31 protein-coding genes (2 of these 31 only partly in view) are annotated in these 57,671 nt (G+C 44.1%); 14 read left to right on the top strand and 17 right to left on the bottom strand.

Translation table 11 applies throughout. The features are described from left to right. The 11 genes from DXB58_RS02400 to DXB58_RS02350 form a co-directional block, all read right to left on the bottom strand. Positions 1 to 169: the start of a low temperature requirement protein A gene (locus tag DXB58_RS02400; protein WP_122135789.1), read on the bottom strand. 1,019 nt of this gene lie to the left of the window's left edge; only the first 169 of its 1,188 coding nucleotides appear in the window; its start codon is at positions 167 to 169; its stop codon lies beyond the left edge, outside the window. A 61-nt stretch (positions 170 to 230) separates the two neighbouring features. After that, positions 231 to 2,048, bottom strand: coding sequence for an arginine--tRNA ligase (gene argS / locus DXB58_RS02395; RefSeq protein WP_122135788.1), 1,818 nt, complete (start codon positions 2,046 to 2,048; stop codon positions 231 to 233). 48 nt (positions 2,049 to 2,096) lie between these two features. After that, positions 2,097 to 6,404 (bottom strand): two-component regulator propeller domain-containing protein, encoded by a 4,308-nt coding sequence (locus tag DXB58_RS02390; protein ID WP_369906988.1) that lies wholly within the window; start codon positions 6,402 to 6,404, stop codon positions 2,097 to 2,099. A 217-nt stretch (positions 6,405 to 6,621) separates the two neighbouring features. Continuing rightward, the gene (locus tag DXB58_RS28070; RefSeq protein WP_233527218.1) at positions 6,622 to 8,328 is read right to left on the bottom strand and encodes a sialate O-acetylesterase; all 1,707 of its coding nucleotides are present in this window, start codon (positions 8,326 to 8,328) and stop codon (positions 6,622 to 6,624) included. Positions 8,329 to 8,342: 14 nt separating this feature from the next. Then, positions 8,343 to 10,073: a RagB/SusD family nutrient uptake outer membrane protein gene (locus DXB58_RS02380; protein WP_122135787.1), complete on the bottom strand. Its 1,731-nt coding sequence runs from the start codon at positions 10,071 to 10,073 to the stop codon at positions 8,343 to 8,345. A 15-nt stretch (positions 10,074 to 10,088) separates the two neighbouring features. Continuing rightward, positions 10,089 to 13,253: a SusC/RagA family TonB-linked outer membrane protein gene (locus tag DXB58_RS02375; RefSeq protein ID WP_158571543.1), complete on the bottom strand. Its 3,165-nt coding sequence runs from the start codon at positions 13,251 to 13,253 to the stop codon at positions 10,089 to 10,091. Between the two features lie 46 nt (positions 13,254 to 13,299). Beyond that, positions 13,300 to 14,982 carry a fasciclin domain-containing protein gene (locus tag DXB58_RS02370; RefSeq protein WP_009001033.1) on the bottom strand — a complete coding sequence of 561 codons (1,683 nt, stop codon included), beginning with the start codon at positions 14,980 to 14,982 and terminating at the stop codon, positions 13,300 to 13,302. A 44-nt stretch (positions 14,983 to 15,026) separates the two neighbouring features. Continuing rightward, positions 15,027 to 16,826, bottom strand: coding sequence for a fasciclin domain-containing protein (locus tag DXB58_RS02365; RefSeq protein ID WP_157179104.1), 1,800 nt, complete (start codon positions 16,824 to 16,826; stop codon positions 15,027 to 15,029). Between the two features lie 24 nt (positions 16,827 to 16,850). Further along, a complete protein-coding gene (locus DXB58_RS02360) occupies positions 16,851 to 18,467 on the bottom strand; it encodes a RagB/SusD family nutrient uptake outer membrane protein (RefSeq protein WP_032854006.1) in 1,617 nt (538 codons plus the stop codon). An 11-nt stretch (positions 18,468 to 18,478) separates the two neighbouring features. Continuing rightward, the gene (locus DXB58_RS02355; RefSeq protein WP_009001036.1) at positions 18,479 to 21,805 is read right to left on the bottom strand and encodes a TonB-dependent receptor; all 3,327 of its coding nucleotides are present in this window, start codon (positions 21,803 to 21,805) and stop codon (positions 18,479 to 18,481) included. Positions 21,806 to 21,841: 36 nt separating this feature from the next. Then, on the bottom strand, positions 21,842 to 24,262 hold the full coding sequence (locus DXB58_RS02350; RefSeq protein ID WP_122135786.1) for a fasciclin domain-containing protein: 2,421 nt from the start codon (positions 24,260 to 24,262) through the stop codon (positions 21,842 to 21,844). 326 nt (positions 24,263 to 24,588) lie between these two features. Between DXB58_RS02350 and DXB58_RS02345 the strand changes: the two genes are divergently transcribed. After that, positions 24,589 to 26,079: a glycoside hydrolase family 28 protein gene (locus DXB58_RS02345; RefSeq protein ID WP_009001038.1), complete on the top strand. Its 1,491-nt coding sequence runs from the start codon at positions 24,589 to 24,591 to the stop codon at positions 26,077 to 26,079. A 19-nt stretch (positions 26,080 to 26,098) separates the two neighbouring features. Further along, complete coding sequence (locus DXB58_RS02340; protein WP_009001039.1) at positions 26,099 to 27,991, top strand: rhamnogalacturonan lyase; 1,893 nt, start codon at positions 26,099 to 26,101, stop codon at positions 27,989 to 27,991. Positions 27,992 to 28,287: 296 nt separating this feature from the next. Here the strand turns inward: DXB58_RS02340 and DXB58_RS02335 are convergent, their stop codons facing one another. The 5 genes from DXB58_RS02335 to DXB58_RS02315 all read right to left on the bottom strand — a co-directional run bounded on the left by DXB58_RS02335 (position 28,288) and on the right by DXB58_RS02315 (position 34,596). Continuing rightward, positions 28,288 to 29,223, bottom strand: coding sequence for a rhamnogalacturonan acetylesterase (locus DXB58_RS02335; protein ID WP_009001040.1), 936 nt, complete (start codon positions 29,221 to 29,223; stop codon positions 28,288 to 28,290). A gap of 98 nt (positions 29,224 to 29,321) precedes the next feature. Further along, complete coding sequence (locus tag DXB58_RS02330) at positions 29,322 to 30,935, bottom strand: hypothetical protein (protein ID WP_032854010.1); 1,614 nt, start codon at positions 30,933 to 30,935, stop codon at positions 29,322 to 29,324. Between the two features lie 50 nt (positions 30,936 to 30,985). Next, positions 30,986 to 32,782: a fimbrillin family protein gene (locus DXB58_RS02325; protein WP_157179105.1), complete on the bottom strand. Its 1,797-nt coding sequence runs from the start codon at positions 32,780 to 32,782 to the stop codon at positions 30,986 to 30,988. 27 nt (positions 32,783 to 32,809) lie between these two features. Beyond that, on the bottom strand, positions 32,810 to 33,712 hold the full coding sequence (locus tag DXB58_RS02320; protein WP_009001043.1) for a fimbrillin family protein: 903 nt from the start codon (positions 33,710 to 33,712) through the stop codon (positions 32,810 to 32,812). An 11-nt stretch (positions 33,713 to 33,723) separates the two neighbouring features. Continuing rightward, positions 33,724 to 34,596: a FimB/Mfa2 family fimbrial subunit gene (locus DXB58_RS02315; protein ID WP_009001044.1), complete on the bottom strand. Its 873-nt coding sequence runs from the start codon at positions 34,594 to 34,596 to the stop codon at positions 33,724 to 33,726. A 247-nt stretch (positions 34,597 to 34,843) separates the two neighbouring features. On the opposite strand from DXB58_RS02315, the gene DXB58_RS02310 reads away from it, so the two are divergent. The 7 genes from DXB58_RS02310 (at position 34,844) to DXB58_RS02280 (ending at position 49,484) form a co-directional block, all read left to right on the top strand. Next, positions 34,844 to 36,967: a hypothetical protein gene (locus DXB58_RS02310; RefSeq protein ID WP_009001045.1), complete on the top strand. Its 2,124-nt coding sequence runs from the start codon at positions 34,844 to 34,846 to the stop codon at positions 36,965 to 36,967. 118 nt (positions 36,968 to 37,085) lie between these two features. Beyond that, complete coding sequence (locus DXB58_RS02305; RefSeq protein ID WP_009001046.1) at positions 37,086 to 38,324, top strand: rhamnogalacturonan acetylesterase; 1,239 nt, start codon at positions 37,086 to 37,088, stop codon at positions 38,322 to 38,324. Positions 38,325 to 38,349: 25 nt separating this feature from the next. Then, the gene (locus tag DXB58_RS02300; RefSeq protein ID WP_009001047.1) at positions 38,350 to 40,875 is read left to right on the top strand and encodes a glycosyl hydrolase 115 family protein; all 2,526 of its coding nucleotides are present in this window, start codon (positions 38,350 to 38,352) and stop codon (positions 40,873 to 40,875) included. 21 nt (positions 40,876 to 40,896) lie between these two features. Next, positions 40,897 to 42,810, top strand: coding sequence for a hypothetical protein (locus DXB58_RS02295; RefSeq protein WP_122135785.1), 1,914 nt, complete (start codon positions 40,897 to 40,899; stop codon positions 42,808 to 42,810). Positions 42,811 to 42,824: 14 nt separating this feature from the next. Further along, positions 42,825 to 45,797, top strand: a complete 2,973-nt coding sequence (locus DXB58_RS02290; protein WP_122135784.1) for a DUF4982 domain-containing protein — start codon at positions 42,825 to 42,827, stop codon at positions 45,795 to 45,797. Between the two features lie 35 nt (positions 45,798 to 45,832). Then, complete coding sequence (locus tag DXB58_RS02285; protein ID WP_122135783.1) at positions 45,833 to 48,661, top strand: glycoside hydrolase family 2 TIM barrel-domain containing protein; 2,829 nt, start codon at positions 45,833 to 45,835, stop codon at positions 48,659 to 48,661. 58 nt (positions 48,662 to 48,719) lie between these two features. Continuing rightward, positions 48,720 to 49,484, top strand: a complete 765-nt coding sequence (locus DXB58_RS02280; protein ID WP_122135782.1) for a hypothetical protein — start codon at positions 48,720 to 48,722, stop codon at positions 49,482 to 49,484. 78 nt (positions 49,485 to 49,562) lie between these two features. Here the strand turns inward: DXB58_RS02280 and DXB58_RS02275 are convergent, their stop codons facing one another. Beyond that, positions 49,563 to 49,835 carry an HU family DNA-binding protein gene (locus DXB58_RS02275; RefSeq protein ID WP_004296482.1) on the bottom strand — a complete coding sequence of 91 codons (273 nt, stop codon included), beginning with the start codon at positions 49,833 to 49,835 and terminating at the stop codon, positions 49,563 to 49,565. Positions 49,836 to 50,056: 221 nt separating this feature from the next. On the opposite strand from DXB58_RS02275, the gene DXB58_RS02270 reads away from it, so the two are divergent. The 5 genes from DXB58_RS02270 to secDF form a co-directional block, all read left to right on the top strand. Continuing rightward, positions 50,057 to 50,731 (top strand): rhomboid family intramembrane serine protease, encoded by a 675-nt coding sequence (locus tag DXB58_RS02270; protein ID WP_008776855.1) that lies wholly within the window; start codon positions 50,057 to 50,059, stop codon positions 50,729 to 50,731. Next, positions 50,712 to 51,617: a rhomboid family intramembrane serine protease gene (locus DXB58_RS02265; RefSeq protein ID WP_122135781.1), complete on the top strand. Its 906-nt coding sequence runs from the start codon at positions 50,712 to 50,714 to the stop codon at positions 51,615 to 51,617. Before DXB58_RS02270 ends, DXB58_RS02265 begins: the two co-directional genes overlap by 20 nt. A gap of 4 nt (positions 51,618 to 51,621) precedes the next feature. Next, positions 51,622 to 52,707, top strand: a complete 1,086-nt coding sequence (locus tag DXB58_RS02260; RefSeq protein WP_122135780.1) for an endonuclease/exonuclease/phosphatase family protein — start codon at positions 51,622 to 51,624, stop codon at positions 52,705 to 52,707. A 31-nt stretch (positions 52,708 to 52,738) separates the two neighbouring features. Next, complete coding sequence (locus DXB58_RS02255; RefSeq protein ID WP_122135831.1) at positions 52,739 to 54,823, top strand: M3 family metallopeptidase; 2,085 nt, start codon at positions 52,739 to 52,741, stop codon at positions 54,821 to 54,823. A gap of 165 nt (positions 54,824 to 54,988) precedes the next feature. Continuing rightward, positions 54,989 to 57,671: the 5' portion of a protein translocase subunit SecDF gene (gene secDF, locus DXB58_RS02250; RefSeq protein ID WP_122135779.1), read on the top strand. 344 nt of this gene lie beyond the right edge of the window; 2,683 of the gene's 3,027 nt are visible here — the first part of the coding sequence; it begins with the start codon at positions 54,989 to 54,991; its stop codon lies beyond the right edge, outside the window.

Raw genomic sequence — 57,671 nt, 5'->3', positions numbered from 1 at the left:
ACAGGATTGTCTCTTTCAATAATCCTTCCCAAGTGAGATTATGAAGCAAATAATGTGAAAGTTGCGTGACCGAGAAAACATAAATCAGGTCAAACAGCAGTTCGGAATAAGAGACAGTAGCAGTTTCCGTTTCTCTCTTCCGAAGCAATGGATGGGGGGAGTAAAACATACGGGGTTCCTTTTATATATAAAAGAAACCCCGCAGAAGTCTATTTTGTTCAAAGAAAGTCTTACATTCTGGAAGGAACTTCGATACCCAGCAAATTCATTCCCAAGCGAACAACTTTAGCCACATTAGCAGACAGAGCGATACGGAATACTTTCACCGCCTCATTCTCTTCGCGCAGAATACTATAGTCATGATAGAACTGATTGTATTCTTTCACTAAGTCATAAGTATAATTGGCAATAATAGACGGGCTGTAATCTTCACCGGCTTGTTTTACAACAGCAGCAAAGTCAGCAACCATTTGAATCAATCCTTCTTCCTTTTCACTCAATTCAATACCAGTCGGAATCTGTTCAGGAATTACGATACCTGATTCGGCAGCTTTCCGAAGTACAGACTGGATACGTGCATAAGTATATTGAATAAACGGACCTGTATTACCATTGAAGTCGATAGATTCTTTCGGATTGAATGTCATATTCTTACGGGCATCGACTTTCAGAATGAAATATTTCAATGCTCCCAGACCCACAATACGGGCAATATCATCAGCTTCTTCCTGTGTCAAACCATCCAGTTTGCCAAGTTCTTGTGAAGTTTCTTTAGCAGTGGCAATCATTTCCTCCATCAAGTCGTCAGCATCAACCACCGTACCCTCACGGGATTTCATCTTACCTTCCGGCAGTTCCACCATTCCGTAAGAGAAGTGTACCAGACTCTTACCCCATTCGAAACCAAGTTTATCAAGCAAGATAGAAAGCACCTGGAAGTGATAATTCTGTTCGTTACCTACTACATAAATCATCTTATTAATCGGGTAATCGGCAAAACGAAGTTTAGCCGTACCGATATCCTGAGTCATGTAGACAGAAGTACCGTCACCACGGAGAAGGAGTTTATGATCCAGTCCTTCGGCAGTCAGGTCGGCCCATACGGAACCATCTTCTTTCTTGTAGAAGAAACCTTTTTCCAGACCTTCCATTACCTTTTCTTTTCCTTCGAGGTAAGTATTGGATTCATAATAGATCTTGTCGAAGCTGACACCCATCTTCTTGTAGGTTTCGTCGAATCCGGCATATACCCAGTTGTTCATCATTTCCCACAATCCACGTACTTCCGGATCACCGGCTTCCCACTTCACCAGCATTTCGCGGGCTTCCTGCATCAATGGAGATTCAGCTTCAGCCTTTGCTTTCGCTTCATCGTCACTCATTCCCTGCGCTGTAAATTTAGCCATCAGCTCCTTTACTTCCGCTTTATAATGCTTATCGAAAGATACATAATAATCGCCTACCAGGTGGTCACCCTTCTTACCCGAAGTTTCAGGAGTTTCACCGTTTCCGTATTTCTTCCATGCCAGCATGGACTTACAGATGTGAATACCACGGTCGTTTACAATATTTGTTTTGACTACCTTATTGCCGTTTGCCGCTACAATGTTAGCCAATGCGTTACCTAAAAGGTTATTCCGCACGTGTCCCAAGTGAAGCGGTTTGTTTGTATTCGGAGAAGAATACTCAATCATCACCAATGGAGAAGCGTCAGTGACCTGCACCAAGCCGTACAGTTCATCCGCCTGAATCTCGTTCAGCAGTTCAATCCATGTAGCCGATGCAATAGTCAGGTTCAAGAACCCTTTTATCACATTAAACGCTGCTACAGCCGGATCGTTTGCCTTCAGATATTCACCGATTTCCTGTGCCGTTTGCTCCGGTCCTTTTTTTGACATCTTCAGGAAAGGAAATACCACCAACGTCAAATGTCCTTCAAATTCTTTCTTCGTTTTTTGCAACTGCACCATCTTTTCAGGGACTTCCTGACCGTAAAGTGCTTTGAGTCCGTTAAGAACGGACGCTACAAGTTTATCTTCTATCTTCATATTTACAATTATTTTCTGTGCACAAAGATACAGGATAATTTATAAAGGTTACTCTTCTGAAGCAGAATTATTCTTCGCACCACGCTGATATATAGAAGGTGAGACTCCAAATTGCATCTTAAAACGCCTGCTAAAATAGAACGGATCATCAATACCTACGCGGTAAGAAACTTCGGCGACTGTCAGATTTTCATCAGAAAGTAATAGTTCCGCCGCTTTTTTCATACGGATGATGCGCAAGTATTCATTAGGAGCATATCCGGTTACACCACGTATTTTTTTGTAAAAAGCAGTACGTCCCATCTTCATTATAGAAGCAAATTCATCAATCGTAAGGTCAGGACGGGCAAGATGTTTCTCCAGAACAACAGTCAGACGGTCGGCAAATTCTTTATCCCTGTCCGTGGAGCATACCACCGGACGCATGATGCCCGGTTCATTCAGATATTTCTCACGGAGCTTGTCGCGCTGCTCTATCAACTGGAACACACGCGCCAACAACAGTTTGATGCTGAACGGTTTGGGGATATAAGCATCTGCTCCCGATTCTATACCTTCGAGGTATTTTTCCGGTGAGTTCAGTGCAGTCAACAAAATAATAGGGATATGACTCGTATCAAAGTCCGATTTCAGTTTCTTCGTCACTTCAAATCCGGTCATTCCCGGCATCAATACATCACAGATAATGAGATCGGCATCATAGGAACGTGCCTTTTCAAAACCTGAAGTTCCGTCCGCCGCTACTTCCACTTCGAAATAAGCACCGATTTCTTCTTTCAGGAATTGACGGATATCATTATCATCTTCGATAATCAATATCTTCCGCTTATTCAACGGATTATCCACTTTTTCGTATTCCGGCAGTTCCTCCTGTTCGTCTCCAAGAAAATCAGTGGGTTCTGCCAAGTGCCCGGTATGAATATTGGCATCTTTCAGCAATGCATTATTGGGAACTAAAAAGTCTTTTTCGCTATAAGCGGACTTGTCGGTTGGGATAGACACGGTAAATACAGAACCGCCACCCTCATTTTCCGCATACTTGATAGTTCCTTTATGAACCTGTACCAACTCATGCGTCAGATGCAGCCCCACTCCGATACTATCTCCAGAAAAATTACTTTGCATGAAACGCTTGAATAATTCCGCCTGCTTCTCTTTCGGTATACCCACTCCCGAATCTGAAACCTGTATCTGCAACTGTTGTTTCGCCTCATCCACCGTTACTGACAATACAATATGTCCGTTGGAAGGGGTATATTTAAACGCATTCGATAACAGATTGTAGGTTACTTTATCCAAGTTGCCTTTATCAATAAACATTTTATAGGAAGGAACAGAAGGATTAAATTGAAAATCCATCTTCTTCTGTTCGGCTATATCACCGAAGCTAAGGAATATTTCATAGAGAAATGAGATCACATCTGTTTCCTCCAACGACAAGGCGAGTTTATTATTCTGCATTTTGCGAAATTCCAATAACTGATTAATCAACCTCAACATACGCTGTGTACTCTTATCCATCGTTTTCAGCGGATGAACCAGTTCTTTCGGAATATCACCGATACGCTGTATCCGTTCCAGTGCACCTTGAATCAATGTTAGCGGGGTGCGGAACTCATGAGAGATATTGGTAAAGAAAACCAGTTTATATTCGGTCAACTGCTTCTCTACACTGATTCGATTGCGTAAACGGTTGAAATTGCGAACTACACGATACGTAAAATAAAGAGCTACCATAGCCAACAAAGTATAGCAAAGGAAAGCCCATCCCGTTTTCCAGAAAGGCGGCTTGATAACGATAGTCAGAGTCGTCTCTTTATCACTCCAAATGCCCGCCTCATTGCAGGATTTTACATGCAGGATATAAGTGCCGGGATTCAGATATTTGTAAGAAGCAAAATTAAGTGAGGAAGGAGCACTCCATTCCTTGTCATAGTTTTCAAGCCAATACATATACTTGGCCTGTCCGCTATCGGAATAATCAAAGGTAGAGAAGTCTATCAGGAAAGAATTCTGAAAATACTTCAGTTCCATTTCGCTGGAGTAAGCCAACGAATAAGTCAGCGGAGAATCCGTTCCACCGGGAATCACCTGAATACCATTCACATATAAATCAGTAAAGACTACCGGAGAGAAAGATTCATTACTCTTTATTTGTTTGGGATCAATGACGGTCAATCCGTAGTTCGTGCCGAACAACAATTTCCCATCTGCTCCTACATAAGCACAGTTTTCACTGTATACATTGCTCAATGTATAAGAAGAAAAGAAATAATTATCGAACGAACGGATATCAGGATCAAATTTGGAAATCCCGTATTCGGTCGCAATCCAAAGTTTTCCCTCCTTGTCCTCCAAAATGGATTGTACAACGTTGTTAACCAACCCCTCTTTGACACCGTAGTGTTCATACTTCAGGACATTGTAATTATCTTCCGGCTGACAGAGATTAAGTCCCATACCCGAAGTACCTGTCCAAATCCGTCCTTTACTATCTTGAAAGATGCATCTAATTTCATTGCTGCAAAACTTGCCGTTCGTATGGCTGAACCAATGATAATTTTCAGGATCGGCTATCAAAGAATCAGGATGGAAGATGCAGATTCCCTCACTGGTTCCCATCCAGATCATTCCATTCCTGTCTTCCTGGAACACACGAACCATCTGCACGCCATACCTTCCCTGAAAGAAATGCTGAAACTTATATTTACCATCGGGAGTAGTTTCGGCCAAATCGAGTCCGCCGCCAAATGTTCCGATCCACATACGGTCTTTGGCGTCGCGGCAAATAGCGAAGATATTATTATTGGATAAGGTGGCAAGATCCAGTTTGTCATGCCTGTACCAATCATTTCCTATTTTCAGCCCTTCACCACGAGTCCCCATCCACAGTTTTCCATCGGCGTCTTTCTCGACAGCATAGATATTCGACTGAAAATAGGTCTTGTTCATCTTCTGATTGAAATGTGTATCATACGTAAACAGCCCTCCTTTACGAGTGGTAATACCAATATCTCCATTCGGCATTTCCCCTATCGTACGTATAGCATTGGAACGGTCGAATAATTCCGGATTTTCCGGATAAATGCGGGAAGTCCCCTCATTCAGTACCGAAATACGGGCTACTCCCGAGTATTCCGAGCTTACCCAAATTCCTCCTGCCCTATCCTCCATGACAAATAGAAGAAAGTCGGAATTGATATAACTATTTTCTGTAATGCCGGCGGCAAAATGTTCCAACTTGTCCTCTGCAGTGTTATAAGCAAATAGACCGTTTCCGTAAGTCGAGATCCAGATGATTCCCCTTGAATCATGGACGATATGATAACGTTCAAAGTCAATATGGTCGAGCTTCTCTTCAGGAATCAGTTGAAAAGATTTAGTCTCACCCGTAGCGGCAAGCATATAATGAACACGTCCGGTATGATTATAAATCCAGTAATCCCCGTGATTGTCACGAATAACTTCTCCTTTCTTTATATTCAGGTGAGGATCGGGAGTCAGTGTATAAGTTATGAGGTCATAATTATAGACCCCTGCGGTGGTAAGTATCACCCATTTGTCTTTTATGCGAAAGTCATCGGTAAGAGACGTTTTTCCTGCAACAGAAGAGATTGCCGCCTGTTTTACCAGTTCCCGGGCTTCTTCCTGATAAGAATAAATATCGCCGTTCTCTGTGAGGAAATAAACAGTATTTCCGTTAGCCAGCAAAGAGACAAAATGCAGGGAGCGATTTACAATCTTTACTTCGCCATTAACTACTAATGCCAGTCCGCGTTTGGTTCCTATCCAAATACGTCCATTCTCATCTTCACGTACAAAGTTCACCCGGTTATCCGGCAAATTGCCGGCTTCTGTTTTGAATACGATAGAAGTCAGCGTACCATTTTCCTGATGAACCACCCGTCGGGAACCATTGTCCGGATGCCAAAGCCAAACATCACCACCAGAAGCCAAAAAGAGTTTTGAATAATTCCGATCCTGTTCCTCCGGTTCCATATAATTCACGAAACAGGCTTTCCGCAAATCATAACAGCTATACAACCGGACAGTAGTCCCCATCCAAAGAAAGCCATGCTTATCTTCGGTGATATTAAAAATCCGGTTATCTGCCAGTGACGGCTTTCCATCATTTCCCGGCTGAAAAGTTAGAAACGAATTACCATCATAACGGCTTAATCCGTTCAATGTTCCCAGCCACAAAAAGCCTTTACTATCCTGATACATGTACCGGACAGAGTTACTGGGCAGGCCATCACTTGTTTTCATTTGGTGGGATCGCAATTCGATACTAGCATATGTATCAAGAGCGGAGACTATGAACAAAATAAAAGCGAACAGGAATCTTTGTTTTATCATAGATTTCAAGATTAATAATAAATTGTCTAACAAAAATAGCGAAGAATTTTGGAATAATAAAATTAGTCCGAACCGGAAATAAAACGAATCCACGCTTCATCCAGTCCAGACTTTACATAATTATCAAACAATCTAAAAACCTCTATATTTACCTATTCCGGCATATTCAAAGAATACCGGTATATTCAAGTGGGGCATATTCTTTACAATTCATTTATAGGGTTTCCAACCAATTTTCCAAATCTCTCATCATTTCGGCACGCTGTGCAAATGGTCTTTTATTATATCCCCATCCATGCTTACCATTAGCATAGATATGTATTTCCGAAGGTATCTTCTGTGTTATCAGTGCCTTGTGATAATTCACAGAATGAACAGGCTTCACACTTTGGTCATCGCCGGACAGCGCAATGAAAGCACAGGGAGTCTTTTTATTTACCTGCCATTCATTACTATATTTCTTTACCAACTTTGAATTTGGATTCTCTCCCAACAGATGCTTTTTCGAACCTTGATGAACATTCTGACCACCCATTGTAATCACCGGATAAAAAAGAATCTGAAAAGCCGGACGTAATTTAGCAGGAGCATGAGTAGCAACAGTAGAAGCCAAATGTCCACCAGCTGATGATCCCATTATCCCGACACTGTCTGGAAGAATATTCCACTCCTTTGCATGTTCTTTTATGTAGCGCATTGCCTCATAAGCATCCGAAACCGGAACTTCGGGATTACCGTTTGGCATCCGGTATTTCAGTACGACTGCCGCTATACTCCTTTTATTGAAATATAAAGCCCAGTCATATCCTTCATCTTTCATAGCTAAATGGTCATACCCGCCTCCGGGACAAATCAGAATTGCTTTAGCCGGTTTCTCCGAGGCAGGAAGAAACACCCTGACAGATGGTTTATAGTTATGCTTTTTATCGTCGTATCCTTCCGGTTCCTTGTCATTCGAATTAGGCAATCCCTTCTCCCATAAATCAATATCAAATGGTGATTGCATAGAGGTTACATTCACAGAAAAGGCTTGTATCATTGTTTCATACATCTGCTTACCCAAATATTCGGCAGATGTCTTATCGAAATGAAGACGATCTTTCAACAAAGTAGCTTTCGACATATCTATCAAATAAGCATTCTTATCTTCCGAAGCCAGTCGCTTCATCGCTGCTTCCACTTCTGCATTATAGCGCTTGTTCGACTTGGCGACAGAACCGAAAATGAAAGGCAATTCTGAATAGTCCTCACCTGTTTTACAGGTGAGATGGTCACGTACATAGTTCACTACATTTTTCAGATTTTCATAATAATCCGGTCCATAGGCCGAATCACTTTCTCCCTGATGCCACAGAAAAGCGTCTATATGATAACCTTCCGGCAAATGTGACAGTGTTTTTGAAATGCTATTACTTATTTGTTGAGCGAATGAAAGAAGTAACGATTTTCCCTTTTTCGCTGTAGGAGCATTTTGTGCCAACCATTCCGGTGTCGCAGACCAATACCCACCACGGGAATCTGTATTCTCCGGTGTTATTGATGTGCCACCTACCGCCCATTTTATTACATAGAACTCTTTCTGATATAACTGTTCCAACAGGTAATAAGTGACAGCATCATAGCCCCAACGGTTACGACGAGGCCAAAAGGGAACAAACTTCCCATCCACACGATTCTGTGAAATTTTACAATATTTATAAGCTCCTTTTGCAAAACCGGTACTATCTATTCCCATACTCTTGATATATTCCGGCAAATCCGCAACAGGCACCCGTCCGTCAGTATTCGACTGTCCGGCTACAATAATGACATGAGCGGGTTCCTGTGCACGTGTTGACGGACATAAAATTCCCAATATCAACAGACAAAAACAATGCCTCATCACTTTGCATACATACAAGTCCTTTAAAACAGTTTTCATCCTTCTTCCTATTATTACTTTGATACATTTAGATACCATTTATCCTCCGACGAGAGATCCGGCATTGTCAATCCCGAACGTTCATATTTTTTGCCGATCACCTTTTTCAGGTATTCACTGCCGGAGCCTGCCTTTTCTTTATTCATGCGTCTTGCCACACGGACAAGATCTCCCCAGCGATGACCTTCGAACGCACATTCCAATGCAGCCTCTTCGATCAACATCTTTTCCATACACTGTACGTCCGTCTCGTCTTGTTGTGGTTTTAGTGGCTTCGCTTTCAATGAGACACGTCCCCGTATCCCGTTAAAATCACGCCAGGGAGCACGGTGATAAGGTGCATCCATCGAACGAGCATCAAAATAGAAGGGCGCGGGATAAGGTTCACCGGGACCGTAACCAGTCTGCCGGTTCTGATCGCCGTACTCATCTCCCCACGTATATGTATTCTTGAAACCTTCATTCAGAATGGAATAGGCTAAATCCGTATATCCACAACGATTGGCTGCCTCTGCGTAACGTAACAGAACCAATGCTGCACGATTCAGGAACCAACGTCCACGCTTCATATAAGGTTTAGCCGGATCATAGTCATACAAATATTTCTGCACTACACACTGACCGTCCACCCATTTGAAGGAAGAATCTTCTCCACGTCCGTCAAACGGTGCTCCATTGGTTTGTGTCTGGGAAGCCCACAGGCTTTCGACTGCATAATCCGAGGGTTTCAATTGATATTTTCCCTTTCCCTGATTGGCAAACAGTTCAATCATCGGAAAATAAGGTTCGAACTTTTCATCATAACTGATAGTCCAGATCAATTCACTCCATAAGGCCGACTTGTCTGCCTGAAAAGAAAACATATTCAACCATGTATTCTTATAACTGTTTATATCCCCTTCCATATAGCGTTCATAGAAGACCTGAAAATACGTATCGCCTCCTGTAGAGTAAGTCCCACAGCGGTATCTTACGCTATTAGCCGTTGCCGATTTATCCTCATCGGTTGCCAGGAATTTACGGTACTGCACAGCTGCTTCCCTATAATTATTGTTCCACAGATACAAATCACCCAACAGGATACGCTTATTAATGAAGAAACGCTTCAAGTCATACGTGTCAAGCTTATACTGTACCAACGCACTGTTCTTGTAATCATCCAGTGTAGGAAGATTCTCCATACATTCTATCAGCAACGGCAGCAGTTCATCCAGTCCTATTTTGGCCTGATGTTCCAGTTTCTGCGCATCCTCTACCGATACGGTAGGAGTGGTCACATACACAAGCTTACCGAAATACATACCCACTTGCAAATAAGTCCAGCAACGGATAGCGGCAACGTCCGAATAGCGCTCCGCATATTCATCCTGCGTCATCCGGTTGTTGGCCAACATCTCGTCGAAACCGGCGAGCATATCATTACAGTTCTGAATGACAGCATAATAATTCGTCAGGTCGGCATATTTATTGTTGGCAGAAGGAGTATTGGCACTAATTTCCTGCAATTCAATGGACGCATTATTCGTGACGTCCATCAGGTCGGCACGCAATTCTCCCAGTACGACAGTCTGTTCCGCCAGGTTCATAAACAACCCATATAAACCCAAGATGGCATTATCCGCATCAGGGATTGTGTTATAGTGGTTCTTATATTCAACGACAGATTCAAGTTCCGTATCCACACAAGCTGTAAATGTGCTTATCAGCACTCCACAAAGCATGATTATATTTCTGATTGATTTCATAGTCCGTACTCCTTTTTATAATCCTAGTTTTAATCCCACATAAAATGTACGCGCCTGTGGCGTCATAAAAGCATCGATGCCATAACCCAACGGGTTAGTGCTGGCACTAAATTCAGGATCGTACCCTTTATACTTCGTCCAGGTGCAAATATTCTCCGCTACTGCATAAACCTGTATACCTGTAATGATGCCCTTCTTTATAGGCACATCATACGCCACTGTCAGATTCTTGAATTTCAGATAGGAACCATCTTCAATCCAACGGTCGGAAAAACGGGCATTTCCCATCGGATCACCATAAGTCACTTTAGGCATACTGGTCACCTGGCCTTCCGCTCTCCAACGGTTCAGAACTGCCTGCGTCTGATTTTCCAATCCTGACATAGATTCCAAAGTCCGGCGGGTATAATTATAAACATCATTTCCCAGAGAATAAGTAAACCGGGCCGAGAATGTGAAATTCTTCCACAAGATACGCGTATTCAATCCTCCGTAAATATCCGGGTTAGGATCACCAATTACTGTCATATCTTCTTCATTGATATATTTATCGCCATTCATGTTCACAAACCGTACATCACCGGCTCCGAACGGTACGTCTGCCAAACCGGAACGTACCTGCAGTCCGTCCGCCTTTGCATCTTCCGTAGTGGCGTATATGCCATTCGTTTTATAGCCATAGAATACTCCCATAGGTCTTCCTACTTCCGTAAGGATAGTTCCGTCGGCAATATCCGTCAGATAGCTGTTTCCTTTCAGTTCGGTTATTTTGTTTTTATAATGCGATACGGTTGCTCCCAAATCCCATTTTAACGAAGGCAGGTTGAGTACACGGGCATTGATTGCCACATCAACGCCTGTATTTCTCATCTCCCCGCTGTTATCTATATAAGTAGAAAAACCGGAATAAGAAGTTATAGGTGAATAAGCAATCATATCCTTAATGGTGGAACGGTAGACGTCCACACTCAATGACAGACGTTCATTTAGTACGGCCACATCCATACCGGCATTCAGACGAGCCATTCGTTCCGGTTTCAGATTCTTGTTTACCAGATTTCCCCGTACCAGTCCGTAATTACCCAATAAATTCTGTGAGGAATAATAACGACGGGCTGCATAATTGCCAATATCATCATTACCGGACATAGAATATCCGGCACGGATCTTCAGTAAGTCCACCCAGGATAATTGACGCATAAAGTTCTCCGACGATACCACCCAAGCTGCCGACAATGCCGGAAAGATCTGGAACTGTCCTATATCTTCTCCATAACGGGAAGAAGCATCGGCCGAAAGGGTTGCATTCACAAAATATCTGTTTTTCAATGAATAGGCCACATTTCCATAGAACGAAAGCCAGTTCCACGTTCCAATGGAACCACCCATCTGGCGAAGGTCGTTCAAGCCATACTGTAACGAGCGGAATCTGTCACTGGTCGAATTATACGATTTGCCCCAGTCATCCTCGCTCCGGTTATTGAAATAACGCATCCCTAAGGTAGCATCCAACTGGTGCTCTACACCCAACTTAAACAGATAGTTGGCACGGGTTTCATCAAACAAGGAAAATATGCGCTCCGTACGATATTGCATCTGATTGGTCACCTCGGATGTAGCAACATCCTCATAAGGAATTCCCTCTTCCGGACGGAAAATACGCTCTTTCTCCTTATTCAGGCGGAGTCCGAAACGGGTACTCAATGTCAGTTCCTTCCAGATTTTATATTTAAGATGTATATTGGCGAAGAATCCATAACTGATATTCTCTTGCAGCATATTATCTACAATGGCAGTCGGATTCGACATACCGAAAAGATCCACTTCTTCATAATTCGGAGATAGCTGGTCTTGTTCGTTATAAGTAAAGCCTGCCATAAAGGGCGATTTGACCAATGAGGCATAAATCGGATTCTGCGGACTGGCATTTCCTTCCTGCATCAGGTTCTTCTTGCCATATACAAAATTCATGTTGGTCTGTACCGTAAACTTCGGTGAGAAGTTTATATCCGTATTGATACGGGCCGAGAAACGGGAGAAGTCAGTACCTTTCACTAGTCCTTCGTTTTGCAAATATCCCAATGACAAGGCATAGAGTGCAACGTCATCACCGCCCATCACACCAATGGAGTAATTCTGCTTGAATCCTTGTACAAACAACTGATCCTGCCAGTCGGTATTCTTATTATAACGGTAGTAATCGGCATTTCCCTCGTATCCCCAAGAATGTTGTTCGGGCTTCGTATCATTGATAAACGGAAGTTTCTGTATGTCACCGGCAGAATATCCCCGGCTCTGATATACATCCATCAGATAACGTTTCGACTGCACGGCATCCAACATCGGAATACTGCTCGGTTTTAAGTTCATACCAGTCGTTATCTGTGCGGTAATCCGTGTTTCGGCATCTTTGGCACGCTTCGTCTCAATGACAATGGCGCCATTACTTCCTTTTACCCCATACAGCGTAGCCGCATCCTTCAGGACAGTGATCCGTTCAATATCCTTCACATCAATCGTACTCATCGGAGTAGACAGATAGCCGTCTATCAAGGATATCCCTGCCGAAAGATTTTCCACTACCATTCCGTCAATAATCAGCAATGGCTGGTTATTAGTATAGATGGAGTTGAATCCACCCATAAACATATTTGCACCGGCATTTTCCATACCTGAACGGAATAAAGTATTCAGTCCCGGCACTGTTCCCTGAAGCAGCGCTTCCGGACTGGTGGCCGGACTCAAGGAATTATCCCCGTTTAACTGTGTCAGAGCCGTTGTCGTCTGACTACCCGCCATATCACCCAGTGGGGTCAATACATCTTCAAACAGACTCTTATGCGTTTCATCATACAAACGCACTGTTACCTCTTTCTCACCACGCAACGGAATCCGTTTCTGCTGGTATCCGGGACTTGAAACCAGTAGTTCCACCTCATAAGAAGGAATCCGGATTGAAAACTTACCGGACTCGTCCGTCATAGCCGTACTAAGGCCCGGCACCGCGACACGTACACCATTCAACGGACTACCCGTAGCCGCATCCACAATTGTACCCGATGCCCTTTCCTTATACTCTATCCGCTTCTTCACTTTCAATGTACGCACTTTCTTGTTGAACTTCTGTGCATTCCCGGATAAAGCAAACACACAAGCTATCAGAAGAAATATATATTTCATTTTATTATTCATAGCATTATCTTTCCTTTAGTCGTTTCACTTCTCGTCACTCTCCATCCGCTATACGGGGAACAAACTTGATGTAATCAAGAAACATCATTCCACCCCGTTGACTCGCTTTGGAATATTCATGGCAACCGGCAGTATTACAAACCATCACCTGCACCTCTCCCATCCGCGGCACTTCAAAGTCATAAGCATCTGCCTCCTCTACCGGTGTAGTAGGAATCATATAAGAGCCCAGATTATACTTACGGAGATGTACCGGCGTGTTTTTATATGTTTCATCACCGGCTATCGAATATCCTACAAAACCACATTCCTTTCCCCAGTAATTATTATCTATGGAAGAAGTAGTCCCCGCCGGACGGCGTAACGCCGGATCACCCGGCATGGAAGCTAGTAATTTCTGACAAACCGCAAGCGTAGTGGCCTTATCCGCTTCTTCATTTGGCCTGATATGGTTCTCCATATCATCATACGACCCCAGATATACATCATAAATCACTGAATTCAGGTTGACCGCATATTGAAGATAGAAGTTGGCATCAGTATTCATATTATTCGTATTAAAAGTGAAAGAATACTCCGCCCCGGTAACAGGGTCCGTCTGATAACTTCTTGAAGAAACCATCACATCCTTCCCGCCGCTTGCCCATGTGCGGAGACGGGTATAGGTTTTGGAAGCAGCATAAGTGCCCAGATAATCTTCTGCTTCCACAACTACTGTCTTTACCTTATTTTCCTTTATCTTAATATCCACCCCGTTCAAGAAACGTATCGTTCCGTTGGAAGCCTGATATTCCCTGACTCCAGCCAGTTCAAAAGATACCGCTTTGGAAAAATCAACTTCTACGCCACTCAAAGCTGTTGTCACTCCCGGTTTGAAAACCAAATCCCGGATCAGTTCGTCCGTCACCAGTGAGTCAGTGAGCTCTTCAGTGCTCTGATTCATGTATTTGGCATATTTTTCTTTTAGACTCTGGAAATTCGCCTGCCTCAACAAAACAAAAGTATAGGTAGAATCCTCATCGTTAACCGGCATCTCTTCAAAGAAGTAATTGCGCGTCGTCCAAATCGTATCATATACCGGCTGCCCCTTCTCATTCACTCCTTTTTGTATGCTCCTGTCTTTATCCATTATCTTCGTGGTTTTGGCATACAGGCTATCCAGTTGTTCATACTCTTCGGGATACAATGCATGTAAATACTGCAAGTACTCATCAATATTCATCAATGGTTCCATGACCTTATCTACCACATGGAGCATTCCGTTATTGCAAAGTACATCCGAATGTTCCGGTTCAAAGGTTAACTCACTCATTATCCTGTTTTTCCCGTTAATCATCTTCAAATGACTGTCCGGTTGTGAGATTGCCGTCAGGTTGAAAGTGCCGAAAGCAATATGGTTTCTTACCATCATCAGTTTAGCCTCTTCATTCCATTCACCTTCCGCCAGACCTTTCACATACCCGGCAAGAGCCTCATCCACAGGTGCAAGAATCGTATATTCATAGGCTCCCTGCAATACCTTGTCATAACCAGTTTCCTGCAACAAAGTATAAAAGCCTGAAAGTTCTCCATTCGCCTTGACAGCCTCCAATACACTTCCCTTAAGAGTAGGCATATCTACCGCCACATGATTGTCCCACTGGTTATTGCAGGCTGCAACCAGTGTTGCAGCTACTAATACCAATGCCCATCGTATCTTATTGAATTTTCGTTTCATTACTTTTCGTTTATCGATTATTTATATTCCACGTCCTTCTGTTCTCATTCATACGGCCATACTTCCTCTTTGCCCGGAGAATATTCACCGATCTCCATTCCTGTCAAATCGAGCATAGGCCAAACCTGATCTTCGGTTGTAGGAATAAACTGAATCATATCCAGCATGATATCGAGAGAAGCGTCTTTCTCCAAATCAAACCGCAACACATGGCGTCCACTCGAGAATACTTTTATAACTCCCAATAAATTACTGTTCATATAGACATGCGGATAATAGGTGTACTGTTTCCATCCGTAATTCGTCTCCATCGCAGCATGGTCTACCATCCTGACTCCGCGTTCGTCCGTCTTTTCCTTGCCGTCTGCACCCTTCACATAAGAAATGGCAGAAACTCGTTTTACCGTTACAATCTTATCCAGGATTTGGTCTTCCTGCCCTTCCTGTTTGAAAGTGGTTTTAAGGGTCGGACCGTTTTTACCGGAATCTGTATGACGATAGCATAACCACACTTTATACGTTCCTTCAATCAATAAGGGGAGTGTAAACTCAACTGCTGTAATCATATCGCTCTTTCTCATACGGAAAGTCAGGTAATCACCATTGACACACTGCATCTGCTGGTTTAATGTAGGTTTGTTTCTATCCAGTACCTGGCCAACCGTATAGGTCATGGCAGCAGTACTGCTTCCGCGCCCGTATTCTATCTTAATATCCTGGGTCAACTGGCCTTTCTCAAATTTCTTTGTCTCTTTGAGATAAGAAGCAGACGCCTTGATTTCCGGTAAAGTACACACATCGAAATTCACCCGGTAAGGTGCCCTCTCTTTGATTTCCAACATACCATCCACTTCCTGCAATACACCATCCGCACAAGTCCGGTCTGCATATTCGCCATCCCGTATCAATTCTATTCCCGGTTCGTATCCGGCTATACTGTTGAATCTGTTCAATACAATCTTTTGTCCGTCCATGATACAGGCAATCACCTGATTCTCTACCTTCGTCATTACGGCCGAACTACTCATCAGGTCCACGATATACTGGCGACCAGTTCCAATATGATAAGCAAGGAAGTTTTGAATCAATGCCTCACTATCATTGATACCCGGAGTATTCAGCTTCAGACGTGTTATCAACTCGTTCTTATTATGAATTCCTTCATTATTGAATGTTTCATTACTCTGTACATACACCGTATAACAAGTATCAGTTGTCATCACCGAATTGAGATAGTTTTCATACTCGGCAAACAAATCTATAAAAAGAGAGTAACGTTCCATCGGCAAGGCAGCCACCTGTTCACGCAATGTCAGTTCCGGCTTTTCCAATACAGCATCTACAATGTGCAGAATACCGTTACCTAAAACCACATCTTTCGTCAACAGACGTGCATTACGGTCTACTTCCACATATATGGTTCCGTTTTCATCACTTTTGGTTTGCGTAGTGAGATAGTAGTCGCGTATATTGGCTGTCGGCATCTTTCCGTCCTGAAAACGCGACGAGGTAATCGTATCATTGATTACATGATAACCTACGCACTCGTTCGCTTCTTCTTTGGAAAGCTGTTCTATATCTATTCTGTTTTCTTCCAGGTATTTCCGCACGGCATTATCCGTCGGCACCAGACAAGTATAAGCACCATAGGCATGCAACATCCCGCGATAGTCGGACTTATCGACAATCTTGAGGAACTCGCCCAAATGGTCCGCCATATATTCATCGAGCATCTGCTGCTCGGTGGTCTGATATACGGTTCCATCAAGGGGATCATCGCAGGCATTCAGAAAACAGAGCATTAACAAACTCACAATCAGGTTCAATCCTATTTTGTTTTTCATATTCATATAGATTCCTCCCATTGATTAGTTAGCATAAAATTCATTTTGTTCCAGCAAAGGATTAGCATCTATTTCTTCACTGTAAATAGGTAAATAATGACTGTGATAATTGCGATACTTGGCCTTCAAGCTGTTAACTTTGCTGGCCGGAGCGCTATATTCTGCCAATGTCATCAGGTAATTGAGATTTTCACCGTCATAATTGTTACGTTTTGCCTGACGCAACACATCAAACCAACGTTTTCCTTCAAAGATCAATTCCCGTCCGCGTTCTGCCAACACAAATTCTTCCATAGCCTTTCCACTATACGAACCTTCCGTTTGCCCGATGTCCGTGGTAGCCACTGCGGTAGAGCGATCTCTTATCACTTTCACCGCCGCATACGCTTCTTTCAGCAATTCCTGATTATCACTGTCCAGAATAGCCATTTGGGTCAGCGCTTCCGCTTTCATCAAGTAGATTTCAGCAAGACGGTAGATAATGAAGTTATTGGTATATTCTTCCTGCGCACGTTCCGAACCGTTCGGTTCCACACCGATATATTTCCAAAGGCAGGACTTACTTTGAGAAATCACACTACGGATATCAAAACATTCGCCACTATAAGCCTCATCCGCCAACGGTGGAAAAATATCCGAATTCACACGTTCGGTTTTTACTCCGATAACCCCTCTACCCGAACTCATTAAGCTATAAAAAGGATTCAGGTTATCAGTAGCGAATTGCAATTCAAAGATACTTTCCATAGAGTTTCCTTGATAATAAATCTGCTGGAACAGGGAATAATAAGAAGACTGGTCAGGAGCATAATATATATCCGTCGTACCTTCTTCCGTATTTTCCACCTCTATCTTCCGGCTTTCTACAGGAACCAACAATAATTGTCCCGAACCGATAATCTCATCGCATTTGCGGTTGCATTTTTCATATTCTTCCTGCCACAGATAAATATCAGCCAACAATGCTTTTACAGCCCACATTGTCATGCGCCCTTTGTTCTGTGCAATATCCGTAGAACTGTATTGTCCCGGTAAATAATTACCTGTTTCTACCATTTCCAGGTCAGCGACCAAGCCTGCCAGAATCTCTTTCTCGCTACTCTTGGCTACACTCATTTGCTGGGAACCGTTCACATAGGCTTCCCGTATAAACGGTACGTCACCGAACGTTCTTACCAAATAAAAGTACATCAGACTGCGGATGGCAATAGCCTGTCCTTCATATTCTTTCAGTTGCGCTTCTGAAAAAGTAGGGTCATTGGCCTGGGCGGTAGGAGCAAACTTCAATATAGTGTTGCAGATATTAATAGTCTGATAAAAAGAAGCCCAATCCAAATACGTGTTATCTATGGAAATTTCACCATTAAAGACACTTACTATGCTGGAATTCGTCCTTCTTCCGGTAGTAATCATATCCGCACGCCATTCACCATAGAGAAAAAGGCGTTGTACCAGTTCATTGGCTGTCATAGACAGATAGGCTCCATTCACTACCGAACGGACATCTTCTTTCGTTTTCCAGAATTCATCCAACGGCACACCGTCGTTAGGCATCAGATTCAACCAGTCCGAACAGGAAGTCGTTGTCATCCCTTGCAAGGCCAGCAAGCCAATCATTATATATTTCGTTATTTTCTTCATGATCTTCAGTTTTAAAAAGTAACACTCATACCTAATGTAGCAGTAAAAGAACGAGGGATACGGGAGTTATCCTCACCCATTTTAAACGCCCCTCCGGTCAATGCTATTTCCGGGTCCATTCCGGAATAATTCGTCCAGACATACAGGTTGCTCAATGTTGTCCATATCTGACAACTCTGCAGGAAAGTATTCTTCAACTGTTTCTTATCGAAGGTGTACTTCACTGTCAACGTTTTGAAGCGCAGGAAAGAACCATCTTCCACAAAGCGGTCGGAGCCCAAATAGTTGTAGGCATTCTTCGAACCATACACCGCTCTCGGCAACAAATCAGTCGGTGCCGTCGCTTCGTCCTCATACGGATGTCTCCAGCGACGAAGTACAGCCTTACTCTGATTATTGTAGGATGCCATATTTTGCAAGCTCATTCCCATTTTGTTAATGACTTTATTTCCATAACGGAAATTAAAAAACGCACTTACGCTGACACTTTTATAGCGGATGTTAGGCCCAAAACCACCCGTCAGTATTGGGTTGGCATTCCCTAAGTAAACAACGTCCTGATAGTCGATATTGCCATCGTGATTAATGTCTTCATAGATCGCATCTCCCGCTTTGAACTGATAGTCGATGGTAGGATAAGCAAAACGCATCTGTACCGGCGTCCGTTTACCGCTCGCATCGTACGAGTAAATCTTGTTACCATTTGCGTCACGGGCAATCGTTTGGTCATCATTCAGATAAACTCCCTTGTAACGGAATCCATAAATCGCACCTATCGGCTGTCCCAACTCGAATCGGCGGACATACTGACCGTTGGTTGTCAACACCCCTTTCTGCATCGGATATTGGTCGGGCACATCAAGAATAGAGTTGATATTACGTGCCAGGTTGATGTTGAAAGAAATATTCCATGCCTTCGAACGATATGGAACCGTATTGACCGAAAGCTCGAATCCCTTGTTCTCCATGGAACCGGAGTTGACATCCGCCTTGGTGAAGCCGGTGGTAGAAGGCAAGGACAGGTTTTGGAAGTATTGATCTTTCGAACGTTTTTGATACACTTCCACATCGATATTCAAACGATTCTTGAAAGCCGCAAAGTTCATACCGAAGTTCACCTGTGTTGTTGTCTGCCATTTCAGATTACTCAATTCAAGATTGGCGGGATAAACACCCGTTTCACCCAAATAGGAGTATTCATAAGAGTCATAAAGACTGATATGCGTATAGTTATTATTTGTTTTCGGTGACGAGCCGTTCAGACCATAACTGGCACGAAGACTAAGTTCATTCAACCATTTCTTCCACGGTTTCATAAACGGTTCACCGGAAAGCCTCCACCGCAAGGAAACACTCGGGAACAAACCCCAGCGATTTTCTTTTCCAAACCGGGAGTTACCATCATAACGGACGGTCGTATTGACAATATAACGGTCGAGCAGACTATATTGAATACTCCCCATCATACCGACAGAACGTTCCTGCTGAAGAGTAGTGGAAGAAGTCAGATAGCTGGCACCGGTCACACGTGAAGGAATAGAAGGATCTTTCAGGTAGGGACTTGCCAGGTTACCTCCCGTCAGGCGGAAGTTGGTCGAACGCTTGTCAGAAGTAGTCAGTGCAAGTAACCCCTGAAAACTATGTTTCTTGCCGAGATCAGGTGTAAATATCACCTTATTCATCGTATAAATTGTGAAGGCCTCGCCATCGCGGTCGTCGGCACGGTTCACCGTTGCTTCATTCCAGGGACGTCCCGTAGCCGTTTGCGGCAAGAAAGCATTCTTCTTATTATTGGATACGTTCAGGCTGAAGTCCGACTGATAGCGCATCCACGCCAGCGGACGCCAAATCAATGAAAGATTGGATACCACATTATTGGATAACGTCTGGAAATAACCATCTTTCGCCATTGCCACAGGATTGTAAACACCTCCCGAAGAACTGCTCGGATTCCATTTTCCCTGCGGAGATTCCTCCGGGGTAAAGAAATTACCAGTCCATAGCCCTATCTCGTTATATTCGTACACACTCATGTTCGGCATACGCGTGAAAGCCATACTCGTGGCATTCTGCCCGGTAGAAAAATAAGAGATATAGTTTTTCCGGTCATCAGTACGTGTATAAGCCATACTGGCGGAGAATTTAAGCTGCTTCGATATATTGTAATCCACATTCAGACGGGCGTTGATACGGTCTAATCCGGTTCCTATGACCACACTGTTGGCATTATAGTAACCGATAGAAGCACGATACTGCGCCTTGTCTCCACCACCACTGATAGAAGCCGTGTGATCCTGGCTGAATCCCGTACGGGTTACTTCGTCATACCAATTGGTATTGGCTCCATAATTATAAAAATAATAAGGCTGGTTGACATCGTAAGCAAATTCAGGATCGGCTGTCGGGTCATAAATCTTTCCACTGTTCATCAATGCTTCCTGTATCAATGTCGTATATTCATCTCCCGAAAGAGTCTCGATACCGTGAGGCCGGCTGATTACCGTACCTTTAAATGTATAGGAGATACGTGGTTTGCTCACTGTTCCCCGCTTGGTCGTAATCATCAATACACCGTTAGCGGCTTTCGCACCATAAAGGGCGGTGGCTGCCGCATCTTTCAACACAGTGATTTCCTTAATATCGTCCGGAGCCACATTCAACAACTGGGAATATTCTTCCTCGTCTGCCGTTGCAAAATCAAAATCGTCATCCACAGATACATCATAGGGAAATCCGTCTACTACAATCAATGGTTGTGAAGAACCTGTCATGGAAGTCGTACCACGGATTCGGATCGACATCCCCGCTCCCGGATCACCCGAACTAGCGGCAATATCCATACCGGCAATACGTCCCTGCAAGGCATCTTCCACACTGGGCGCAGTCATTCCGTCTTCCAGATCGCTCATAGAGATGCGGCTCATGGCTGTTGTCAAATCACGTTCGCTAACATCCATCATACCGTTGTTCACTCGTTTGTTTCCAACGATAGTGGCACCTTCGAGCATCACCGTCTCATCCTGCATTACAATATTAATCGTCATTTTTCCTTTTACAGGGATAGTTGCCTTCTTCATACCTATATACGTAGCCACCAGATTATCTCCGGCACGCGTCTCCACACGCATACTATAATTACCGTCCATATCGGTAACTGCATTTCCTACCACACGTCCATCCTTGTTAACCAGCAATACATTCGCTCCCGGGAGAGGCAGCTTGTCAATAGCTGCTGTCACTACACCCCGAATCACCACCTTTGTTTGTTGGGCGGATGAAAGTGCAGGCATACAACACAGTACTGTCAGAAGGATGAACTGATATACATATCTTCTCATTATCATTGTGTTTAATTAGGTAAATATTAGATTCAATTATTCTTTGGGATGTGTTGTAAACCCAATGATGCCATCCACGGCATGTATCACAGACAAGGGGCCTACATAGTTACTCTTACCAGATTCACGTACGACATTGACCGGTGCATATCCCTCCACCTGAAGCCAGTCGTTTTTGGTTATATCCCGAAAACGGAAAGTCAAACTATTGTCTGCCTGTTTGGATACGACCACCGCAGTGGTGACCGACCATAAATCCAGCTCGCTATCCGTCAGTTTGTAGACAGTATTCAATGCAAGGCTTTCATTCTTTCCCGGTTCTATATAAGGCATTCCATCATCCGGCACTACTGTTCCGGTAAGGAAACAAAGTTGTATGAAACGTTCTACCATCGATTTGTCTTCCGATTCAAAAGCATCACTGCCGCTGGGTAAAGCGGGAAGAAGATCCGAACCCACTGCATTTTGTATCGCTTCGTCCGTAGGAATCAGAACTGTATAATTAGTACTTTCTCTGATAAAAGAAGGAGAACTCCCTCCATAGACTCTATCCATATATTGCTTGAATAAACGACAGTCACTATTTTCCTGTGCATACATGGTGATACGGTCGTAAAGTTTAGGAACGGTAAATGCAGCCGTACCACCACTGTTGCGCGGACTGTATTCGATCATTGTTCCGTTTGTAATGCGGAAAACATGACCGTTGATATAGTCAAAATCGACTTCTTCCACCTCTACTTCCGTACCATCAAGGATGTTGCCCAAGCCTTGCAGTTTGTTATCCCTGAAGCGTATCATATCTCCATAGATATTTACCGCATAGCCATATCCGTCGTAAGACAGTTGGGGAAATCCGGCAAAATCATCCAGTTCCGTCAATCCCTTCGTACGTTTAAACACACACGAACGGAGCAACCTTTTCATGCGGTCTTCCGCATCGGCAGAAGCAGTTAGATTTTCATTCAGAAATTTATTATTCACTTCGTCATAAGAGAATCCGTCCGCTTTCAGCAATTCGTCTGAAGGAAGTACCATGATATAATCTACTTCTTTATCTCCCGTCAACTTACTTTTGGTCATCTCCGGTATCCAATCGTTGATAAAAAACTTCTCGTAGGCTATATTTGCCAAGTTACGACAGTCTTTATTCAGCAGGATTTCGGAATAAACAGTGGTGAAGTATTTGCTCTGCACGATTTCTTTCGTATCATACAGTACACCGTTGCTGGCAAAGCTGCTCTTTGTTACACAAGCATCAAAATCCGGCCCGTCTTTTCCTTCACCATTCAGATACTCTTCATTGGAGTTCTGTTCCGAGGCAAAGTGCGAAGGCCATACAATACGCGGCACCATGTGGGCTTTCAGGAAATAGGTCAATGCGGTCAGTGAAAGTTCTGACAAGTCACCCACCTCGGCACGTTCGCACAACATTTCCGCAAACCGTTGCACAGACTCGTTGGAAGGAACGAGCAGGGTATATCCATGTTGTTCCGTCGTACCGCTTTCCGTACCTTTATAATCTTCATTATTCAATAAGTAAGGCAAGTTTTGATAAGTCTTGCAATAAACTGCAGAGATATTACGATCCGGATAAAGTTTCTTATAAACTTCGGTTGTATTTTCACCCAACAAGTAAGAGACAAACAGATAGGAACTTCCTACTTTCGTTTCTAAAATCTTGCGGAAGGATTCATGCTCGTCCCTTCTCAACATCTCATCCAGGTTATCCAATGGCAAACTAACTGCATCCACCTCGTGGATAATTCCATTTTCGGCATACATATCTTTATTCGATACGCTTCCGGCAGCAGCATTCAATCCTGAATAGGCGGCATCCGGAAAGAATTTCTCATAATCGGTTGCAGTTAACAGATTACCCGTAAAATAAGAATCGGTGAAAATGGGTAAAAACTTATAAGGAGTAACAACAGCCGTCACATCGGCAGGACTGTCTACCACCCACTGTTCCACTCCGTCGATAGTCTCTTTATAAAGTGTCTTATAATAAGAGGAGCGTTTTTTGATAGAAGTCCCGGTTTCCCAAATACCACTATTCAAGACATCTCCCAGGCGGGCAGTCTCGAAACGGTTGAATACCATCGAATAAGCGACAATTTGTGTCAGTACATCCACGGGAACTTCATCAACAGAAGTATAATTGTGTTCAGAGAGGAATTTGCGGAAGGCATCATCGTTCGGGGCAAATACAGTATAATTACCTGCTCCTTTGAGGATGGAACTATACAACGTCTTATCCGCCGCATGCAAATACATGGAGAAATTACCTTTCCCTGCCAATACATCATAAATAGGTGGCTCCAACCACGAAGGACGTTCATACTGTTCCTCCGTATCGGTACAACCTGCCAGCAATAGCAACATCAACATGACCAGGCCGCAAGTTTCCAACCGGCTGAAACGTTTCTTGCATAAACCAAATAACGTGTGTATCATAGTCTTAAAATTAAAATAGAGTTATCAACAAGATTTTATTATACGGCAAAGATAGGACTGCACATCCCTGTCGGGAATGGACATTCGTACTTTTGTATGGACTATCAATGTACCCCATCCTGAAGGGGTTCTAACTGCGAATATCTAATAAGTATGGACTTTTTATGTGATTCATGGACATTCTATCACAAGCGGTCAATATACAAGAAATAGTCCATGCTTTCGTACACCACTCCATTCGCCTCTCCAATAAAAGCCGCTAATTTAGTCGAAAAAATTACGTAGACAATATTTCTTAGAAATCTTAATCACCAAAAGTTTATCAAATGAGAATAAACAGCATTCTTACTTCCCTCTTAACCGGTGTACTCCTGACAGCCTGCAATCCCGGCAAACAGACTCACCACACCTATGACTGGGGAAAACTGCCGCAGCAAGTGGACTTGAGTTGGGCAGACAGCGTCGGTAGCAGACAGCAACCGGACGGGAGAATTATATCCGCCAACTCTTTCGGCGCAGTAGCCGACAGCACCCGACTTAGTACGGAAGCTATTCAAAAGGCGATTGACGAATGTTCCGCTGCAGGGGGCGGAACCGTGATACTGGCTCCCGGATACTACCTGGTGGGAGCTCTGTTTATCAAAAGCGGTGTCAACCTGCAACTGGATAAGGGGGTGACCTTACTCGCTTCTACCGATATAAACAACTATCCCGAGTTCCGTTCGCGCATCGCCGGTATTGAAATGATATGGCCGTCGGCCGTTCTTAATGTCATCAAGCAGAAGAATGTAGCTATCAGTGGCGAGGGAATGATTGACTGCCGTGGAAAGAAGTTTTGGGATCAATACTGGAGCATGCGCAGGGAGTACGAAAAGAAAGGTTTGCGCTGGGCTGTGGATTATGATTGCAAGCGTGTACGCGGTATCTTGGTCGAACGGAGCACAGACGTGACTTTAAAGGACTTCACCCTGATGCGTACCGGTTTTTGGGCTTGTCAGATTCTCTACTCCGATTATTGCAGTATCAACGGACTCACCATCAACAATAATATCGGCGGACGCGGACCGAGCACAGATGGAGTGGATATAGATTCCTCTACCAATATATTGATAGAAAACTGTATGATAGACTGCAATGATGATAATATCTGCCTGAAATCGGGCAGAGACACAGACGGGCTGCGCGTCAACCGCCCGACGGAGAATGTAGTCATACGTAACTGTACCACCCGCAAAGGTGCGGGACTTATCACCTGCGGAAGCGAAACTTCCGGCGGCATACGAAATATCCTGGGACACGACCTCACAGCCCAAGGTACCTGGAGTGTATTAAGACTAAAGAGTGCTATGAACCGGGGCGGAATCATAGAAAATATCTATATTACCCGTGTCAAAGCAGACAGTGTACGCAATGTACTGGCCGCTGATCTGAACTGGAATCCGCAATATAGTTACAGTACCCTGCCCGAAGAATATTCGCACAAAGAAATCCCCGAGCACTGGAAAATACTGCTCACTCCGGTAGCACCCGAAGAAAAGGGGTATCCGAAATTCCGTAACGTCTATCTTTCGCATGTCAAAGCCACCAACGTCAGAGAGTTTATCTCCGCATCGGGATGGAACGATACATTACGTCTGGAGAATTTCTTCCTGTATGCCATCGAAGCACAGGCACAGAAAGCAGGACGAATCCGATATAGCAGAAACTTTAATCTGGCGGAAATTATGTTGGATACCAAGGACAACACCACTATTGCATCCGAGAACAACGATCAATGTAATATTCATCTGAAAAGTACGCCTTCCGGAAATTTATAGAAACTAAAAACAATTTGGTATGAAAAGATATATTTACCGGTTGATGTGCGTATTCGCATTATCATCCACATGGACAGCAAATGCCCAACCCAACTATAACTATTCAAAACTACAAAAGGAGAAACTCGGACGCGGTGTGGTTGCCATCCGTGAAAGTCCCTCGACAGTAGTAGTCTCATGGCGGTACCTCTCTTCAGATCCGATGGAAACGGCTTTCAATGTATATCGTGGCGGTAAGAAGCTGACTGCTCAACCGGTGGTCACGGGTACTTTGTTCCGTGACGAGAATAGCAGTCTGGAAACGGCGGCATACGAAGTACGCCCCGTACTGAAAGGAAAAGAGACGCATCACATTGACGGCAAATACACGCTTCCCGCCAACGCCCCTCTCGGTTACCTGCAAATTCCATTGCAGAAGCCTGCCGACGGTGTGACTCCGGCAGGAGATACCTATACGTACAGTCCGAATGATGCTTCTATTGGTGACGTAGATGGTGACGGTGAATATGAAATCATCCTGAAGTGGGAACCCAGCAACGCAAAAGATAATTCTCATGACGGATATACAGGCGAAGTATATTTTGACTGCTACCGGCTGAATGGCGAGCAACTATGGCGTATCAACCTGGGAAAGAACATACGTGCCGGAGCACACTACACCCAATTCATGGTGTATGATCTCGATGGCGACGGCAAAGCGGAAGTAGTGATGCGTACTTCGGACGGAACGGTAGACGGCAAAGGAAAAGTGCTAGGAAATGCCAAAGCCGACTATCGCGAGCCCGGCGTATTTGATAAGAAAAAGAATAAACTTACTCGTCAGGGACGCATACTGGAAGGTAACGAATATCTGACCGTATTCTCCGGACTTACCGGTGAAGCACTTTACACTACTGACTATATCCCTGCCCGTGGAAATCCCAAAGACTGGGGTGATACGCGTGCCAACCGCAGCGACCGTTTTCTCGCCTGCATCGCTTATCTGGACGGTGTTCGTCCCAGCGTAGTGATGTGCCGCGGTTACTACACGCGTATCGTACTGGCTGCCTTCAACTGGGATGGAAAGAAACTGAATAAGCATTGGGTATTCGATACAAACATCCCCGGAAATGAAAAGTATGCCAAACAAGGAAACCATAATCTCCGTGTAGGAGACATAGACGGTGACGGGTGTGATGAAATCATCTACGGTTCGTGCACCATCGACCATAATGGCAAAGGGCTCTACTCTACCGGCCTCGGACATGGCGATGCCATTCAACTGACTCAAATAGACCCTGCCCGCAAAGGTCTGCAAGTATGGGCCTGCCACGAAAACAAACGTGACGGCAGTACTTATCGGGATGCTGCCACCGGAGAAATCATCCTGCAACTCAAGAGTACCCGGGATATAGGCCGTTGTATGGCCGCTGACATCGACCCGACGAATCCGGGAGTGGAATTATGGTCACCGGGAACAGGCGGCATCATCAATTTCAAAGGGGAACTGATTGCTCCGAAGACTAAAAACTTCCCTGTTAACATGGCTGTTTGGTGGGATGGTGATTTATTGCGTGAAGTATTGGATAAAACCCGCATCAGCAAATATGACTGGGAACAGAAATGCTTTATCCCGTTTGTCGAGTTTGAAGGAGTTGCTTCCAATAACAGTACGAAAGCCACCCCCTGCCTGCAAGGAGATATCCTCGGTGATTGGCGCGAAGAAGTCCTTTTCCGCTCCGAAGATAACAACTCCCTGCATTTATATGTATCAACAATTCCAACAGAATATCGTTTTCATACTTTCCTGGAAGATCCGATATACAGAATCAGCATCGCCACCCAAAATGTAGGATATAACCAACCCACCCAACCCGGATTCTATTTCGGCACGGACTTAAAAGGAACTTTCAGAGGATATCAGTTCAAATAATAGTAAACAAAGAAAATTTATTCATGAATTTATTCGTCTGACAGCTGTTTATTTTTCGTCTGACAACTGTTAGACGAAAGAATAACAACTGTCAGACGAAAGTTTAACAGTTGTCAGACGAATAGAATTATGCAGCACTAGGGATAAATTCTTTAGATGCTAGAAACAAATAGATGCTGATTGGAACTAATTCTGAACGATACGAAAACGGCTCATGCCTCGAAAACATGAGCCGTTCCAGCGTTGTGGTGGGAATTATAGTTTTTCTATGTCTGCTATTCAAATGACGTTTCCTGCTAGATTGCCGGACTTCCGTAAGTGACGCCTTCATCTTCCGTAATCTTTATCAACTTGTTTCTAATCTCCGGCTTGAGACCATATTGCCCTGTACGTACAAGCACTGTACATTTCTTCCTTGCCGGAATCGCTTTCAAAGCCTCATCCAAGGTGAAGAAATCACCGCTTCCGTCCGTGGCTACCACATAATCGAAGTGACGGATATATTTCCCCAGTTCGGGAATTTTCTTGCCGACCGCATCAATCGCCATTCCGGCAAATACGCGGGAACCTTTGATATTCAGATGTGTATCATCTTTCTTTCCAGCCCACATATACAGTTCTTTCGATTTCTCCGGCCCCATCTGTTGCACCAGATCATGAGTCATCTTGTTCATATCAATGAAGACCACATTCAGTTCTTCAGCTATCTGTTTAGGAGAAAGAAGATAGTCACCATGCGTATCAGAGAGTGAATCGGTAAAGTTCCCCGCTGCATCCTGACAGAACTTACGACGGACGATAGAATTGAAAAGGATGGGAATACCGCCTTTTGCACGGGTTTCATTCACGAACTTACGCAGATTATCGTCGAACGTACCGCCCGGTTCGGTATAGAGTTTCGGATTGTCTTTTTTCTCGTCATTATGTCCGAACTGGATAAACACATAGTCACCCGGCTTAATCTGATTGACTACCCGCGTCCATCTTTTTTCGTCAATGAAACTTTTTGTGCTGCGACCACTAGCTGCATGATTGGCAACTACCACTTTATCGGCAGGGAAAAAGCTGCCTAGCATCATTCCCCATCCACGTTCCTTATTTCGCGGACTCTTCGCTAGATTTCTATTTGCCATAGTCGAGTCACCAATCATATAAATTGTTACCGGAGAATTGTCTGTGATGGCGGAAGTAAAAAGTACAAGGGCCACCAGGAAAAGAAATTTCATTTTCATAATCATGATTCATTTAAGTGTGACATAGTTCTCATGCGAAATACCTTCAAGGCATTCCGGCATGAGAACTAACATTTAATATATATCTTTTGTGGTTTCTAAAATGAGAGTACACAACGAACTCTGCGGTTACTGTTACTTGTTTTAGTGGCACCGGTGGTTGTAAGGGAGGTAGCAGTCAAAGACACAGAATGTGCATAAACCAATCCCTTATTATTTCTATTGTGTTCTGAACTCGACCAGTAATTTTTCGAACTTTCAAATTCATCGACTGATGATGATGCAGCTTTCAGACAAGTATTCAGATTTTCGAATACCGATTCTCCACTCAAACTAATTGCGATATTGCTAGATGTCGTCTCGTTATCTTTCAGAGCGGTCAGTCCTTTCGCTTCTCCCAAGTTCTCAAAAATATCCCACCATTGGCCTATACTTGGCAAATACCAACCACTGCTGCCTTTGGGAGCTTTATATGATGTCGTTGCCGCCGTTTCTCCATACTGGCTGGCCTGATAAAAAGCTCCGTTCACCTCCTGAAAAGTAGCCTCATTTGCATACGTATCCACCATATACTTCGTTTTCACATATCCGCCTATCTCCTGATACATCCCCTTATAGGTAGATGCATGTTCCGCAAATGGAGAATTTTCCCCATCGCCTTCCGTGGCTGCCTTTCCCCATTTGGAGTCTTTACCTGCATTAGTCAGTGCCATGACGCAGCCATGTGTCCATCCCTGTGCCAGTTCATCGACACTCATACGCTCCGTATCTGCCTGAAACACAATTCCGATACAGCCTTCAGGTACACTGGCTACATCTCCGGGAAGTATAGTTCCATCACTCATATAATAATCTCCTACCTGAACATCACGGCTACCCGGAGGTTCTACTCCCTCATCAAGCGTATAGAAAAGATAGTGTTTAGCAGCTGCATCGGAGGCAGTAGCCGCTATGTCGAATTTCCGTGTACCTATATAATAAGGATAGCTGCCTTTCAGGGAGAAATCCGCATCCGGCTTGATGATATAACGCAGGATTCTTTCATCCGAAGTCTGATAAGGAACCTTTCCTTCTTCCCACGAAAAAGCAGGTGCACCCAAAACCGTAGTAGCCGGATGATATTTCACTTTACCGTCTTTGGTAGTCGCGCATTTGCCCAACGGAACTTCGATTACGATCAATGCCATCTGATGTTCCAAATTGACATTCAATGTAGTTCCTGATACGAGTCCTTCTCCTTTCATCAGGTCGCTTTTCGTATAATCCTCATAAGTGGCTTGATTCAGACGAGGTTCGAATGAAGTAAAATATACCTCCAGTTCCTCTTTACTGCTAACCGAAGTATAAGGATAGTAAACGATATACTCATCCCCTTGCTTATGTGACAATGGTACTCCTGTCCAATTACCCTCATCATCAAGAGTAAAGCGATAATTTTTAGCTACTGTCTCTCCTCCATTTCCGGATGACGGTGTGAGCTGCAAAACACCAATCTCGTCACCGGAAGTAAATTGAGTTGTGTAACCTTCTTCTACAATGCGTGTTTCAACAGTGCCGGTAGATATATAATTGTCCGAAGTGACTTTGAGAGTGAGAGGAAGTCCCCCTTCCGGCAAAGTGGTAAAAGCATTTTCTTCCTTGGAACAGCCTGATAGAGCTGTTAGCAGAAAAACAGAAGCTGACAGAATAAATAACTTATATAATTTCATCATATTCTCATTTTTATTTTTTTCATATACGGAACGTTTCTTCAGGAGTCCACTTAGAAAGCCAGAATGCAGCGGACATTCGTAGAAGGATTATCCTTATTATTATCTCCAATTCGCAAAGAATATTTCTTACCCGAGCCATCGAAAAGGACACGCCGGGCGACACCGCTGCTCTTTTCCGAGCTCGACCAATAATGAACATCTGCCTTAAATAAAGTAACAGTTTGTCCACTAGCACTCATAAGTTCGTTCATCCGGTCTATGGCAACTTGGGAAACTCCATTTTTGAGTTCAACAGTAGTTCCTGAACTATTTCGCAAGGCTATCAATCCATTAGCATCACCCAGATTTTCCAGAATGTCCCACCACTGTCCGATAGTAGGCAGATACCAGCCGGAAGTCGTTCCATCGGCAGGTGCAGCATACTGTCCGCTATCATCCGTTCCATAATTTTCCGAGTGGTAGAAAACATCATAAAGTGTGCCGTCGGCAGTTGTTACTCCGGCAAGTTTCTGTCCGGCAATGTATACTTTCTTGCCATATCCGTCAATATCGCCATACATATCGAAGTTTGTTGCCAGATTCGGGAAGTAATTAATGCCTTCAGTCATTTCTCCCGTATCTTCATCTATGGTCTTATCACCCCAAGTACACTTTTCGGCAGCATCGGTCAAAGCCATCACGTACCCGTGTGTCCACCCTTTTGCCTTTTCAAGTGCACTGATACGTTTTGATTCTGTCTGAAAAACAATGCCGATACATACTCTCCCGTCTGTAAAGTCAACGGGACTTTGCGCCGGAGTTTCCCACTCTTTCTCACCTGTTGCATGATTCACTTTACGCAAACCACCATCACTTACTGCCCAACCCGTTCCATCTGCTGTACGGTAAAAGAAATCGCCGGGTTTCATATCGTCCGCCGTGTAATAAGTACTGCTGACAACAGTTTGTTCTTTCCCTTCTGCCCAGGCAGGACCGGAAACGGCAAGAGTCACCTCAATCTCATTTCTGTGGGTTATCTCAATATTGTAAACATACAGGTAACCGGCTTGCAGGTTTGCATCATCCTCCGCCGGGATATAATAGGCCTCAACACCATCCACTACTACTTTAATAAACTGTTTGCCTCTCATTTGTTGCGGCACCAGTAAGGCTTGCAGTGTCTGCAAACAGCCTTCTGTTACGCTCTCTTCATCCAGTTTTTGAGGAATAATTGTTGCCTCTCCGGTAGTTTGTGCCACTTCACCCGTAGCCATGTTTATTTCACCGGAAGCTAATGCCATGTTGACAAAGGTTACTTCTGCATTCTTCACTGTTTCGGGATCTTCCACTCCTTCGCCGGCTTTCAGATTCAGTTTCACTTTTGCTGGCAGATGATAAAAATCCAGAGCCGGTTGTTGACCGGAAAAGGTAAAAATACCTTTGGCTCTCAAGAAGTCGCTGTTCTGAAAACCATCATTTTGGTTCTGATCCTGTTGCACAGGGAACGATGCGGGCAACGCTTCTGTGCCATTGCAAGGAAACCATGCCAATACATCAACCGTTGCCGTCTTGCTTTCCCAATAAAAGGGGGTATCTTCGGTTGTCAAAGCTCCGTATGTATCTGCCTTATACAACTTTATTCCGTCACCGACTTGTACGCCCACTTCTTCCGTTCCAGTCCATGTTCCTTCCGAAGTAGTCCGCGTGATCGACTGGTTAAAGACTTGTCCCACAAACTCCATCGGATATTTATTGTCCGGCGAACCGGAAATTTCTTTTTCATCAGATGTGCATGATGTCAGTACACCGCCTGCTGCCATAACAAACAGCCAGGCGAACATCCGTAATTTTCTACTATCTGGTTTCATAATTATCAGACTCATTAACAGGTTGAATTATATATTTATGTTCACATCCTTATCTCCGGGAGTTTCATCCCACCCGTGGATAGCGGAAGAAGAGATGGTAAGCCGTTCACGGTTCACTGTAACGTTATACTCGTACACTTTGCCCGGTGTTAAAGCCAAATCAGCAGATTCTTTCCCCGTCAGGCTTGCTCCTTCATAGACAGTTCCATCCTCCTGAATGAATGAGAGTGCAACACCGCCGGAAACTGTTTCGGGCAGGAGGATAAATGAGTAAGTATTTCCAGCCGGTACAATGGTAGTTCCGGCAATAAATTCAAGTCCGCCCGCTTCTTCCGCATTAATTTCAGCACTACCGGTGATGGTATTAAACGTACCGGTGGGATGCAAAGAGGCAAACCGGATAATACCGTTACTAAAGTCCGCATCTTCCGCAAAGCCACTACCCGGTAGGAAGTTCAGCACTACTTTGCACATCTGATGCCGGAATTTAAAGTCCAGGAGTGGAGCTGCCTCCGAACCTTCTGCAGTAGCATATAAATAATCGAAGTTTTTACTTTCATTCTGATTACTCACATTTACTTTAAACGCACCTCCCGTTTCGTTGAAAGGATGATAAGCAGAAAACTCTACAGTCTTCTTATCTATATAATAAATTATCTCTCCCGCAGGAATGAAGGAAGAGCCTTTGGAGAAGTCATACCGTTTATTCACATATTCAACATTTCCGCTTTTTCCGGTTATGCCGATTGCGTCTCCGGTTTCCCATACGTCATTTGCAACCCGGCTCACCGGCACGTTGTCCGCATTGACAGTTCCCCATACACTGGCGGCCACCGGAAATTGCCCGGCTGCCTCTTCCGCCTCTTGTAAATTGTTACATGCAGCCAACATCACAAATGATACTGCCGTCAAAAGAATTCTGGTTCTCATAGTTCTATATTTTAATGAAGTTCGACATCATCCGGCCCATCCACAAATTCCGGTTCCCATGGTAGGATAGTCCCGGAGCCGTCAATACCTCCGGGAAGTTCAAAACGAGCCTTGAGGGAAAGAGGGGCAATATCGTTTCCGAAATATCTCAGGACATCGGTCAGGTCGCCTTTGAATTTGTAATGTCTTCCCAAGGACAAATCCAACTGAAAAGTGAGTTCCTGTTTTTCTTGCGCCATTACACCTAATATACAAATGGTGGCAGAATAAGAACCGGAAGGTTGTTTCTTGAAGACGAGTTCGATGTCTTTTGCTTCGGACAGTTCTTCCGTCGCAAGATTAAATGTAGACGCAATGCCTGACAAAACAGCTTCCAGTTCCGTCGCTTCAAGCTGTGCAGGGTCGCCGCCCTTGGGAGTCAAGGTCAATGTCAGTTTCCTGACACGCTGTTTCATTTTCAGGGAAGTTTTCACAGTCTTGCCGGGTTCAACCACTACCGATTTAATACGGGTATTGGAAAAAAGGTATCCCGGTTGCTGAAGTGTCCCGTTTTCATGGAGCGCCACGGTAGCGGTAAGGTTATTCACAGTCATATTCTCAGGGGTGTTGTAGGCAGCCAGTTCATACGTCCCCGCATCCAGCAAAGAGCTGAAAGTGGCGGTACGGGTATCCATTGCCTGTTCACCGATACCCACAACGGCAAGGGTATAATTGCCGGGGAGTTCCGCTTCTTCCGAATAATCGTCCCAGTTTGCCGCAATTTCCACGCTGCCTTGCCCGGCAGCATCATCAGACTCATTATCTGAGCAAGAAGTTTGGAGCAACGTAACTGCCGGCATGAAAAGCAGGAAAGCATACGCAATCTTCAATTTACGAGTTTTCATAATAGTATTATTTTTATAGTTCAACTTTTACAAAGTACAGAGATACATTCATCAATGTATGGCAAATGTATGCAGAGAATAAGTGCCGGGGAATGGACATCCGTACACAAACCAGCACAGATTATCAAATCCGCTCCGAATAAAAAACAGCACGGACAAATAATCCATGCAAACGTACGAGCGTCCATGTTACGGACACGATACTCTCATCATCTTTGTAAGCGAACGTTAACCAAATGTATTGACCATGAAACATTTACGTTATTTATCCATATTCGGAATGCTCCTTTTTATTGTTGCCTGCGGAGATGAACAAATACAATCGCCGGCAAACGATAATATGGAGAATACCGAAAAAAAAGAAGAACCTGAAAAAGAAATTATAATAGGGGAACGCGGTATGTGGGTGAGTTATGACCCTACTCCCAGGGGAACGTTAAACCACACTTCCGGCTATTCACATGCTTTAGTCAGCTGGCGACTACTCCCCACTGACCCCGATAACCTGGCATTTGATATTTATAAAAGCGAAGATAACGGCCCGGAAGTCAAACTGAACGAAACTCCCGTTACAGACGCTACCTGTTGGGCGGATAAAAGCATTCATGCACAGACGACCCATAGATATCGTGTCACTGTTGCCGGTTCGGAACAAACGCTCTGCGAATATACATTCACTCCCCAAATGGCGGAAACATTTTATCGTGCCATCCGGCTAAACAGTAACCTCCCCGACCCCAGCCTGACCTATGCCGCTAATGATGCACAAGTAGGTGACCTCGACGGTGACGGAGTAATGGAAATCGTACTTAAACGTCAACCTTACGACGGAGCAAACCAGGGCGGGTGGCGAGAGGGCACTACGCTGCTCGAAGCCTACAAACTGGACGGCACTTTCCTTTGGCAGATAGACATGGGTATCAATATACGTTCCGGCTCTCATTATACCTCTTTTATCGTGTATGACTTTGACGGTGACGGAAAATGCGAAATTGCTTTCCGCAGTTCCGAAGGCACTAAATTCGCCAACGGCGAAAAAATAACGGATGCCAGTGGAAACATAAATGATTACAGGCAAAAAGATCCTTCAGGGAAAGGATGGTATTCGGGAAAGTCGCTACACTCTACCTGTGGTTTAATCTTTGACGGGCCGGAATATATATCCATCGTCAACGGACAGGGGATAGAAGTAGGCCGTACCAATAATATTCCGCGGGGCGGTGAAGGGAGTAACTATGAGCGTGCCAAATACTGGCATCATTACTGGGGAGACGACTACGGCAACCGCATGGATCGTTTCTTTATCGGAGCCGCTTATTTGGACGGAATCCCGCAAAATGGTGTCAAAAAAGCCAATCCCAGCCTAATCGTCACTCGTGGAATCTACAGGAACTGGCAGGTATGGGCACTCGATTTCAATGGTTCTTCCCTGCTTCCCCGCTGGAAGTTCAATACGAACGATAAAGGATATGAGTCTTACAGGGATATGGGTTCACATACATTCAGAGTGGCAGACCTGAACGGTGACGGATATGACGAGATTCTCTACGGATCAGCAGCCATCGCGCGCAACGGCAAAGGACTTTATTGCACGGGAAACGGACACGGAGATGCACTCCATGTAGGGAAATTCATTCCCGACCGACCGGGATTACAAGTGGTGGCCTGTTTCGAAAACCCGAATAAATATATAAATAGCGGATTTGGCTATGGCTGTGCCATATTCGATGCAGCGACGGGGAAGTTTATAACCGGTCATGCAGGCGGATCAGGCTCTGGAAGTGGCGAAGATGGTGCAGATGAAGAGGATGAAGAGGATGAAGATAAAGATCCGCCCGGAGATGTAGGAAGATGTCTGGTAGCAGACATTATTCCGGATAGTCCCGGATATGAATACTGGTCGTCCGAGGCCAGCGGCGTGTATAGTTGTCAGACCGGACAGCTGCTTAGTACGACTTTGCCTTCTGCCAAAACCGGTTCCAAAAGCTACAACAACGCTATCTTCTGGACAGGCGACCTGACCCGCCAAATGTTGGATGATGTGATGGTACATAGCTACACGAAATCTGCTCCGTGGGATAAATCGCGGGTAGTCACTTTTACCTATTACGGCAGTGGGGTTTATTCCAACAACTCCACCAAAGCCAATCCCTGTTATTATGGAGATTTCCTGGGTGACTACCGTGAAGAAGTGATATACCGGAGCAAAGACGGAGAGTACATTTATATATTCTCCAGCAATCATCCCACCGGACACCGGTTTGTACATCTGATGAACGACCATACCTATGATATGTCACAGGCAATGCAGAATGTAGGCTACAATCAGCCGACACATCTGGGATATTATATTGGTGCGGACAGTAAATAACACAATTAATCCATATTTTCACACGTATGTCCATTATACATGAAAGAAAAACGCACTATTTTAGCTGCGGAAACGAGAAACAAGAATTTCACTCACACATACTCTAATTTTACCTGAAATGAAAACAACTTTATTGAGCCTTTTATTACTGGCATCAGTTAGTATAGAAGCACAAAATTTACCACAGACTTTTAAATTAGCCGACGCTCCCCGCTACTCGGAAAAAACCGGATATGGATACGACCGTGTAGACATTCCTAAAAAAGGTAGTAATGCACCTTTTTATTTCTCGGTACGTGTGCCCGACGGAAATTACCGCGTCACTGTACGCCTGGGAAGTAAGAATCAGGCAGGAAATACGACTGTCCGTGCAGAATCACGCCGCCTGTTCGTAGAAAATCTGCCGACAAAGAAAGGAGAATTCGTAGAAGAAACATTCATCGTCAATAAACGCAGTCCCCGCATTTCCGCCAAAGAATCCGTAAAGGTAAAGGATCGCGAAAAGAGCAAGTTAGATTGGGACGACAGATTGACAATCGAAATCAACGGAGAGGCACCTGCATGTGAAAGCATCCATGTAGAAGCTGCCGACCCTTCCATTCCCACAATCTTCTTATGCGGAAACAGTACGGTAGTGGATCAGGAAAATGAGCCCTGGGCCAGTTGGGGACAAATGCTTCCCCGTTTTCTCAATGACCAGATTTCCGTAGCCAATCATGCGGAATCCGGTTTATCCGCCAATACATTTATCAGTGGAAACCGGTTGAAAAAGATTATCTCACAAATGAAGAAAGGAGATTATGTATTTGTGGAATTCGGGCATAACGACCAAAAACAGAAAGGGGCCGGTAAAGGAGCTTATTACTCTTTTATGACTTATCTGAAAACATTTATCGACGAAGTGCAGGCGAAAGGCGGAAATCCGGTGCTGATTACCCCGACACGCCGCCGCAGATTTAACAAGGAGGGCCGTACCGTCAATACACATGGCGAATATCCGGATGCAGTACGATGGATCGCAGCAAAGGAGAATGTACCTTTAATAGATTTGAATAACATGACCGGTACGCTGTATGAAGCATTAGGCGAAAGTGAATCAAAAAAAGCCTTTGTACACTATCCAATGGGAAGTTTCTCCGGACAAAAAAAGGAATTGGCTGATAATACGCACTTTAATCCTTACGGGGCCTATCAGATAGCCAAATGTGTGATTGAAGGGATGAAAAAGGTTACGCCGGAATTGACTAAATACCTGAAAACAGATATTTCTTACAACCCGTCCCAACCGGACAAAGCAGAAACATTCCTTTGGTGTCCGGCACCTTTCTGCGAAATGGAAAAACCCGACGGAAATTAATAATATAACCATAAAAACTAATATCATGCTTTTACGTTCTTTCTTACTAATCATCGTTTTTGTATGTAGTCAGATTGTACGCTGTGACGACTTCGTTTGGTACAATGGAAAACAGGCCATATCGTATGCTATGCCCCAGTCTACCGCCCCAGTTGTAAAAATAGCTTTTGACATGTTCGCCGGGGACATGAAGCAGGTTACGGGCTTTTCGCCGAAACAGAGCTCTGCATCCAAAGCAACTATCCGCATCATACAACTGGATAAAGCAGACAAAAAAGTACAGAAGGAGTTGCGCGAATTAAACATACCGGTCGATAATATCGCAGCTAAAAAAGACGGCTTTTATATTTCAGTAGCGGGTGGCTCTGCAAATAAGCAATTACTCATCGTAGGCAGCGACGGCAGAGGAACTGCTTATGGAATACTGGAACTGTCACGTCTGGCAGGTGTATCGCCCTGGGTATGGTGGAGTGATGTTACTCCCGAAAAGCGGAGCCAACTTACCATTGACGGCAATTACAAGACTTTCCAGAGTCCGTCCGTAGAGTATCGCGGTATTTTCCTGAATGACGAGGACTGGTCCTTGCAACCCTGGAGCTGGATGACTTTCGAGCCTTCCAACATCAAAGGACGCATCGGCCCCCGTACCTATAAAGAAATATTCAAATTACTGCTCCGCCTGCGTGCCAATGCCATTTGGCCGGGTATGCATGGCATTACCACTCCTTTTTATCTTGTACCCGGAGCCAAAGAAGTGGCCGACAGTTGCGGCATCGCCATCGGCACCTCACACTGCGAACCTTTGATGCGCAGCAATGTAGGAGAATGGAGCGTGAAACGACGGGGAGATTATAATTATATCACTAACCGCGATTCTGTACAGGCTTACTGGATAGAACGATTGAAAGAAGCCGGGAAATACGAGAATATGTATACAATCGGCATGCGGGGAATCCACGACGGACACATGGAAGGGGTAAGCACCATGGAAGAAAAAGTCAACGCCCTGCAACAGGTAATCAATGACCAGCGCAAATTATTGACTAAATATACCAATCCGGACTTAACGAAAGTTCCGCAAGTATTTGTTCCCTACAAAGAGGTATTGCAAATTATGGAGAACGGCTTGGAAGTGCCGGATGACGTGACGCTCATGTGGTGTGACGATAACTACGGATACATGACCCGTCTTAGCGACGAAGAACAGCAGAAACGCAGTGGCGGCGGTGGTGTTTACTACCATTTGAGCTACTGGGGACGTCCGCACGATTATATGTGGTTGTGTACTACCCAACCGGGACTTATCTATAACGAAATGAAACAAGCATACGACCATAATGCACGCCGTGTATGGATCGTCAATGTGCATGACCTGAAACCTTCAGCTTACAACCTTGAGCTATTCCTGGATATGGCATGGGATATTCATTCCGTGGCTCCTTCCACCCTGAACGAACATCAGGAGAAATGGCTCTGCCGTGAGTTCGGCGAACAGGCCGGCAAGAAATTATTTCCTGCCATGCATGAGTTCTACCGTTTATGTGGCATCCGCAAACCGGAACACATGGGATGGACACAAGTAGAATTAGACAAGAGAAGGTATCCCAGAGGTCGTTCGCAAGTGATTGATACCGAATTCAGCCTGACTGAATTTGGCGGAGAGCTAGACCGCTATCTGGATTCTTACGAAACGATCAAGAAGACTGTTACGGAAGCAGAAGCCCTGATTGCACCCGAACGTAAAGATGCATTCTTCTCACATATCAAATATCAGGTATTTGCTTCTGCCGCGATGAGTACCAAAATGCTGGAAGCGCAGCGTGCCCGTTCCTACTCAACAGGACAGTGTGACGAATCTCTTTGGGGACGTGACAAGGCGATGTTTTCGGCCTGTGCCAGAAGTATGAAAGCCTATCAGGAAATCAAGGAACTGACTGATTACTATAACAACGAAATGGCGAACGGCAAATGGAAACATTCCATGTGTTTCTATCCGCGCGATTTGTATGTGTTCTATCCGCCAACTCTTCCTATAGGATTGACCGACAAAGAAGTAGATAAATACCTGGCTGAAAGTCCAAAGAAAACATCTTCCCGCAAAATTAAAACGGATAAATGTATCAGTTACAATGCTTGTAATTATACCCAAGCATCGGAAGGAGCTACGCCTATTCAGGCACTTGGACACAGTATGAACGCCGTTGCCCTGCCTAAAGGCGGCTCACTGACATTTGAATTCGACTGTCCGTGGGAAGGAGAAGCATTGTTACGTACTGCCGTCATACCGACTCAACCGAATGACAAAGGAGATATCCGCTTCAGTGTCAGCATAGACGGAGGAAAACCCCAGGTTCTTTCTTTCCGCGAAAAAGGACGTACGGAGACATGGAAACGCAATGTACTGCGTGGGCAAGCCATAAAGGAAACTAAACATTCACTAAAAAAAGGCAAGCACACGCTGACTATCACCGCTTTGGATAAACATGTTGTAGTAGACCAATGGATGATCGACTTTAAGCCGAACCGTAAATTTTATGTGTTCCCACAGTAACCTTAAAAAGGTATCAACGCCATGAAATACACGCCGTTATTTATCATCGGATTTATACTTTGCTTATCTGCATGTACGGATAATCAGCTTCTTCCGTCCTCTTCGGATGACGGGGAGAAACCGGTGGTAAAAGAAGAAAGGAACTATACTCCAAGAATGTTATGGGCATCTATCAACGGCAGGGCAGACGCTACAAACGACAAGAACAAGATACATAATAAAAAGATTCTTGTCAGTTGGCGCATGCTGCCCACTGACGATACTGAAGTAGCATTCGACCTTTACAGAAAAAGTGGCGACCGGGCTGAAATCAAAGTAAACGAGAACGCTATCACGGTCACCAACTTTCAAGATGTTTCGGCCGACCTTTCGGTAGATAACACATACAGGCTCTGTTACCATTCGAGTACAGTAACGATAGATACCTATACTATCACTGCACAACAGGCTTCCGCCGGACTGCCTTATATATCAATTCCCTTGCAAGGAACGGAAGGCATCGCTCCCGGATTAGTGTACAAAGCCAATGATATAAGCATAGGTGATCTGGATGGCGACGGACAATATGAAATCGTACTGAAACGGCTTATCTCTTCTCCGGATGATGAAGACAGCGAGACGGGCGACACAAATGACGGCATACGCCACTCCGTATTACTGGAAGCCTATCGTCTGGACGGCACATTCATGTGGCGGATGGCGATGGGTCCCAATGTGCCGACCGGAAACGGAAGTTCATTCGCAGTATATGACTTCAACGGGGATGGTAAATGCGAAATTGCATTGCGTACTGCTGAAGGCACCATTTTCGGGGATGGACAGGAAATTGGTGATACCGATGGGGATGGAAAAACGGACTATCGGGTAGCAGGCAAGAAATATATACATGGCGGGCCCGAATTCTTATCCATGATAGAAGGTGCTACCGGCAAGGAACTGGCACGAACGAACTACATCGCTCTCGGACAAAGTGAAGACTGGGGAGATAACTATTATAAGCGTTCAAGTAGTTACCGGATCGGAATGGCACGTTGTTCCAACGACGCTACCTCTGTCATTATAGGACGGGGATGTTACGCCAAAATTGTAGTGGAAGCATGGAACTTTAGCGATAACCAACTGTCCCGCGTCTGGCGTTTCGATACTACCGACGGTATTCACAACGATTATGACGGCCAAGGATATCACAGCATGAGTGTGGGTGATGTGGACAATGACGGATTAGATGAAATAGTATACGGTTCATGCACCATAGACCACAATGGAAAGGGGCTCAACTGTTGCGGACTGGGACATGGCGACGCATTGCATCTCGGAAAATTCGACCCGTCAAGAAAAGGACTTCAAATATGGTCTTGCTTTGAAAGCGGTACGGTAGGTGCTGCTCTAAGAGATGCCAATACGGGAGATGTTATATGGAAATTTGACAAATCAGGAGATGTAGGACGATGTTTGGTGGCAGACATCGATCCGGATAGTCCCGGCTGCGAAATGTGGTGGTATAAAGGAAATGCTCATTCTTCTTCCGGCGTTGATTTGGGTTATGTTCCAAGTTCGTGCAATATGGCAGTGTGGTTCTCCGGTTCCCTTAACAGGCAATTATTAGATAAAGGTACTGTTAATTCCTACAAAGACGGGAGAGTGTTCACCATATACCGTTATGGAGTTACCACCATCAATGGAACGAAAGCCAACCCATGTTTCTATGGAGATTTTCTGGGTGACTGGCGGGAAGAAATTATTCAACCGACCTCCGACAATACGGAATTACGCATATTCAGCACCTGGTATCCCACGGAATATCAGTTCCCATATCTGATGAGTGACCATATTTATGAAATGAGTGCTCTTAATCAGAATATCGGTTATAATCAGCCAACTCATACCAGTTATTATATCGGTTCCGACCTGATAGAGAATAAAGAAAAAAAATAATATTATATTTGATTATGAAACAAAAGATTATACTGTTTATATTTATCGCGTTCAGCCTATCTGTTATGACAACAGTGCAGGCTTCCGAACGTAAGAAATACAATTTCAACAGTGAATGGCGCCTGCATGTCGGCGATAATGAACAAGCCTCAAAAAACGGATTTGATGACAGTAACTGGAAACAGGTAACCTTGCCGCATGCCTTCAATGAGGATGAAGCATTCAAGCTGCACATAGCACAGTTGACAGATACAGTTGTTTGGTATCGCAAACATTTTCAGGTGAAAGATATAAAAGATAAAAAAGTATTTATCGAATTTGAAGGTATCCGCCAGGGTGGCAGTTTCTATCTAAACGGAGAATATCTGGGTATTCACGAGAATGGTGTCATGGCAGTAGGTTTCGACCTGACTCCCTTTATGAAAGAAGGAAACAACGTGCTCGCCATACGTATTGATAACAACTGGCAATACCGGGAAAAAAATACCAAATCGAAATTTCAATGGAACGACCGTAATTTCAATGCAAACTATGGTGGTATTCCCAAAAATGTCTTTCTGCATGTTACGGACGAAGTGTATCAGACTCTTCCTCTTTACAGTAATCTGAAAACTACCGGTGTATACATCTATGCTACGGATTTCGACATCAAAGGGCGTAAAGCTAAAATTCATGCCGAGTCTGAAATACGGAACGACGGCCGGGAAACACGTAAACTGACCTATCAGGTCACTCTGAAGGATATGGACGGCAAGACTGTGAAAACATTCACCAGTCCGGGAATTACCCTGAATCCCAAAGAGACGAAGGTGATACAGGCAGCAGCCGAAGTAGACAAATTGAATTTCTGGAGCTGGGGATATGGTTATCTTTATACAGTGACAACAGCTTTGAAAGATGAAAAAGGAGAAATATTCGATGAAGTTATCACACGTACCGGATTCCGTAAGACGCATTTCGGTGAGGGTAAAGTTTGGCTAAACGACCGTGTAATCCAAATGAAAGGTTATGCACAGCGCACCAGCAATGAATGGCCGGCGGTCGGCGTATCTGTTCCTGCCTGGTTGAGTGATTACTCGAATGGATTGATGGTTGAAAGTAACGGAAACTTAGTCCGCTGGATGCACGTCACTCCCTGGAAGCAGGACGTGGAATCTTGCGACCGTGTAGGACTCATTCAAGCGATGCCCGCCGGTGATTCTGAAAAAGATTGCGGAGGTCGTCAATGGGAACAACGGACAGAACTGATGCGCGATGCTATCATTTACAACCGTAATAATCCCAGTATCTTGTTTTATGAATGTGGCAACAAAGCCATCAGACTGGAGCACATGATCGAGATGAAGGCTATACGTGACAAATTCGATCCTTACGGCGGACGTGCCATAGGTTCCCGCGAGATGCTCGATATACGCGAAGCCGAATACGGCGGAGAAATGCTCTATATCAACAAAAGCAAGCATCACCCCATGTGGGCTACGGAATATTGTCGTGACGAGGGTTTACGTAAGTATTGGGACGAGCATAGTTATCCATTCCATAAGGAAGGTGCGGGGCCTCTTCATAAAGGAAAACCTGCCACCAGCTATAATCACAATCAGGATATGTTCGCCATAGAAATGGTAAACCGTTGGTATGATTATTGGAGGGAACGTCCCGGAACCGGGTTAAGGGTTAGTTCGGGGGGAACGAAAATAATCTTCTCCGACAGTAACACGCACTGTCGCGGCGAGGAGAACTACCGCAGAAGTGGAGTTACAGACCCGATGCGTATTAAAAAGGATGCTTTTTTCGCCCATCAGGTAATGTGGAACGGCTGGGTGGATACGGATAAATATCAGACGTATATCATTGGCCACTGGAATTATCCGGAAAAGACTGTAAAACCTGTCTATGTCGTTTCAAACGGGGAAGCAGTAGAATTATTCCTGAACGGAAAGTCACTGGGTAAAGGAAAGCGGGAGTCAAACTTTCTCTTTACTTTCGACAAGATCACTTTCCGTCCCGGTAAACTGGAAGCCGTAAGCTCTGATAAAAATGGTAAGGAAGTCAGTCGATACCATATAAGCACAGCCGGAGAAGCAACTCAACTGAAACTGACTGCCATACAAAACCCCGAAGGATTTCATGCCGATGGCGCCGATATGGCATTGTTGCAAATAGAAGTTGTCGACAAAGAGGGCCGACGTTGTCCATTGGATAACCGCACTATAAAATTCTCTCTAACAGGGGAAGCGGAATGGCGTGGCGGTATTGCACAAGGAGAGAACAATTATATATTAAGTAAAGACCTGCCGGTAGAGTGCGGAATCAACCGGGCATTGATACGCAGCACGACGGAAGCAGGCAAAATCATTGTCACTGCCCAAGCAGAGGGACTTCCCGCTACAACACTGACTTTGCAAACCACACCTGTAAAAGTTACGGATGGATGCAGTGACTATCTACCGCAATACAGCTTAAAAGGAAAATTGAATAAAGGAGCAACGCCTCTCACACCTTCTTATATAGATAGTAAACGTGATGTTGCAATCATTGCTGCCAAAGCGGGTTCTAATCAGAGCGAAGCAATAAAGAGCTACGATGACAATGAACTAAGCGAATGGAGTAACGACGGACAGTTGAATACTGCCTGGATCACTTATCAGCTGGAAAAAGAAGCCACCATTGATGATATTTGTATCAAGTTAAACGGTTGGCGTTCGCGTAGTTATCCACTGGAAGTCTATGCAGGAAAAACGAAGATATGGAGCGGCAGTACGGAAAAAAGTCTGGGTTACGTCCATTTGAAAATCGACAAGCCTGTAAAATCGGATAAGATTACAATCCAACTAAAAGGAAGCACCATAGATAATGATGCATTCGGAGAAATTGTTGAAGTTGCAGGGGGAGCCGCCAATGAAATGGAAAAGAAAGCCCAAAGCAACAAAGGGAAAAACGGACTGCGTATCATAGAGGTGGAATTTCTGGAAACAATAAAGAAATAAGAAAACATTGCTCAAGCAAGTAACGATAACGCTATATGATAAAAATAAGACAACTACTCTCACTTGCATTTCTTCTGTGTTTCAGCAGTATAAGCGCACAGAATACGGAGACTCTGTACCTGTCCGGTACCGGATTGGGGAAGACCGTCACTTGGGACTTCTATTGTTCCGGTGGTATGAACAGCGGCAAATGGAGTAAGATAGAAGTACCCTCACAGTGGGAATTGCAAGGTTTCGGGGAATATACATTCGGCCGTTTCTATCTGGTAAAGGAAGCCAAGCCGAGTGATGAAACGGGATTATACCGTTACAAGTTCAAAGTTCCCGCGAATTGGAAAGACAAACAGGTCCGCATTGTATTCGAAGGGGTAATGACAGATACGGAAGTAAAGATAAACAACAAACTTGCAGGAGAGATTCATCAAGGCGGTTTTATCTGCTTCAATTATGACATTACTGACAAACTTAAATTCGGTAAAAGTAATGAACTGGAAGTGAAGGTATGGAAAGAGTCTGCCAATAAATCGGTGAATGCGGCGGAACGCCGGGCCGATTGGTGGCTGTTCGGTGGTATCTACCGTCCGGTTTACCTGAAAGCTATGCCCAAGACGCACATCGAACGCATTGCCGTAAATGCAACAGCCGATGGTAAGTTGTCAACAGAAGTTTATATGAATAATTTGCCAGAGGGATATTCCCTGGCTACTTCACTGACTCCGGTAGGAGAAAGCAGAGCCATCGGAAAACAAACAAATACGTTGGGAACCGGGAATGTACAAACCATTTCGACTGACTGGAAAGGTATCCGTACCTGGGATTGCGAACACCCCAATCTCTATACGCTCCGGTTGGAACTGCTCGACAGCCAGAAGCAAATTGTACATGTACACGAAGAACGAATCGGATTCCGCACCATTGAGTTCCACCCTAAAGACGGGATTTATGTCAATGGGACGAAAGTGATAATGAAAGGTATCAACCGCCATAGTTTCCATCCCGACGGAGGACGTACTACCAATAAAGAGATCAGCCTGCAAGATGCACTGCTTATCAAGGAAATGAATATGAATGCAGTCCGTTCTCACTATCCGCCCGACAAACATTTTCTGGATGTATGTGATTCACTGGGACTTTTCTATCTGGAAGAGTTTCCCGGTTGGCATGGAAGATATGATGAGAAAGTGGGAGAGAAATTACTAAAAGAGATGATGGCCCATGACGTGAACCACCCCTGTATCTTCTTATGGAGTAACGGCAATGAAGGCGGATGGAATAAGAAACTGGATGCCTGTTTTGCTGATTATGATCCGCAAAAGCGCCATGTGATTCATCCGTGGGCAGATTTCAACCAACTGGATACGCATCATTACCCAGCCTATCAGACCGGAACCGGACGCCTTGCCAACGGATACAATGTCTTTATGCCGACAGAGTTTCTACACGGACAATATGATAAAGGACTGGGCGCAGGATTGGAAGATTATTGGAACAATTACACTTCCAATCCGTTATTTGCCGGCGGCTTCTTATGGACTTTTATTGATGAAGCCGTTTCACGCAGTGATAAAGGTGGTATTCTCGATTCTGACGGACCGAATGGCCCGGACGGTATTGTCGGTCCCAGGCGGGAAAAGGAAGGTAGCTTTTATACAGTTCGTGAAGTATGGGCACCTATCCAGTTCAAAAATCTATTTATCACTCCCTCTTTCAACGGAGAATTTATGGTGAGTAATACTTATTTATTCACTAATCTAAAGGAGTGTAGTATGAAGTATCGCCTTTACGCTACTCCCTCCCCATTAAAAGGTGGTGAGCGCTCGCTATTGAATGAAGGGACAGTCAGTCTGCCGGCTATTGATCCGGGGGAAACAGGTAAAGCACGTATGCAGTTACCGGAAAATTTCTTCCTGGGTGATGTGCTGGAACTGGAGGCTTATGACAGAAATGGGAAAGTGATTTGCAACTGGACGTGGCCGGTGAAGTATGCAAAAGAGTACTTTGAAACTCAACACATACAAACAACCTCTACAAAACCGGCAGAGATAAGAAAAGGAAACGAAAGCATTACTCTTTCTGCAAACGGCATTTCGGCAACGTTTAACAGCAAGGGCGGAGCATTGGTAGAGATAAAAAGCAATAAGCAAATTGTTCCTCTGAACAATGGCCCTCTACCCGTAGGAATAAAAGCCGACTTCAAAAAGGGGGAGGTACGCATGGACGGCAACGATGCCCTTTTCGTCGTAAGATATACGGGAGCCATTGATTCTATCGTTTGGCGTATGTCAGCAGATGGCTTGCTGGGAATGGATGCTATTCTGCTGAACCGCGGTAATGGTGGCGGATATAAAGGTGAATTCTTTGATAAAAACATCTATTACCTGGGACTTAGTTTTTCTTTCCCGGAAAAAGAAGTAAAAGGGATGCGATGGATGGGACGTGGTCCGTATCGCGTCTGGAAGAACCGGATCAAAGGGGCAAATTATAATATTTGGGAGAAAGAATACAATAATACCGTTACCGGAGAGAGTTTCGAGAAACTGATATATCCCGAGTTCAAAGGATATCATGGCAACCTATACTGGGCAACCATGGAGTCGGACAAAGTACCGTTCACTGTTTATTCGGAAACGGATGGTTTGTACTTCCGTGTATTTACCCCGGAAGAACCGGTGCATCGCAGGGATGGAGAAAACAGTATGCATAGTTTCCCGGAAGGCGACCTTTCCTTCCTTTATGATATTCCTGCCATACGTTCTTTCAAATCAATACCGGAACAGGGACCCAAAAGCCAGCCTAGTACCATCCGTATCAAATCGGGAGACGAGGGATTGCGCATGAAACTTTGGTTTGACTTCCGTCGCTGATATATTTGGACTCATGAATCAACAACAATATAAATTTTAATTAATAACAGAAATAGCCATGAAAAAAGTACTATTAACGCTGGCATTAGTTGCTACAGCTTCATTAAGTAATGCTCAAGTATTGAGAAACAATTTTCTCAACGGATGTAAAGAGGGGGAACCGATCGAAAAAGCAGCATACACTGCAAAGAAAGCCCCTCTTAACAAAGATGTATGGAGTGCTGTATTCAGTGAGAAAGAGCCTTTTATAGGTGAAAGCCCTGTTGCAGGCAAAGAACTGTCTTACAAAGGATATAATGAAGAAGGACTGTCGGTTACCTTTGGCGGACTGCCGGAAGAAGCAACGTTCCGTCCCAGCATTTACGGATTAGAATCCGGAAGAACATATTCTACCGGAACATATTACCTGTCATTCCTGGTAAACTTCTCCAAATTCAAGGCAAAAGGTTATATGGATTTTATTTCCACAAGTGCCAATCATGCTACGGGAACAAGCCGGGGATTCGTCTTCGCCTCTAACCAGGGAAGCAAACTCAAATTCGGAGTAGGCATACAGAAACAACGTGGATCTGCAACCAAGACTTATGATTTGAACACGACCCACCTGATTGTATTAAAAATCGATTTTGCAAAAAATCAGGCTTCCCTGTTTATTGATCCGGAATTGAAAGATCAGGAACCTACACCGGATGCGGTAGCCACTGAAGAAGGAGTTTTGAAAGCCGGCATCAAAGGAATAATGCTTAAAAATCGCAATAATTACGCAGGAAATATAGGTAACTTCCGTTTTACAGATAGTTGGGCAGGAATTATTGGAAAATAACCATAGTCTACTTATTGATAATAAAAAAAAGGTGTCTTTTAAAGGACACCTTTTTTTTATTTCTTTCAACTATCTATCTTATTCAACAGCTGCAGATAATTCAGCACCAGCTTTAAATTTAGCTACTTTCTTAGCAGGAATAGTAATAGTTGCCTTTGTAGAAGGGTTAATACCAGTTCTTTCAGCTCTTTCGCTTACTGAGAAAGTACCAAAACCTACGAGAGATACTTTGTCACCAGCTTTCATAGCATTAGTAACTGAAGTGATGAAAGCATCAAGTGCTTTTTTTGCATCGGCTTTGCTCATTTGAGCTTCAGCAGCCATTGCGCTAATAAGATCAGACTTATTCATAATACGTAAAATGATTAATTAATATATATGTTACACAAAAGATTATCCCACAATGGATTGATTCCACAAATATAGCCGAACAAAACAACATATCAAATAAAAACATAAAAAAAACGCAGCAAATTATTGAAAAAGAGCTAATAGGAAGCGTTTTTCATGCTTTAAAACAGAATTTATTCGTACTTTTGCGTCTATTATCTAAATATTCAGAAATTAAAATGATGCCAACTGTAACTAAAAACCTGATAATTATCAATGTACTAGTATTTTTCGGGACAATCGTAGCCCAACGTTACGGCCTGGATTTAACGAATTATCTGGGATTACATTTTTTCCTTGCAAGTGACTTTAATCCGGCACAGCTAATCACTTATATGTTCATGCACGGCGGATTCAGCCACATTTTCTTTAATATGTTTGCCGTTTTTATGTTCGGACCGATTCTCGAACAAACCTGGGGACCCAAACGTTTCCTCTTCTACTATATTCTCTGCGGTATCGGTGCGGGACTTATTCAAGAAGGGGTACAGTATATTCAATATGTAACGGAACTTAGTCACTACGCACAAGTGAATATAGGTACAGGTGTTATCCCAATGGAAGAGTATCTGAACATGATGACCACCGTAGGTGCTTCGGGAGCCGTTTACGCCATATTGCTGGCATTCGGTATGTTATTTCCCAATAACCGGTTGTTTATCTTCCCGCTGCCATTTCCTATCAAAGCGAAGTTCTTCGTTATAGGATACGCCGCGATTGAATTATGGTCAGGACTTGCCAATAGCGCCGGAGACAATGTCGCTCACTTTGCACATTTGGGAGGAATGCTGTTCGGATTGATCCTGATTTTGTACTGGAGAAAAAAAAGCAATAACAATGGGACATATTATAGCTGATTTAAAGGAGACATTCAGAAGAGGAAATATTTTTATCCAACTGATTTATATCAACGTAGGCATCTTTGTGATTGGCATGTTGATTAACGTTTTCTTGCGACTGTTTGAAGTGAGTACCCCCGATATATTCGGTATATTTGCCCTGCCGGCATCCTTTATCGGATTTATTCATCAGCCGTGGTCGTTATTTACTTATATGTTTATGCATGCCAGCATCCTGCATATTCTATTCAATATGCTTTGGCTGTATTGGTTCGGAAGTTTGTTTCTCTACTTTTTCTCGGCAAAACATTTAAGAGGTTTGTATGTACTGGGAGGTATTTGTGGAGGTTTCCTGTATATGGTTGCCTACAATGTATTTCCTTTATTCAGCTCGCAAGTATCGGGGGCAACATTAGTAGGAGCATCAGCCTCCGTGTTAGCCATCGTAGCTGCCACGGCTTATCGTGAGCCTAATTACAGGGTACAACTTTTTCTTTTCGGTGCCATCCGTCTCAAATACCTGGCACTGATCGTTATCGGAATTGATGTATTGTCCATTACCTCAAGCAATGCCGGAGGACATATCGCCCATTTAGGCGGTGCCCTTGCAGGACTTTGGTTTGCTGCCAGCCTAAGCAAAGGAACTGATTTAACTTCCTGGATCAACTGGATTCTGGATGGTTTCATCTCCCTGTTTCAAAAGAAAACATGGAAACGGAAACCGAAAATGAAAGTACACTACGGCAACAGTGCTACCGGTCGTGAGAAGGATTATGATTACAACGCTCAAAAGAAAGCACAGTCTGATGAAGTAGACCGTATTCTGGAAAAACTTAAAAAATCCGGCTACGACAGTCTGACAACAGAAGAAAAGAAAAGCTTGTTCGACGCAAGCAAAAGATAAAAGAATGGAACATATTGGCAAATTTGTCACATATCTGATACTTGCTGTCAACGCTCTCTTTGTGGGAACGTTGATACTAAGTGCTTATAGCCCTTACCTTAACCCGAAAATAAATCCACTATCTTCCAGTCTGGGGCTTGCATTTCCGATCTTCCTGACTATCAATTTAATTTTTATCGGTTTCTGGGCATTCGTTAATTACCGCTATGCCCTTTTGCCCGCCATTGGCCTTCTCATTTGTATTCCACAGATACGGACTTATATCCCTTTCAACTCCACCACTAAAACTATTCCGGAAGGGAGCATCAAAATTCTGTCGTACAATGTAATGAGTTTCAGCAATCTGGAAAAGAAAGACGGTAAAAACCCTATATTGTCTTATCTTGCAAATAGCAATGCCGATATCATTTGTCTGCAAGAATACAACACTGCCACCAACAAAAAGTATCTGACAGAACAGGATGTAAAAAAAGCATTGAAGGCCTATCCTTACCAATCCATCCACCAGCAAGGAAAAGGAGATGTTCAGCTTGCCTGTTTCTCCAAATTCCCTATACTTTCGATACATCCTATCGAATATAAAAGCAACTATAACGGTTCCATGAGATATGTACTGAATGTGAATAATGACACTCTTACATTAATCAACAATCATCTGGAATCTAACAAACTCACCAAAGAAGACAGAGGGATTTATGAAGATATGATTAAAGACCCGAATGCCAAGAAAGTAAAAACCGGACTCAGACAGTTAATAAGAAAACTAGCGGAAGCATCGGCCATTCGGGCTTCACAAGCAGATTCCGTGGCGAAAGTCATTGCCGAAAGTAAGTACCCGACAACCATCGTATGCGGTGATTTCAACGATGGTTCCATTTCGTACACACACCGCATCCTAACCCAAGAACTGGACGATGCATTCACACAATCCGGCAAAGGATTGGGTATTTCCTACAATCTGAACAAATTCTATTTCCGCATAGATAATATATTGATTAGCCCCAACCTGAAGGCCTACAACTGTACTGTAGACCGGTCTATCAAGGCATCAGACCATTACCCGATCTGGTGCTATATCAGTAAACGATAAGAACTGAAAACTCTAATAAAAAACACTTATGATGATTAAAAAGACACTAACCATTTTAGCAGTAAGTTGTATGATGTACTCCTGTGCTACGAAAACAGAAAGCAATCCTTTCTTTACAGAGTTTCAAACCGAGTATGGTGTTCCTTCTTTCGACAAGATTAAATTAGAGCACTATGAACCTGCCTTTCTAAAAGGTATAGAAGAACAGAATCAAAATATCGAAGCCATTATCGAAAGTCCGGAAATTCCGAGATTCGAAAATACGATTGTAGCTTTGGATAACAGTGCACCCATCTTAGACCGGGTAAGCACCATTTTCTTCAATATGACAGATGCGGAAACCACTGATTCGCTGACCGCACTTTCCATCAAACTGGCACCGGTTCTTTCGGAACATAATGACAATATCTCCCTGAATGGGAAACTATTCAAACGGGTGAACGATGTCTACCAAAAGAAAGATTCATTAAACCTGACATCGGAACAAGAACGCCTGCTGGACAAGACTTATAAAAGATTTATCCGTTCCGGAGCAAACCTCAGCGAAAAAGATCAAACCCGCCTCCGCGAAATCAACAAGGAGCTTTCTACACTTGGCATCACTTTCAGCAACAATGTGCTGAATGAGAATAATGCCTTCCAACTTTTCGTTGATAAGGAAGAAGATCTGGCAGGATTGCCTGAATGGTTCCGCCAAAGTGCAGCCGAAGAAGCGAAAGCAGCCGGACAACCGGGAAAATGGTTGTTCACCCTGCACAACGCCAGCCGTCTGCCTTTCCTGCAATATTCTGAAAATCGCCCGCTTCGGGAGCAAATATACAAAGCTTATATCAACCGCGGTAACAACAACGACGGAAACGACAACAAGGAAAACATCCGCAAGATCGTTTCTCTCCGCCTGGAAAAAGCGAACTTATTAGGTTTCGACAGTTATGCAAACTTTGTCCTGGATGAAACCATGGCAAAGAACGCCAACAACGTAATGAGCCTTTTGAACAATCTATGGAGCTATGCACTCCCCAAAGCGAAAGCAGAAGCTGGCGAACTCCAGAAGTTAATGGACAAGGAAGGAAAAGGAGAAAAGCTGGAAGCATGGGACTGGTGGTATTACACCGAAAAACTACGGAAAGAAAAATACAATCTGTCTGAAGAGGATACAAAACCTTACTTCAAACTGGAAAATGTACGCGATGGTGCTTTCGCCGTAGCCAACAAATTATATGGCATCACCCTAAGTAAACTGGAAGGCATACCAACTTATCACCCCGATGTAGAAGTCTTTGAAGTGAAAGACGCAGACGGTTCCCAGCTCGGTATCTTCTATGTAGACTATTTCCCGCGTCCCGGAAAAAGCGGCGGTGCATGGATGAGCAACTACCGTGAGCAACACGGAACAACCCGTCCGTTGGTATGCAACGTTTGCAGCTTTACCAAGCCGGTAGGCGACACTCCTTCTTTATTGACCATGGATGAAGTGGAAACCCTGTTTCACGAATTTGGTCACGCCCTGCACGGACTGCTGACAAAATGCGAATACAAAGGAACATCGGGAACCAACGTGGTACGCGACTTTGTAGAACTTCCTTCTCAAATCAACGAACACTGGGCGACTGAACCCGAAGTGCTGAAAATGTATGCCAAACATTATCAGACAGGAGAAGTGATACCCGACGAAATCATCGAAAAGATACTGCAACAGAAAACTTTCAACCAGGGCTTCATGACCACTGAATTACTGGCTGCCGCCATCCTCGACATGAACCTGCACACGATGACAGATGTAAAGAATCTGGATATGCTTGCATTCGAAAAAGAAGCGATGAACAAGCTTAATTTGATTCCCGAAATAGCACCGCGTTATCGCGTGACTTACTTCAATCATATCATTGGCGGATACGCAGCCGGATACTATAGTTACCTATGGGCCAACGTATTGGACAATGATGCTTTCGAAGCTTTCAAAGAACATGGTATTTTTGATAAAAACACCGCCGACCTGTTCCGCCATAACGTATTGGAGAAGGGAGACAGCGAAGACCCGATGGTGCTTTATAAGAATTTCCGTGGAGCGGAACCAAGCCTGGAACCACTACTGAAAAACAGAGGAATGAAATAATTCAGCAAAAAAGCCCTTAAACATCAAATATTTGAGGGCTTATTACACATGAATGTGAAAAAAAAACTATATTTGCAGCCTTGTATGCGGCAAAAAGAACTTGTGTACGACAGAATTTAACTGAAAATTAAATTAAAAAAGTAATCATCATAAATTAAAAGTAAAATGCAAAACAAAGGATTTGTAAAGGTTTTTGCGGTATTACTCACACTGGTATGTGTGTTCTATCTCTCCTTCTCCTTCGTAACACGCCATTATACCAACAAGGCGAAAGAAATTGCGAACGGCGACCCGAAAGTGGAACAAGACTACCTCGACTCTCTCTCCAATGAGAAAGTGTGGTTGGGTAACTGGACGCTGAAACAATGTCGTGAGATGGAGATTAGTTTAGGTTTGGACCTAAAGGGTGGTATGAACGTTATCCTTGAAGTTTCTGTACCTGATGTTATCAAAGCACTGGCTGACAACAAGCCGGATGAAGCTTTCAACAATGCATTGGCAGAAGCTGCAAAACAGGCTATCAACAGCCAGGACGATATCATCACCCTGTTTGTTAGAGAATACCACAAAGCTGCTCCTAACGCAAAACTTTCCGAACTCTTCGCAACACAACAGTTGAAAGACAAAGTTAACCAAAAATCATCGGATGCAGAAGTTGAAAAAGTATTGAGAACAGAAGTAAAAGCTGCTGTTGAAAACTCATATAACGTACTTCGTACCCGTATCGACCGTTTCGGTGTTGTTCAGCCGAATATCCAGAGCCTGGAAGACAAAATGGGTCGTATCATGGTGGAATTGCCGGGTATCAAAGAGCCGGAACGTGTGAGAAAACTTCTCCAAGGTTCTGCTAACCTGGAATTCTGGGAAACTTATACAGCTAAAGAAGTTCTTCCTGCCATGCAATCTGCAGACGCTAAATTGCGCGCTGTGCTGGCACATGAAACAACAGCAGTGGACACCGCTGCAGTAGATTCTACCAAAGAAGCTCAACTTGCAGAGGCTACTCCTGCTAAGAAAAACATTAGCGCTGCCGACAGTCTTGCTGCTGCCTTGAAGGGAGACGCTACTGCTGCTGAAGACAAGTCTACAGCCAACCTGGCAGAAATTAAAAAGCAATACCCTCTGCTGGCTATCCTGCAGTTGAACTCTAGCGGCCAAGGTCCTGTGATCGGTTACGCTAACTACAAAGACACTGCTGATATCAACAAATATCTGGCTATGCCGGAAGTTAAAGCAGAACTCCCGAAAGACCTTCGTTTGAAATGGGGTGTTTCTCCTTCTGAATTTGACAAGAAAGGACAGACTTTCGAATTATATGCTATCAAGTCTACCGAACGTAACGGTAAAGCTCCGTTGGAAGGTGATGTAGTAACAGATGCGAAAGATGAATTCGACCAATACAGCAAACCGGCTGTCAGCATGACTATGAACTCTGACGGTGCACGTCGTTGGGCACAGTTGACTAAACAGAACATCGGTCGCTCTATCGCTATCGTTCTTGATAACTATGTATATTCTGCACCAAACGTAAACTCTGAAATCACAGGTGGACGTTCACAGATTACAGGTCATTTCACTCCTGAACAGGCAAAGGACTTAGCAAACGTATTGAAATCAGGTAAGATGCCGGCTCCGGCTCACATCGTACAGGAAGATATCGTTGGTCCGTCATTGGGTCAGGAATCTATCAATGCAGGTATGTTCTCATTCATCGTAGCTTTGATTATGGTAATGTGCTTCATGTGCTTCCTCTACGGTTTCATACCGGGCATGGTGGCTAACGTGGCTCTATTCATGAACTTCTTCTTTACGATGGGGATTCTGTCCTCCTTCCAAGCTGCCCTGACAATGTCCGGTATTGCCGGTATCGTATTGTCATTAGGTATTGCAGTGGATGCCAACGTACTTATCTACGAACGTACCAAAGAAGAGCTCCGCAGTGGTAAAGGCGTGAAACAAGCCTTGTCCGACGGTTACTCCAATGCGTTCTCGGCTATTTTCGACTCTAACTTGACTTCTATCATCACCGGTGTCATCCTGTTTAACTTCGGTACAGGTCCTATCCGTGGTTTCGCAACGACATTAATCATTGGTATTCTTTGTTCATTCTTTACTGCTGTGTTTATGACACGCGTATTCTATGATCACTTTATGTCTAAAGACAAGTTGCTGAATCTCAAGTTCCAGTCGAAATTCTCAAAGAACCTGTTTGTCAATACACATTTTGACTTTATGGGAACTAACAAGAAAGCATTTATCATCACTAGTGCTGTGATTCTCATCTGTATCGCTTCGTTCGTGACTCGCGGACTAAGCCAGAGTATCGACTTCACGGGTGGACGTAACTATAAGGTGCAATTTGAGCAGCCGATAGAACCGGAAGCAGTACGTGAATTGATCGCTAATGACTTCGGTGAAGCAACAGTAAGTGTCATTGCCATCGGAACAGACAAGAGAACTGTTCGTGTCAGCACCAACTACCGTATCAACGAAAATGGTAATACTGTCGATTCAGAAATTGAAGAACGTCTGTATAATGCAGTCAAACCATTGTTGACTCAAAATATCTCATTGCAGACATTTATCGACCGCGATAATCACACAGGTGGTAGTATCATCAGTTCGCAGAAAGTAGGTCCGAGTATCGCAGACGATATCAAGACAGGTGCTATCTACTCTGTAGTATTGGCATTGATTGCTATCGGTCTTTACATCCTGCTCCGTTTCCGCAACATTGCCTATAGTGTGGGTTCAGTGGTAGCTTTGAGTTGTGATACTGTCATCATCATTGGTGCTTATTCACTGTTGTGGGGTATCGTTCCGTTCTCACTGGAAATTGACCAGACAT

Origin of the sequence: Bacteroides sp. OM05-10AA (assembly GCF_003439055.1) — a bacterium.
Classification (GTDB): Bacteria; Bacteroidota; Bacteroidia; order Bacteroidales; family Bacteroidaceae; genus Bacteroides; species Bacteroides intestinigallinarum.
This window is presented reverse-complemented; position numbering and strand designations above follow the sequence as displayed.

What these genes read in the sequence shown, in the direction of transcription:
- DXB58_RS02335 (WP_009001040.1), bottom strand. Translation starts at nt 29,223, where the DNA reads ATGAAAATGAAATTTCTTTTCCTGGTGGCCCTTGTACTTTTTACTTCC.
- DXB58_RS02310 (WP_009001045.1), top strand. Translation starts at nt 34,844, where the DNA reads ATGAAACATTTACGTTATTTATCCATATTCGGAATGCTCCTTTTTATT.
- DXB58_RS02350 (WP_122135786.1), bottom strand. Translation starts at nt 24,262, where the DNA reads ATGATACACACGTTATTTGGTTTATGCAAGAAACGTTTCAGCCGGTTG.
- DXB58_RS28070 (WP_233527218.1), bottom strand. Translation starts at nt 8,328, where the DNA reads ATGAAAACTGTTTTAAAGGACTTGTATGTATGCAAAGTGATGAGGCAT.
- DXB58_RS02370 (WP_009001033.1), bottom strand. Translation starts at nt 14,982, where the DNA reads ATGAAACGAAAATTCAATAAGATACGATGGGCATTGGTATTAGTAGCT.
- argS (WP_122135788.1), bottom strand. Translation starts at nt 2,048, where the DNA reads ATGAAGATAGAAGATAAACTTGTAGCGTCCGTTCTTAACGGACTCAAA.
- DXB58_RS02380 (WP_122135787.1), bottom strand. Translation starts at nt 10,073, where the DNA reads ATGAAATCAATCAGAAATATAATCATGCTTTGTGGAGTGCTGATAAGC.
- DXB58_RS02300 (WP_009001047.1), top strand. Translation starts at nt 38,350, where the DNA reads ATGCTTTTACGTTCTTTCTTACTAATCATCGTTTTTGTATGTAGTCAG.
- DXB58_RS02285 (WP_122135783.1), top strand. Translation starts at nt 45,833, where the DNA reads ATGATAAAAATAAGACAACTACTCTCACTTGCATTTCTTCTGTGTTTC.
- DXB58_RS02295 (WP_122135785.1), top strand. Translation starts at nt 40,897, where the DNA reads ATGAAATACACGCCGTTATTTATCATCGGATTTATACTTTGCTTATCT.
- DXB58_RS02280 (WP_122135782.1), top strand. Translation starts at nt 48,720, where the DNA reads ATGAAAAAAGTACTATTAACGCTGGCATTAGTTGCTACAGCTTCATTA.
- DXB58_RS02365 (WP_157179104.1), bottom strand. Translation starts at nt 16,826, where the DNA reads ATGAAAAACAAAATAGGATTGAACCTGATTGTGAGTTTGTTAATGCTC.
- DXB58_RS02345 (WP_009001038.1), top strand. Translation starts at nt 24,589, where the DNA reads ATGAGAATAAACAGCATTCTTACTTCCCTCTTAACCGGTGTACTCCTG.
- DXB58_RS02315 (WP_009001044.1), bottom strand. Translation starts at nt 34,596, where the DNA reads ATGAAAACTCGTAAATTGAAGATTGCGTATGCTTTCCTGCTTTTCATG.
- DXB58_RS02320 (WP_009001043.1), bottom strand. Translation starts at nt 33,712, where the DNA reads ATGAGAACCAGAATTCTTTTGACGGCAGTATCATTTGTGATGTTGGCT.
- DXB58_RS02340 (WP_009001039.1), top strand. Translation starts at nt 26,099, where the DNA reads ATGAAAAGATATATTTACCGGTTGATGTGCGTATTCGCATTATCATCC.
- DXB58_RS02260 (WP_122135780.1), top strand. Translation starts at nt 51,622, where the DNA reads ATGGAACATATTGGCAAATTTGTCACATATCTGATACTTGCTGTCAAC.
- DXB58_RS02290 (WP_122135784.1), top strand. Translation starts at nt 42,825, where the DNA reads ATGAAACAAAAGATTATACTGTTTATATTTATCGCGTTCAGCCTATCT.
- DXB58_RS02265 (WP_122135781.1), top strand. Translation starts at nt 50,712, where the DNA reads ATGGGACATATTATAGCTGATTTAAAGGAGACATTCAGAAGAGGAAAT.
- DXB58_RS02360 (WP_032854006.1), bottom strand. Translation starts at nt 18,467, where the DNA reads ATGAAGAAAATAACGAAATATATAATGATTGGCTTGCTGGCCTTGCAA.
- DXB58_RS02255 (WP_122135831.1), top strand. Translation starts at nt 52,739, where the DNA reads ATGATTAAAAAGACACTAACCATTTTAGCAGTAAGTTGTATGATGTAC.
- DXB58_RS02305 (WP_009001046.1), top strand. Translation starts at nt 37,086, where the DNA reads ATGAAAACAACTTTATTGAGCCTTTTATTACTGGCATCAGTTAGTATA.
- DXB58_RS02375 (WP_158571543.1), bottom strand. Translation starts at nt 13,253, where the DNA reads ATGAAATATATATTTCTTCTGATAGCTTGTGTGTTTGCTTTATCCGGG.
- DXB58_RS02330 (WP_032854010.1), bottom strand. Translation starts at nt 30,935, where the DNA reads ATGATGAAATTATATAAGTTATTTATTCTGTCAGCTTCTGTTTTTCTG.
- DXB58_RS02275 (WP_004296482.1), bottom strand. Translation starts at nt 49,835, where the DNA reads ATGAATAAGTCTGATCTTATTAGCGCAATGGCTGCTGAAGCTCAAATG.
- DXB58_RS02325 (WP_157179105.1), bottom strand. Translation starts at nt 32,782, where the DNA reads ATGAAACCAGATAGTAGAAAATTACGGATGTTCGCCTGGCTGTTTGTT.
- DXB58_RS02355 (WP_009001036.1), bottom strand. Translation starts at nt 21,805, where the DNA reads ATGAGAAGATATGTATATCAGTTCATCCTTCTGACAGTACTGTGTTGT.
- DXB58_RS02270 (WP_008776855.1), top strand. Translation starts at nt 50,057, where the DNA reads ATGCCAACTGTAACTAAAAACCTGATAATTATCAATGTACTAGTATTT.